Origin of the sequence: Pseudomonas sp. FR229a (assembly GCF_030209115.1) — a bacterium.
Taxonomy (GTDB): domain Bacteria; phylum Pseudomonadota; class Gammaproteobacteria; order Pseudomonadales; family Pseudomonadaceae; genus Aquipseudomonas; species Aquipseudomonas moraviensis_A.
In genome coordinates, this window is sequence record NZ_JARVSP010000002.1 from 56,777 (window position 1) to 112,598 (window position 55,822).

The 55,822-nt window shown below is 60.5% G+C and carries 53 protein-coding genes and 1 riboswitch (2 of these 54 cut by a window edge); of the genes, 40 read left to right on the forward strand and 13 right to left on the reverse strand.

Features of this window, described 5'->3' with window-relative positions; translation table 11 throughout:
* The 10 genes from sdhA to QRN33_RS01665 all read left to right on the forward strand — a co-directional run.
* Positions 1-1,259: the 3' portion of a succinate dehydrogenase flavoprotein subunit gene (sdhA, locus tag QRN33_RS01620; RefSeq protein WP_042607585.1), read on the forward strand. Its footprint begins 514 nt before the window's first position; only the last 1,259 of its 1,773 coding nucleotides appear in the window; its start codon lies beyond the left edge, outside the window; its stop codon occupies positions 1,257-1,259.
* 11 nt (positions 1,260-1,270) lie between these two features.
* Positions 1,271-1,975, forward strand: a complete 705-nt coding sequence (locus QRN33_RS01625) for a succinate dehydrogenase iron-sulfur subunit (protein WP_016773675.1) — start codon at positions 1,271-1,273, stop codon at positions 1,973-1,975.
* Positions 1,976-2,226: 251 nt separating this feature from the next.
* Complete coding sequence (locus QRN33_RS01630) at positions 2,227-5,058, forward strand: 2-oxoglutarate dehydrogenase E1 component (RefSeq protein ID WP_123418772.1); 2,832 nt, start codon at positions 2,227-2,229, stop codon at positions 5,056-5,058.
* Between the two features lie 44 nt (positions 5,059-5,102).
* Positions 5,103-6,329, forward strand: a complete 1,227-nt coding sequence (gene odhB, locus QRN33_RS01635) for a 2-oxoglutarate dehydrogenase complex dihydrolipoyllysine-residue succinyltransferase (protein ID WP_024012151.1) — start codon at positions 5,103-5,105, stop codon at positions 6,327-6,329.
* A 108-nt stretch (positions 6,330-6,437) separates the two neighbouring features.
* Entirely contained in the window at positions 6,438-7,874 is a 1,437-nt protein-coding gene (gene lpdA, locus QRN33_RS01640) for a dihydrolipoyl dehydrogenase (protein ID WP_285406411.1), read from the forward strand.
* 184 nt (positions 7,875-8,058) lie between these two features.
* The gene (gene sucC, locus QRN33_RS01645; protein WP_285406414.1) at positions 8,059-9,225 is read left to right on the forward strand and encodes an ADP-forming succinate--CoA ligase subunit beta; all 1,167 of its coding nucleotides are present in this window, start codon (positions 8,059-8,061) and stop codon (positions 9,223-9,225) included.
* Entirely contained in the window at positions 9,225-10,109 is an 885-nt protein-coding gene (gene sucD, locus QRN33_RS01650; protein ID WP_016773680.1) for a succinate--CoA ligase subunit alpha, read from the forward strand. Before sucC ends, sucD begins: the two co-directional genes overlap by 1 nt.
* Before the next feature lie 361 nt (positions 10,110-10,470).
* Positions 10,471-11,784 carry a branched-chain amino acid transport system II carrier protein gene (gene brnQ / locus QRN33_RS01655; RefSeq protein ID WP_042607588.1) on the forward strand — a complete coding sequence of 438 codons (1,314 nt, stop codon included), beginning with the start codon at positions 10,471-10,473 and terminating at the stop codon, positions 11,782-11,784.
* Positions 11,785-12,043: 259 nt separating this feature from the next.
* The gene (locus tag QRN33_RS01660) at positions 12,044-12,781 is read left to right on the forward strand and encodes a DUF599 domain-containing protein (RefSeq protein WP_285406418.1); all 738 of its coding nucleotides are present in this window, start codon (positions 12,044-12,046) and stop codon (positions 12,779-12,781) included.
* On the forward strand, positions 12,781-13,182 hold the full coding sequence (locus QRN33_RS01665; protein WP_065615116.1) for an MAPEG family protein: 402 nt from the start codon (positions 12,781-12,783) through the stop codon (positions 13,180-13,182). The genes QRN33_RS01660 and QRN33_RS01665 overlap by 1 nt, the downstream gene beginning before the upstream one ends.
* Before the next feature lie 62 nt (positions 13,183-13,244).
* Here QRN33_RS01665 and QRN33_RS01670 read toward each other — a convergent pair whose 3' ends face one another.
* The gene (locus tag QRN33_RS01670) at positions 13,245-13,481 is read right to left on the reverse strand and encodes a hypothetical protein (RefSeq protein WP_007959016.1); all 237 of its coding nucleotides are present in this window, start codon (positions 13,479-13,481) and stop codon (positions 13,245-13,247) included.
* A 158-nt stretch (positions 13,482-13,639) separates the two neighbouring features.
* Here QRN33_RS01670 and QRN33_RS01675 point away from each other — a divergent pair, with 158 nt between their 5' ends.
* From QRN33_RS01675 to QRN33_RS01690, 4 genes are all read left to right on the forward strand, one after another.
* Positions 13,640-14,116, forward strand: coding sequence for a PaaI family thioesterase (locus tag QRN33_RS01675; RefSeq protein ID WP_285406424.1), 477 nt, complete (start codon positions 13,640-13,642; stop codon positions 14,114-14,116).
* Positions 14,113-14,565 (forward strand): PaaI family thioesterase, encoded by a 453-nt coding sequence (locus QRN33_RS01680; RefSeq protein ID WP_083353288.1) that lies wholly within the window; start codon positions 14,113-14,115, stop codon positions 14,563-14,565. The genes QRN33_RS01675 and QRN33_RS01680 overlap by 4 nt, the downstream gene beginning before the upstream one ends.
* 81 nt (positions 14,566-14,646) lie before the next feature.
* A complete protein-coding gene (gene htpG, locus QRN33_RS01685; protein WP_285406428.1) occupies positions 14,647-16,551 on the forward strand; it encodes a molecular chaperone HtpG in 1,905 nt (634 codons plus the stop codon).
* A gap of 69 nt (positions 16,552-16,620) precedes the next feature.
* Positions 16,621-17,349 carry a dienelactone hydrolase family protein gene (locus tag QRN33_RS01690; protein WP_285406432.1) on the forward strand — a complete coding sequence of 243 codons (729 nt, stop codon included), beginning with the start codon at positions 16,621-16,623 and terminating at the stop codon, positions 17,347-17,349.
* A gap of 538 nt (positions 17,350-17,887) precedes the next feature.
* Here the strand turns inward: QRN33_RS01690 and QRN33_RS01695 are convergent.
* Both QRN33_RS01695 and QRN33_RS01700 read right to left on the reverse strand, forming a co-directional pair.
* On the reverse strand, positions 17,888-18,754 hold the full coding sequence (locus QRN33_RS01695) for a pirin family protein (protein WP_285406435.1): 867 nt from the start codon (positions 18,752-18,754) through the stop codon (positions 17,888-17,890).
* Positions 18,755-18,815: 61 nt separating this feature from the next.
* Entirely contained in the window at positions 18,816-19,232 is a 417-nt protein-coding gene (locus QRN33_RS01700; protein ID WP_042607595.1) for an OsmC family protein, read from the reverse strand.
* A 129-nt stretch (positions 19,233-19,361) separates the two neighbouring features.
* Between QRN33_RS01700 and QRN33_RS01705 the strand changes: the two genes are divergently transcribed.
* Both QRN33_RS01705 and QRN33_RS01710 read left to right on the forward strand, forming a co-directional pair.
* Complete coding sequence (locus QRN33_RS01705) at positions 19,362-20,408, forward strand: amidohydrolase family protein (protein ID WP_471890840.1); 1,047 nt, start codon at positions 19,362-19,364, stop codon at positions 20,406-20,408.
* Between the two features lie 139 nt (positions 20,409-20,547).
* Positions 20,548-22,173, forward strand: coding sequence for a methyl-accepting chemotaxis protein (locus QRN33_RS01710; RefSeq protein WP_285406441.1), 1,626 nt, complete (start codon positions 20,548-20,550; stop codon positions 22,171-22,173).
* Positions 22,174-22,413: 240 nt separating this feature from the next.
* Here QRN33_RS01710 and QRN33_RS01715 read toward each other — a convergent pair whose 3' ends face one another.
* Genes QRN33_RS01715 through purM form a run of 3 tightly spaced genes read right to left on the reverse strand, consistent with a single transcriptional unit; the run spans position 22,414 to position 24,844 of the window.
* The gene (locus QRN33_RS01715) at positions 22,414-23,127 is read right to left on the reverse strand and encodes a DUF3108 domain-containing protein (RefSeq protein ID WP_016773693.1); all 714 of its coding nucleotides are present in this window, start codon (positions 23,125-23,127) and stop codon (positions 22,414-22,416) included.
* A gap of 8 nt (positions 23,128-23,135) precedes the next feature.
* Complete coding sequence (purN, locus tag QRN33_RS01720) at positions 23,136-23,786, reverse strand: phosphoribosylglycinamide formyltransferase (protein WP_065615123.1); 651 nt, start codon at positions 23,784-23,786, stop codon at positions 23,136-23,138.
* Positions 23,786-24,844 (reverse strand): phosphoribosylformylglycinamidine cyclo-ligase, encoded by a 1,059-nt coding sequence (gene purM / locus QRN33_RS01725; RefSeq protein ID WP_016773695.1) that lies wholly within the window; start codon positions 24,842-24,844, stop codon positions 23,786-23,788. Before purM ends, purN begins: the two co-directional genes overlap by 1 nt.
* A 373-nt stretch (positions 24,845-25,217) precedes the next feature.
* Between purM and QRN33_RS01730 the strand changes: the two genes are divergently transcribed.
* The 5 genes from QRN33_RS01730 to QRN33_RS01750 all read left to right on the forward strand — a co-directional run bounded on the left by QRN33_RS01730 (position 25,218) and on the right by QRN33_RS01750 (position 29,857).
* The gene (locus tag QRN33_RS01730) at positions 25,218-26,276 is read left to right on the forward strand and encodes a DUF2066 domain-containing protein (protein WP_285406468.1); all 1,059 of its coding nucleotides are present in this window, start codon (positions 25,218-25,220) and stop codon (positions 26,274-26,276) included.
* Between the two features lie 35 nt (positions 26,277-26,311).
* Positions 26,312-27,385 (forward strand): AI-2E family transporter, encoded by a 1,074-nt coding sequence (locus QRN33_RS01735; protein WP_042607601.1) that lies wholly within the window; start codon positions 26,312-26,314, stop codon positions 27,383-27,385.
* A 206-nt stretch (positions 27,386-27,591) separates the two neighbouring features.
* Positions 27,592-28,296 (forward strand): DnaA regulatory inactivator Hda, encoded by a 705-nt coding sequence (gene hda, locus QRN33_RS01740; RefSeq protein WP_007919828.1) that lies wholly within the window; start codon positions 27,592-27,594, stop codon positions 28,294-28,296.
* Between the two features lie 191 nt (positions 28,297-28,487).
* A complete protein-coding gene (locus tag QRN33_RS01745) occupies positions 28,488-29,105 on the forward strand; it encodes a C40 family peptidase (protein ID WP_016773699.1) in 618 nt (205 codons plus the stop codon).
* Between the two features lie 215 nt (positions 29,106-29,320).
* Positions 29,321-29,857 (forward strand): C40 family peptidase, encoded by a 537-nt coding sequence (locus tag QRN33_RS01750; RefSeq protein ID WP_042607602.1) that lies wholly within the window; start codon positions 29,321-29,323, stop codon positions 29,855-29,857.
* Between the two features lie 133 nt (positions 29,858-29,990).
* Here QRN33_RS01750 and QRN33_RS01755 read toward each other — a convergent pair whose 3' ends face one another.
* Positions 29,991-31,304: a PQQ-dependent sugar dehydrogenase gene (locus QRN33_RS01755; protein ID WP_042607603.1), complete on the reverse strand. Its 1,314-nt coding sequence runs from the start codon at positions 31,302-31,304 to the stop codon at positions 29,991-29,993.
* Between the two features lie 66 nt (positions 31,305-31,370).
* Positions 31,371-31,955, reverse strand: a complete 585-nt coding sequence (locus QRN33_RS01760; protein WP_064365427.1) for a hypothetical protein — start codon at positions 31,953-31,955, stop codon at positions 31,371-31,373.
* A 162-nt stretch (positions 31,956-32,117) separates the two neighbouring features.
* Positions 32,118-32,347: riboswitch (cobalamin riboswitch) on the forward strand.
* An 82-nt stretch (positions 32,348-32,429) separates the two neighbouring features.
* Between QRN33_RS01760 and cobO the strand changes: the two genes are divergently transcribed.
* From cobO to QRN33_RS01830, 14 genes are all read left to right on the forward strand, one after another.
* Positions 32,430-33,041 carry a cob(I)yrinic acid a,c-diamide adenosyltransferase gene (gene cobO / locus QRN33_RS01765; RefSeq protein ID WP_285406476.1) on the forward strand — a complete coding sequence of 204 codons (612 nt, stop codon included), beginning with the start codon at positions 32,430-32,432 and terminating at the stop codon, positions 33,039-33,041.
* Positions 33,038-34,420: a cobyrinic acid a,c-diamide synthase CobB gene (locus tag QRN33_RS01770; RefSeq protein ID WP_083353279.1), complete on the forward strand. Its 1,383-nt coding sequence runs from the start codon at positions 33,038-33,040 to the stop codon at positions 34,418-34,420. Before cobO ends, QRN33_RS01770 begins: the two co-directional genes overlap by 4 nt.
* A complete protein-coding gene (gene bluB / locus QRN33_RS01775) occupies positions 34,417-35,067 on the forward strand; it encodes a 5,6-dimethylbenzimidazole synthase (RefSeq protein ID WP_252875808.1) in 651 nt (216 codons plus the stop codon). Before QRN33_RS01770 ends, bluB begins: the two co-directional genes overlap by 4 nt.
* Entirely contained in the window at positions 35,064-35,972 is a 909-nt protein-coding gene (gene cbiB, locus QRN33_RS01780) for an adenosylcobinamide-phosphate synthase CbiB (protein WP_285406481.1), read from the forward strand. The genes bluB and cbiB overlap by 4 nt, the downstream gene beginning before the upstream one ends.
* Complete coding sequence (cobD, locus tag QRN33_RS01785) at positions 35,965-36,957, forward strand: threonine-phosphate decarboxylase CobD (protein WP_042607608.1); 993 nt, start codon at positions 35,965-35,967, stop codon at positions 36,955-36,957. The genes cbiB and cobD overlap by 8 nt, the downstream gene beginning before the upstream one ends.
* Positions 36,954-38,405 carry a cobyric acid synthase gene (locus QRN33_RS01790; RefSeq protein ID WP_285406484.1) on the forward strand — a complete coding sequence of 484 codons (1,452 nt, stop codon included), beginning with the start codon at positions 36,954-36,956 and terminating at the stop codon, positions 38,403-38,405. The genes cobD and QRN33_RS01790 overlap by 4 nt, the downstream gene beginning before the upstream one ends.
* A gap of 123 nt (positions 38,406-38,528) precedes the next feature.
* Positions 38,529-39,050 (forward strand): bifunctional adenosylcobinamide kinase/adenosylcobinamide-phosphate guanylyltransferase, encoded by a 522-nt coding sequence (cobU, locus tag QRN33_RS01795; protein ID WP_123418755.1) that lies wholly within the window; start codon positions 38,529-38,531, stop codon positions 39,048-39,050.
* Positions 39,047-40,102 carry a nicotinate-nucleotide--dimethylbenzimidazole phosphoribosyltransferase gene (gene cobT / locus QRN33_RS01800; protein ID WP_285406487.1) on the forward strand — a complete coding sequence of 352 codons (1,056 nt, stop codon included), beginning with the start codon at positions 39,047-39,049 and terminating at the stop codon, positions 40,100-40,102. Before cobU ends, cobT begins: the two co-directional genes overlap by 4 nt.
* Positions 40,099-40,674 (forward strand): alpha-ribazole phosphatase family protein, encoded by a 576-nt coding sequence (gene cobC / locus QRN33_RS01805; protein WP_285406489.1) that lies wholly within the window; start codon positions 40,099-40,101, stop codon positions 40,672-40,674. Before cobT ends, cobC begins: the two co-directional genes overlap by 4 nt.
* A gap of 1 nt (position 40,675) precedes the next feature.
* On the forward strand, positions 40,676-41,398 hold the full coding sequence (locus QRN33_RS01810; protein WP_285406491.1) for an adenosylcobinamide-GDP ribazoletransferase: 723 nt from the start codon (positions 40,676-40,678) through the stop codon (positions 41,396-41,398).
* Positions 41,399-41,573: 175 nt separating this feature from the next.
* Positions 41,574-41,978 carry a MarR family winged helix-turn-helix transcriptional regulator gene (locus tag QRN33_RS01815; RefSeq protein WP_064365418.1) on the forward strand — a complete coding sequence of 135 codons (405 nt, stop codon included), beginning with the start codon at positions 41,574-41,576 and terminating at the stop codon, positions 41,976-41,978.
* Positions 41,979-42,030: 52 nt separating this feature from the next.
* Positions 42,031-43,239, forward strand: a complete 1,209-nt coding sequence (locus QRN33_RS01820; RefSeq protein ID WP_123418752.1) for an MFS transporter — start codon at positions 42,031-42,033, stop codon at positions 43,237-43,239.
* The gene (locus QRN33_RS01825) at positions 43,236-43,358 is read left to right on the forward strand and encodes a hypothetical protein (RefSeq protein WP_259740503.1); all 123 of its coding nucleotides are present in this window, start codon (positions 43,236-43,238) and stop codon (positions 43,356-43,358) included. Before QRN33_RS01820 ends, QRN33_RS01825 begins: the two co-directional genes overlap by 4 nt.
* A gap of 54 nt (positions 43,359-43,412) precedes the next feature.
* Positions 43,413-43,973, forward strand: a complete 561-nt coding sequence (locus QRN33_RS01830) for a glutathione peroxidase (RefSeq protein ID WP_064365416.1) — start codon at positions 43,413-43,415, stop codon at positions 43,971-43,973.
* 210 nt (positions 43,974-44,183) lie between these two features.
* Here QRN33_RS01830 and QRN33_RS01835 read toward each other — a convergent pair whose 3' ends face one another.
* The 3 genes from QRN33_RS01835 to QRN33_RS01845 all read right to left on the reverse strand — a co-directional run bounded on the left by QRN33_RS01835 (position 44,184) and on the right by QRN33_RS01845 (position 46,581).
* Complete coding sequence (locus QRN33_RS01835) at positions 44,184-45,455, reverse strand: OmpP1/FadL family transporter (protein WP_042607617.1); 1,272 nt, start codon at positions 45,453-45,455, stop codon at positions 44,184-44,186.
* 146 nt (positions 45,456-45,601) lie between these two features.
* Positions 45,602-46,084 (reverse strand): hypothetical protein, encoded by a 483-nt coding sequence (locus tag QRN33_RS01840; protein ID WP_024012180.1) that lies wholly within the window; start codon positions 46,082-46,084, stop codon positions 45,602-45,604.
* Positions 46,085-46,356: 272 nt separating this feature from the next.
* Entirely contained in the window at positions 46,357-46,581 is a 225-nt protein-coding gene (locus QRN33_RS01845; RefSeq protein ID WP_016773719.1) for a hypothetical protein, read from the reverse strand.
* 911 nt (positions 46,582-47,492) lie between these two features.
* On the opposite strand from QRN33_RS01845, the gene QRN33_RS01850 reads away from it, so the two are divergent.
* Complete coding sequence (locus QRN33_RS01850) at positions 47,493-47,816, forward strand: SEL1-like repeat protein (protein ID WP_159245288.1); 324 nt, start codon at positions 47,493-47,495, stop codon at positions 47,814-47,816.
* Positions 47,817-47,991: 175 nt separating this feature from the next.
* Positions 47,992-49,356 (forward strand): DNA recombination protein RmuC, encoded by a 1,365-nt coding sequence (locus QRN33_RS01855; RefSeq protein ID WP_165839196.1) that lies wholly within the window; start codon positions 47,992-47,994, stop codon positions 49,354-49,356.
* Between the two features lie 419 nt (positions 49,357-49,775).
* Here QRN33_RS01855 and QRN33_RS01860 read toward each other — a convergent pair whose 3' ends face one another.
* Both QRN33_RS01860 and QRN33_RS01865 read right to left on the reverse strand, forming a co-directional pair.
* Entirely contained in the window at positions 49,776-53,246 is a 3,471-nt protein-coding gene (locus QRN33_RS01860) for a hybrid sensor histidine kinase/response regulator (protein WP_285406500.1), read from the reverse strand.
* A 222-nt stretch (positions 53,247-53,468) separates the two neighbouring features.
* Positions 53,469-54,011, reverse strand: coding sequence for a TetR/AcrR family transcriptional regulator (locus QRN33_RS01865; protein WP_123418749.1), 543 nt, complete (start codon positions 54,009-54,011; stop codon positions 53,469-53,471).
* 91 nt (positions 54,012-54,102) lie between these two features.
* On the opposite strand from QRN33_RS01865, the gene QRN33_RS01870 reads away from it, so the two are divergent.
* From QRN33_RS01870 to QRN33_RS01880, 3 genes are all read left to right on the forward strand, one after another.
* Entirely contained in the window at positions 54,103-55,302 is a 1,200-nt protein-coding gene (locus QRN33_RS01870; RefSeq protein ID WP_285406502.1) for an MFS transporter, read from the forward strand.
* A gap of 49 nt (positions 55,303-55,351) precedes the next feature.
* On the forward strand, positions 55,352-55,663 hold the full coding sequence (locus QRN33_RS01875) for a cupin domain-containing protein (protein ID WP_227973954.1): 312 nt from the start codon (positions 55,352-55,354) through the stop codon (positions 55,661-55,663).
* Between the two features lie 105 nt (positions 55,664-55,768).
* On the forward strand, positions 55,769-55,822 hold the beginning of the coding sequence (locus tag QRN33_RS01880) for a TDT family transporter (protein ID WP_285406507.1). Its footprint extends 1,098 nt past the window's final position; the window shows 54 of its 1,152 coding nt (coding positions 1-54); it begins with the start codon at positions 55,769-55,771; the stop codon falls past the right edge of the window.

The window sequence follows — 55,822 nt, forward strand, 5'->3', positions numbered from 1 at the left end:
TGGTGAAAAACCAGGAAGGCGAATTCGTTGGTGTGATCGCGATCTGCATCGAAACCGGCGAAACCTCCTACATCCGTGCCAAGGCCACCGTTCTGGCGACTGGCGGTGCAGGCCGTATCTACGCGTCGACCACCAACGCCCTGATCAACACCGGTGACGGCGTCGGCATGGCTCTGCGTGCTGGCGTGCCGGTACAAGACATCGAAATGTGGCAGTTCCACCCGACCGGCATTGCCGGCGCCGGTGTACTGGTTACCGAAGGTTGCCGTGGTGAAGGTGGTTACCTGATCAACAAGCACGGCGAGCGTTTCATGGAGCGTTATGCTCCGAACGCGAAAGACCTTGCAGGTCGTGACGTGGTTGCCCGTTCGATGGTTAAGGAAATCATCGCCGGCAACGGTTGCGGTCCGAATGGCGACCACGTAATGCTCAAGCTCGACCACCTGGGCGAGGAAGTGCTGCACAGCCGTCTGCCAGGCATCTGCGAACTGTCGAAGACTTTCGCCCACGTTGACCCGGTGGTTGCGCCGGTTCCGGTTGTTCCGACCTGCCACTACATGATGGGCGGCGTTGCCACCAACATTCATGGCCAGGCGATCACCCAGAATGCCGAAGGTCAGGACCAGATCATTCCTGGCCTGTTCGCAGTAGGCGAAGTGGCTTGCGTATCGGTACACGGTGCCAACCGTCTGGGCGGCAACTCGCTGCTCGACCTGGTGGTATTCGGTCGCGCTGCCGGCCTGCACCTGGAAAAGGCGTTGACCGATGGCATCGAATACGACGACGCTACCGAGTCCGACATCGAAGCTGCACTGTCGCGTCTGAACGCGCTGAACAACCGTACCGACGGTGAAGACGTTGCCACCCTGCGTCGCGAGCTGCAAAGCTGCATGCAGAACTACTTCGGTGTATTCCGTACCGGCGAATACATGCAGAAGGGCATCGCTCAGCTCGCTGACCTGCGTGCTCGCATCGCCAACGTGAAGATCAACGATAAGTCGCAGGCGTTCAACACTGCACGTATCGAAGCGCTGGAACTGCAAAACCTGCTGGAAGTGGCTGAAGCTACCGCCATCGCGGCCGAAGTACGTAAAGAGTCCCGCGGCGCTCACGCCCGTGAAGACTTCGAAGACCGTGATGACGAAAACTGGCTGTGCCACACCCTGTACTTCCCGGGTGACAAGCGCGTCACCAAGCGTGCCGTGAACTTCTCGCCGAAGACTGTTCCGACTTTCGAACCTAAAGTCCGGACTTATTAAGGGTGACCGCCATGTTGCAAGTCAGTGTTTATCGCTACAACCCTGATCAGGACGCTGCGCCGTTCATGCAGGATTTCCAGGTCGATACCGGTGGTAAGGACCTGATGGTGCTGGACGTGCTGGCCCTGATCAAAGAGCAGGACGAAGGTTTCTCCTATCGTCGCTCCTGCCGTGAAGGCGTCTGCGGCTCCGACGGCATGAACATCAACGGCAAGAACGGCCTGGCGTGCATCACGCCGCTATCCGCTGTTGTAAAAGGTAACAAGCTGATCGTTCGTCCGCTGCCAGGTTTGCCGGTTATCCGTGACCTGGTCGTCGATATGAGCATCTTCTACAAGCAATACGAGAAGGTGAAGCCTTACCTGCAGAACGACACGCCGGCTCCGGCTATCGAGCGTCTGCAGTCGCCAGAAGAGCGCGAAAAGCTCGACGGTCTGTACGAGTGCATCCTGTGCGCCTGCTGCTCGACCTCTTGCCCGTCCTTCTGGTGGAACCCGGACAAGTTCCTCGGTCCAGCTGCGCTGCTGCAAGCCTACCGCTTCCTGGCAGACAGCCGTGACACCAAGACCAGCGAACGTCTGGCTTCACTTGACGACCCGTTCAGCGTTTTCCGCTGCCGGGGCATCATGAACTGCGTCAACGTATGTCCGAAAGGCCTGAACCCGACTAAGGCCATCGGTCACATCCGTAACATGCTGCTTTCGAGCGGCGTGTGATTCAGCTGCTGTAACCGTTGCACCGTAGAGGCTGTGGCGCGGGCTTCAACCCGCGTCATGGCTATAACCAGAGCCGTAGCCATAAGCTGCAGCTCTTCTTTTGAAGAAATGAGACAAGCAGGGGCATCCGGGCTGGTACCCGGACTATCAGTGTGATCCTAGGTGGCTTGTTTTAGTCGCTGCATTCGGACTTCTGCAAGTTTGCTCGGTGTCGACACCGATGGTGTTCCCCTAACCGAGGGTGACCAAGCATGCAAGAAAGCGTGATGCAGCGCATGTGGAACAGCGCCTACCTTTCAGGTGGAAACGCTGCCTATGTGGAAGAGCTTTATGAGCTCTACCTGCACGACCCTAACGCTGTGCCAGAAGAGTGGCGCACCTACTTTCAGAAGTTGCCAGCCGACGGCAACTCTGCCACTGATGTTTCGCACTCGACGATTCGCGATCATTTCGTGCTGCTGGCAAAGAACCAGCGCCGCGCCCAACCGGTTTCCGCCGGCAGCGTGAGCAGTGAGCACGAGAAGAAGCAAGTTGAAGTGCTGCGATTGATCCAGGCCTACCGTATGCGTGGCCACCAGGCAGCCCAGCTTGACCCGCTGGGGCTGTGGCAGCGTCCTGCACCTGCAGACCTGTCGATCAATCATTACGGCTTGACCAATGCCGATCTTGATACGACCTTCCGTGCCGGCGACCTGTTCATCGGCAAAGAGGAAGCGAGCCTACGCGAAATTCACGAAGCGTTGCAGCAGACATATTGCCGCACCATCGGCGCTGAATTCACGCACATCACCGATTCCGAGCAGCGCCAGTGGTTCCAGCAGCGTCTGGAAAGCGTGCGCGGTCGTCCGACGTACTCCGCCGACATCAAGAGCCATCTGCTTGAGCGCGTGACTGCCGGTGAAGGCCTGGAAAAATACCTGGGCACCAAATACCCGGGCACCAAGCGTTTCGGTCTGGAAGGCGGCGAAAGCCTGATTCCGATGCTCGACGAACTGATCCAGCGTTCCGGCTCGTACGGTACCAAGGAAGTCGTCATCGGCATGGCCCACCGTGGCCGTCTGAACGTGCTGGTCAACACCTTCGGCAAGAACCCGCGCGAGCTGTTCGACGAGTTCGAAGGCAAGAAGAAGGTCGAGCTCGGTTCCGGTGACGTGAAATATCACCAGGGCTTCTCGTCCAACGTGATGACCACCGGCGGTGAAGTTCACCTGGCCATGGCGTTCAACCCGTCCCACCTGGAAATCGTTTCCCCGGTGGTCGAAGGTTCGGTGCGCGCCCGTCAGGACCGTCGCAACGACCTGACCGGTGAGAAAGTCCTGCCGATCTCCATCCACGGTGACGCGGCATTCGCCGGTCAGGGCGTGGTCATGGAAACCTTCCAGATGTCGCAGACCCGCGGTTTCAAGACCGGCGGTACCGTGCACATCGTGATCAACAACCAGGTCGGTTTCACCATCAGCAACCCGCTCGACTCGCGTTCCACCGAGTACGCCACCGACGTTGCCAAGATGATCCAGGCGCCGATCCTCCATGTGAATGGTGATGATCCGGAAGCCGTGCTGTTCGTGACCCAGCTGGCCATCGACTACCGCATGCAATTCAAGCGTGACGTGGTGATCGATCTGGTCTGCTACCGTCGTCGCGGCCACAACGAGGCCGACGAGCCAAGCGGCACCCAGCCACTGATGTATCAGCAGATCACCAAGCAGCGCACCACCCGTGAGCTGTACGCCGAACGCCTGACCCAGGCCGGTGTGCTCGACGCTGAACGTGTCCAGGCCAAGGTCGACGAATATCGCAACGCGCTGGACAACGGTCTGCACGTGGTGAAATCGCTGGTCAAGGAGCCGAACAAAGAGCTGTTCGTCGACTGGCGTCCGTACCTGGGCCATGCCTGGACTGCACGTCACGACACGCGTTTCGATCTGAAGACCCTGCAAGAGCTGTCCGCCAAGCTGCTGGAAATCCCGGAAGGCTTCGTGGTTCAGCGCCAGGTCGCGAAGATCTACGAAGACCGTCAGAAGATGCAAGCCGGCGGCCTGCCGATCAACTGGGGTTACGCTGAAACCATGGCGTACGCGACCCTCGCGTTCGAAGGTCACCCGATCCGCATGACCGGTCAGGACATCGGCCGCGGTACGTTCTCGCACCGTCACGCTGTGTTGCACAACCAGAAAGACGCGGGCACCTACATTCCGCTGCAGAACCTGTACGACGGTCAGCCACGTTTCGACCTGTACGACTCGTTCCTCTCGGAAGAAGCGGTACTGGCATTCGAATACGGTTACTCGACCACCACGCCAAACGCGCTGGTGATCTGGGAAGCCCAGTTCGGTGACTTCGCCAACGGTGCACAGGTCGTGATCGACCAGTTCATCACTAGCGGCGAGCACAAGTGGGGCCGTCTCTGCGGTCTGACCATGCTGCTGCCACACGGTTACGAAGGCCAGGGCCCTGAGCACAGCTCGGCACGTCTTGAGCGTTACCTGCAGCTGTGCGCCGAGCACAACATTCAGGTGTGCATGCCGACTACCCCGGCGCAGATCTACCACTTGCTGCGTCGTCAGGTGATTCGTCCGCTGCGCAAGCCGCTGGTCGTGCTGACGCCGAAGTCGCTGCTGCGCCACAAGCTGGCCATCTCGACGCTGGAAGATCTGGCCGAAGGTTCGTTCCAGACCGTGATCCCGGAAATCGACGCACTGGACCCGAAAAAGGTCGAGCGTGTGGTTCTGTGCAGCGGCAAGGTCTACTACGACCTGCTGGAAAAACGCCGTGCCGAAGGCCGCGAAGATATCGCCATCGTGCGTATCGAGCAGCTGTATCCGTTCCCTGAGGACGACTTGAAAGAAGTCCTGGCTCCGTACACCAACGTCAAGCATGCCGTCTGGTGTCAGGAAGAGCCGATGAACCAGGGTGCGTGGTACTGCAGCCAGCATCACTTGCGTCGCAGCATCGCCAACCTCGACAGGACTCTCGTACTCGAGTACGCGGGCCGTGAGGCTTCGGCTGCCCCAGCTTGTGGTTATGCATCGATGCACGCCGAGCAGCAGGAAAAACTGCTGCAAGATGCTTTCACTGTTTAACGCCTTCGCGCTGACTGAAACCGAATTTTAAGGACCCACAGATAATGGCTATCGAAATCAAAGCCCCGTCATTCCCGGAATCGGTTGCCGATGGCACCGTTGCCACCTGGCACAAGAAACCAGGTGAGGCCGTCAAGCGTGACGACCTGATCGTCGACATCGAGACCGACAAGGTCGTGCTCGAAGTGTTGGCTGAAGCGGACGGCGTGCTGGGCGCAATCGTTGCCGAAGAGGGCGCTACCGTTCTGTCGAACCAGGTCCTGGGCTCGATCGAAGAGGGCGGCGCTGCTGCCGCTGCTCCAGCGGCCGCTGCTGCCCCGGCTGCTACTGCCGCTGCCGCACCAGCTGCTGCCGATGGCGAAGATGACCCGATCGCAGCTCCTGCCGCTCGCAAGCTGGCTGAAGAAAACGGCATCAACATCGCTTCCGTTGCCGGCACCGGCAAGGGCGGTCGCGTGACCAAGGAAGACGTGGTAGCAGCAGTTGCTGCCAAGAAAGCCGCACCGGCTGCCGCACCTGCCAAGGCTGCTGCTCCTTCGGCTGCTGCGCCTGTGTTCGCTGCTGGCGACCGCATCGAGAAGCGCGTACCGATGACCCGCGTACGTGCCACCGTGGCCAAGCGTCTGGTTGAAGCCCAGTCGAACATGGCGATGCTGACCACGTTCAACGAAGTCGACATGACTGAAGTCATGGCTCTGCGTTCGAAGTACAAGGACCTGTTCGAGAAGTCCCACAACGGCGTACGCCTGGGCTTCATGTCGTTCTTCGTGAAAGCGGCCACCGAAGCGCTGAAACGCTTCCCGGCTGTCAACGCGTCGATCGACGGCGGCGACATCGTTTACCACGGCTACGCGGACATCGGCGTTGCCGTTTCCAGCGACCGTGGCCTGGTGGTACCGGTTCTGCGTAACGCCGAGCTGATGAGCCTGGCGGAAATCGAAGGCGGCATCGCAACCTTCGGCAAGAAAGCCCGTGACGGCAAACTGTCGATGGACGAGATGACCGGTGGTACCTTCACCATCACCAACGGTGGTACCTTCGGTTCGATGATGTCGACGCCAATCGTCAACCCGCCGCAGGCAGCGATTCTGGGCATGCACAACATCATCCAGCGTCCAATGGCCATCAACGGTCAGGTCGTGATCCGTCCGATGATGTACCTGGCACTGTCCTACGATCACCGTCTGATCGATGGCAAAGAAGCTGTGACCTTCCTGGTGACCATCAAGAACCTGCTGGAAGATCCGGCTCGTCTGTTGCTGGATATCTAAAAAGCAGCTGCAAGCTTTCAGCTACAAGCCTCAAGCTCAAGGCGAGCGGGTGGGCTTGCAGCTTGAAGCTTGCGGCTTGTAGCTTTATTGCTAAAGAGGATTTTTTGAATGTCGCAGAAATTTGACGTAGTAGTGATCGGTGCCGGCCCTGGTGGCTATGTAGCGGCCATCAAGGCTGCGCAGTTGGGCCTGACCACTGCCTGCATCGAGAAGTACACCGACGCAGAGGGCAAGCAAGCCCTGGGCGGTACCTGCCTGAACGTGGGTTGCATTCCTTCCAAGGCGCTGCTCGACAGCTCGTGGAAATACAAGGAAGCCAAAGAGAGCTTCAACGTTCACGGTATCTCGACCGGCGAAGTCAAAATGGACGTCGCTGCGATGGTTGGCCGCAAGGCTGGCATCGTCAAGAACCTGACCGGCGGCGTTGCCACCCTGTTCAAGGCCAACGGCGTTACTTCGATCCAGGGCCACGGCAAGCTGCTGGCCGGCAAGAAAGTCGAAGTCACCAAGCCTGACGGTTCGGTTGAAGTCATCGAAGCGGAAAACGTCATCCTCGCGCCAGGTTCGCGTCCGATCGACATCCCACCGGCTCCGGTTGACCAGAAAGTCATCGTCGATTCGACGGGCGCTCTGGAATTCCAGTCCGTACCCAAGCGTCTGGGCGTGATCGGCGCTGGTGTGATCGGTCTGGAACTGGGTTCGGTATGGTCGCGTCTGGGCTCCGAAGTGGTTGTTCTGGAAGCGCTGGACACTTTCCTGATGGCAGCGGACACCGCTGTTTCCAAGGAAGCGCTGAAAACCCTGACCAAACAGGGCCTGGACATCAAGCTGGGCGCTCGCGTTACCGGTTCGAAAGTCAACGGTGAAGAAGTTGTCGTCAGCTACACCGATGCCAACGGCGAACAGACCATCACTTTCGACAAGCTGATCGTTGCCGTTGGTCGCCGTCCGGTGACCACTGATCTGCTGTCTGCCGACTGCGGCGTGGAAATCGACGAGCGCGGTTTCATCGCGGTCGATGACCACTGCGTCACCGCCGTACCGGGCGTCTTCGCCATTGGCGACGTGGTTCGCGGCATGATGCTGGCCCACAAGGCTTCGGAAGAAGGCATCATGGTTGTCGAGCGCATCAAAGGCCACAAGGCTCAGATGAACTATGATTTGATCCCTTCGGTTATTTATACTCACCCGGAAATCGCATGGGTTGGCAAAACCGAGCAGGCGCTGAAGGCCGAAGGCGTTGAAGTCAACGTCGGCACCTTCCCGTTCGCCGCTTCCGGCCGTGCCATGGCTGCCAACGATACCGGTGGTTTCGTCAAGGTCATCGCCGATGCCAAGACCGACCGCGTATTGGGCGTGCACGTCATTGGCCCGAGCGCTGCGGAACTGGTTCAGCAGGGCGCGATCGGTATGGAATTCGGCACCAGCGCTGAAGACCTGGGCATGATGGTTTTCTCCCATCCGACCCTGTCCGAAGCCTTGCACGAAGCTGCTCTGGCAGTGAATGGCGGCGCCATTCACATTGCCAACCGCAAGAAGCGTTAAGACACACAATAAGAAACCACGGCGGTAGCGGCCCGTCGTGAGCCTTGCGAGCAAGACTCACCGCGGAATGTCCGCCGGACGCAGTCTTGCGTAGCTCAGCTACGCAAGCAGCAGTCACAGGTGGCGCGGCACTCAAACGAGCGCAGCGCCGAATGCGCAGTACCTAACGAAGACGGTAAAAAGCATGAATCTTCACGAGTATCAGGGTAAGCAGCTGTTCGCTGAATACGGCCTGCCAGTTTCCACTGGTTACGCAGTAGACACCCCGGAAGCAGCAGCAGAAGCTTGCGACAAGATCGGCGGCAACGAGTGGGTCGTCAAAGCCCAGGTTCACGCCGGTGGTCGCGGTAAAGCGGGCGGCGTAAAGCTGGTTCGCAGCAAAGAAGACGCCAAGGCCTTCGCACAGCAGTGGCTGGGCAAGCGTCTGGTGACTTACCAGACTGACGCCAATGGCCAGCCAGTCACCAAGATCCTGGTTGAATCGTGCACTGATATCGCTAAAGAGCTGTACCTGGGCGCTGTCGTTGACCGTTCGAGCCGTCGCATCGTGTTCATGGCTTCCACCGAAGGTGGCGTGGACATCGAGAAAATCGCTCACGACACGCCAGAAAAAATTCTCAAGGCCACTATCGATCCACTGGTTGGCGCTCAGCCATCCCAGGGTCGCGAGCTGGCATTCCAGCTGGGTCTGGAAGGCAAGCAGCTCACTCAGTTCGCCAAGATCTTCGTAGGTCTGGCCAAACTGTTCAAAGACCACGACCTGGCTCTGCTGGAAGTGAACCCGCTGGTGATCAAGGCTGACGGCGATCTGCACTGCCTCGACGCCAAGATCAACATCGACGCCAACGCCATGTACCGTCAGCCTAAGCTGAAGGCTTTCCACGATCCGTCGCAGGACGATCCGCGCGAAGCGCACGCTGCCAAGTTCGAACTGAACTACGTAGCCCTGGAAGGCAACATTGGCTGCATGGTCAACGGTGCCGGTCTGGCCATGGGTACCATGGACATCGTCAACCTGCATGGCGGCAAGCCAGCCAACTTCCTCGACGTAGGTGGTGGCGCAACCAAGGAACGCGTTACTGAAGCGTTCAAGATCATCCTGTCCGACCAGAACGTCGCGGCAGTACTGGTCAACATCTTCGGCGGCATCGTTCGCTGCGACATGATTGCCGAAGGCATCATCGGCGCCGTGAAAGAAGTCGGCGTGAAAATCCCGGTTGTTGTTCGCCTTGAAGGCAACAACGCTGAGCTGGGCGCTAAAGTACTGGCAGAAAGCGGTTTGAACATCATCGCTGCTACCAGCCTGACCGACGCTGCTCAACAAGTTGTCAAAGCTGCGGAGGGCAAGTAATGAGCGTCCTGATCAATAAAGACACCAAAGTTATCTGCCAGGGTATTACCGGTTCGCAAGGTAGTTTCCACACCCAGCAAGCCATCGAATACGGCACCAAGATGGTTGGTGGCGTAACTCCTGGCAAAGGCGGCACCGAGCACCTGGGTCTGCCAGTGTTCAACACCGTCAAAGACGCAGTAGCTGCCACCGGCGCTACCGCCAGCGTGATCTACGTTCCTGCTCCGTTCTGCAAGGACTCGATCCTGGAAGCGGCATTCGGCGGCATCAAGCTGATCGTCTGCATCACCGAAGGCATTCCTACCCTGGACATGCTGGACGCGAAAGTTAAGTGCGACGAACTGGGCGTAGTCCTGATCGGCCCTAACTGCCCAGGCGTGATCACCCCAGGCGAATGCAAGATCGGCATCATGCCAGGTCACATTCACTTGCCAGGCAAGGTCGGTATCGTTTCGCGTTCCGGCACCCTGACCTACGAAGCTGTGAAGCAGACCACTGACGCCGGTTTCGGTCAGTCGACTTGCGTCGGCATCGGCGGTGACCCGATCCCGGGTTCGAACTTCATCGACATCCTGAAACTGTTCCAGGAAGACCCGAAGACCGAAGCGATCGTAATGATCGGCGAGATCGGCGGTTCGGCTGAAGAAGAAGCGGCTGCCTACATCAAGGCAAACGTAACCAAGCCGGTTGTTTCCTACATCGCTGGTGTGACTGCTCCTCCGGGCAAGCGCATGGGCCATGCTGGCGCAATCATCTCTGGCGGCAAAGGCACTGCAGACGAGAAATTCGCTGCGCTGCAAGACGCAGGCGTGAAAACCGTGCGTTCGCTGGCAGACATCGGCAAGGCCCTGGCCGAGCTGACTGGCTGGGAAGTGAAGAAGTAAGCCACGGCTGACTTTTTAGCTCCAGCAACAAAGGCCACCCTCGGGTGGCCTTTGTCGTTTCAGAGCAGCAGCAAGCTTCAAGCGGCTAGCTGCAAGATAGAAGCTTGCAGCTGGAAACTTGTAGCCTGCTGCTGCTTTTCTTATGTAAACGCGACACTGAAACGTCGCGTATCGGATAGTTCGCCCTCTAACAGTGCGTTTATCAGCCGAATTCGTTAGGCTGGCAGCCATTTTTGCGTCCGCCGCCCACAAGGCAGCTACGCGCTTTAAAGGTCAGTCCTATACGGATCGACAGCATTTCCCTAATCCAACAGGGCAATCCCCCTCTAAATTCCGATTTCAGTAGTGTGGTATTACCTTAATGAAAGTTTTGAAAGGTCAGGACATCCTGGCACTTGGTTTTATGACGTTCGCCCTGTTTGTCGGGGCCGGTAACATCATCTTCCCGCCGATCGTCGGCTTGCAGGCCGGACCTCACGTCTGGATGGCTGCATTGGGCTTTCTGATCACCGCGGTAGGTTTGCCGGTGATCACCGTGGTGGCGCTGGCCAAGGTCGGCGGCGCCATGGATGCGTTGAGCAGCCCGATCGGCAAGATCGCTGGCGGTATCCTCGCGGCGGCGTGCTATCTGGCGGTGGGTCCACTGTTCGCCACCCCGCGTACCGCGACCGTATCGTTCGAGGTGGGTCTGGCGCCGTTGACCGGCGAGAGCCCGCTGGCGCTGTTTCTCTACAGCTCGGTGTACTTCCTGCTGGTGTTCTTTGTTTCGCTCTACCCTGGGCGTTTGCTGGATACCGTCGGCCGCTTCCTCGCGCCGCTGAAAATCATTGCGCTGGCAGTGCTGGGTATCGCCGCATTCGTCTTGCCGGCGGGTGACATCGGTCACGGCACGCCGGAATATGTGGCGGCGCCGTTCTCCCAGGGCTTCATCAATGGTTACCTGACCATGGATACCCTCGGCGCGCTGGTATTCGGCATCGTCATCGTCAACGCGATCCGCTCCCGTGGCGTCGAATCACCGGCGTTGATCACCCGTTACGCGATCATCGCCGGGCTGATTGCCGGTGTCGGTCTGGCGCTGGTCTACGTCAGCCTGTTCCGCCTCGGTTCCGGCAGTCATGAAGTCGCTGTCGGCGCCACCAACGGCGCGGCGGTGTTGCATGCCTACGTGCAACACACCTTCGGCTCGCTGGGCAGCGGTTTCCTCGCGGTACTGATCTCGCTGGCGTGTCTGGTCACGGCGGTCGGCCTGACCTGCGCCTGCGCTGAGTACTTCAGCCGTGTGCTGCCACTGTCCTACAAGACTCTGGTGATTATCCTTGCGGCGTTTTCGCTGCTGGTCTCCAACCTCGGTCTGACCAAGCTCATTGCCTTCTCGATTCCGGTGCTCACTGCGATCTACCCGCCGTGCATCGTTCTGGTTGCGCTGAGCTTCTGCAAGGATTTCTGGCATGAGCACGCGCGCATTCTTGGCCCGGTGATGCTGGTGTCGTTCCTGTTCGGCACCATCGATGCCTTGAAAGGCGCCGGTCTGGCCGACTGGATGCCAACTCAGCTTACCCATCTGCCGTTGAGCGAGCAGGGGCTGGCGTGGCTGGTGCCGTGCGTGATGACCCTGGTGGTCGCCGTCGTGTGCGATCGCCTGCTGGGCAAGCGCAGCGAAGTCACTGCCTGACGTGATATGACCCGCCACAAGCGGGTCAGGCACGGTTAAACAGAAATGCCCCGTGTCAATCGATACGGGGCATTTTTTATGCGCGTGAGGCAGTGTCTTTTTTGCTGAGCTAACGTCGAAGGGTTGCTTAGCTTTTATGTAGGAGTGAGCCTGCTCGCGATAGCGGTTTGTCAGTCAACACCATGCTGACTGACAAACCGCTATCGCGAGCAGGCTCACTTCTACAGGTGTACAGCGTTTACATCTCACAGGGAATTGCATGTCGTTCATCCAAGCCAATCTGATCCACCTGCTCGCCGCTGTCTGGTTTATCATCTGCTGGGGCGGTTACACCCGTTATGCCTCCTGGAAGGCCCGCGACACGGCGTGTCTGGCCAGCGTGTTGCACCTGTACCGCGAAGACTGGATGCGTCGCATGCTCCTGCGTGACAACCGTATCGCCGACGCCAGCGTGATCGGCAATCTGGAACGCAACGCCTCGTTCTTCGCCTCCAGCACGCTGATCATCCTCGCCGGTATCCTCACCGTGCTCGGTGCGTCCGAACGGGCCGTGTCGTTGTTGGCGGATATTCCGATGGTGCAGCAGGCGTCGCAGGGCATGTCGGAGATCAAATTGCTGTGTCTGGCATTGGTGTTCGTCTACGCGTTCTTCACGTTCAGCTGGTGCATGCGGCAGTACAACTTCGCCGCGATTCTGGTCGGTTCGGCGCCGATGATCGGCGAGCGCCAGGTCACCGAGCAAGAGCGCAAGGCGTTCGCATCGCGGGCGGCGCGGGTGATCTCGATGGCGGCCAACCAGTTCAACTTCGGCCTGCGTTCTTACTACTTCGGCATGAGTATGCTGGCGTGGTTCGTCAGCCCGTGGTTATTCATGATCATGAGCGCGGGCGTCGTGGTGGTTTTGTATCGCCGCGAGTTTCATTCCGACGTTCTCGATGTCATGGTCTATACCCCTACAGAGGCGCCCGTCCCTGAGGCAAACAAAGAGGCTGTTTGATGAGTATTCCGTTCTGGTGTGTGTTTATCAGTGCTTTATTGATTTATGTGGCGCGCATGCCGGTGGCCAAGGCCATGAAAGAGCAGGGTGGGTATGACAATCATCAGCCCCGTCAGCAGCAGGCACAGTTGACCGGCTTCGGTGCGCGAGCGCTGGCGGCCCATCAGAACAGCATCGAAGCCTTCATCCTGTTCGCCGTCGGTGTGCTGATGGCGCACACCACGCAAACCGCAGGCTGGCTGATCGATGCGCTGGCGATCATCTTCGTGATCTCGCGAATCCTCTATCTGTGGTTCTATCTGGCCGACCTGGCGAAGTTACGCAGCCTGATGTGGCTAGTTGGCTTCATCTGCTCGTTGTTGCTGATGATTAGTCCGACTTTTAGAACCGTGTTGCTATAACCGGTAAATCGCAGGCAAAAGACAACCCGCACTTGGCGGGTTTTCTTTTCACACCAGAAAGCTTATTGCTTTTTGGCGGCTTCTTCTTGAGCAGCGGCGTTCGATTCAGCCTGAGCTTTGGCAGCTTCGGCGTTTTCTTTTGCTGCGTCGTTCACTTTATCCTGAGCTTTGTTCATGTCTTGCTGAGCCTGCTCAGCATGTTGGTTGGCATCTTGAGCTTTGTCCTCGGATTTTTTATCGCAGGCAGCGAGACCGAGGGAAGCGGTCAACATCAAGGCAATAGCTAAAGTCTTACGCATGGGGTGTATCTCCTTATGGAAAATAACTACTGGCCTTAAGAACTCGGCGCTACGGTTTAAGTTCCTCATTTGTTTCAGATATATAAGTTTGTTTTATCACGGAACTTTTGCCGCTTTTCTCACTACTGGCACAAGGCCCAAACGCGAGTAATTATCACATGGCCGAAAACCCCGTTTTTGAGCGCGCGACGCGTTTTTTATCGGCATTGCGTCACTGTCAGGTCTTGGGTCTGCAGGTACACAGTGCCTCCAGCGAAGGCCTGACAGTGATCCTGCCCTATAGCGAAAAAATCGTTGGTAATCCCCAAACCGGAGTCATCCATGGCGGCGCCATTACGTCGTTGATGGACACCGCCTGCGGTATGTCGACCTTGTGCGTACTGCCGGAGTTCGAAGTCTGTCCGACCCTTGATCTGCGCATCGACTACATGCACGCCGCTGAACCCAACAAAGCCGTGTACGGCTTTGCCCAGTGCTACCGCGTCACCACTGACGTGATCTTTGCCCGTGGTTTCGCCTACCAGGACAATCCCGAGCAGCCGATCGCCCATGTCGTCGGCACGTTCATGCGCATGGGCATCGGTCTGAAGGGCAGCAGAGGATTCGCGGGCGCTATAAAGGGAGGCGGGAAATGAGCGTCGACCTCAGGGAACAGCTGCAACAGGCCCACGCGCAGGGCGATTACGCGCCGCTGCTGGCGTTGATCCCTTATGCCGGGCTGATAGGTATCGAATGTTCGCGGGTCGGCGATGAGCTGCTGTTCAAGCTACCGGCGAACAAGGACAACATTGGTAACCCTTTATTGCCGGCCATCCACGGCGGGGTGATTGCCGGCTTCATGGAGCTGGCCGCAGCCCTGCATTTGCTGATTTTCACCGGCACGCCGGGTGTGCCGAAGATCATCGATTTTTCCCTCGATTACCTGCGCGCCGGGCAGTTTCGCGACACTTGGGCCAGGTGTCAGGTCTGCCGTCAGGGCCGGCGCGTGGCCAACGTCGCGGTCACTGCGTGGCAGAGTACCGAGGGCGAACCGATCGCCACCGCCCGCGCGCACTTCAAAATCGATGAGCCCTTGAAATCCTGAACAGCGCCCCCAACTCAGATGACAACCCGCCGCAGACCATTCGGGTCGCGGCCAATGCCATCTGATTGGAGTTTGATGACCATGAGTGTGGAAACTCAAAAGGAAACCCTGGGCTTCCAGACCGAGGTAAAGCAGCTGCTGCACCTCATGATCCATTCGCTGTATTCGAATAAGGAAATTTTCCTGCGCGAATTGATCTCGAACGCCTCTGACGCTGTCGACAAGCTACGCTTCGAAGCTCTGGCCAAGCCTGAGTTGCTCGAAGGTGGCGCTGACCTGAAAATCCGTGTGAGCTTCGACAAGGACGCCAAGACCGTCACCCTCGAAGACAACGGTATCGGCATGAACCGTGACGATGTGATCACCCACCTGGGGACCATCGCCAAATCCGGCACCGCCGATTTCATGAAAAACCTGTCCGGCGATCAGAAAAAAGATTCGCACCTGATCGGCCAGTTCGGTGTGGGCTTCTACTCGGCGTTCATCGTTGCCGACAAGGTTGATGTCTACAGCCGTCGCGCCGGCACCGATGCCAGCGAAGGCGTGCACTGGTCGTCGAAAGGCGAGGGCGAGTTTGAAGTCGCCACCATCGACAAGCTAGAGCGCGGCACCCGCATCGTCCTGCACCTGAAGTCCGGTGAAGATGAATTCGCTGATGGCTGGCGTCTGCGCAATATCATCAAGAAGTATTCCGATCACATCGCTTTGCCGATCGAACTGCCGAAGGAAGTTACCCCGGCCGAAGGCGAAGAGGCTCCTGCCGTTGAATGGGAAACCGTCAACCGCGCCAGCGCCTTGTGGACCCGTCCGCGCACTGAGGTGAAGGACGAGGAATACCAGGAGTTCTACAAACACATCGCTCACGACTTCGAGAATCCGCTGTCGTGGAGCCACAACAAGGTCGAAGGCAAGCTCGAGTACAGCTCGCTGCTGTACGTGCCGGCCCGCGCGCCGTTCGACCTGTACCAGCGTGAAGCGCCGAAGGGCCTGAAGCTGTACGTGCAGCGTGTGTTTGTAATGGATCAGGCCGAGTCGTTCCTGCCGCTGTATCTGCGCTTCATCAAAGGCGTGGTCGATTCCAATGACCTGTCGCTGAACGTGTCGCGGGAAATCCTGCAGAAAGACCCGATCATCGATTCGATGAAAACCGCGCTGACCAAGCGTGTGCTCGACATGCTGGAAAAACTGGCGAAGAACGAGCCTGAGCAATACAAGGGCTTCTGGAAGAACTTCGGTCAGGTCATGAAAGAAGGCCCGGCAGAAGACTTCGCCAACAAAGAGAAAATTGCCGGTCTGCTGCGTTTCGCATCGACCCAGGGCGACGACGGCGAGCAGGTTGTCGGTCTGGCTGACTACCTGGCACGCGCCAAGGAAGGTCAGGACAAGATCTACTACCTCACCGGCGAAACCTACGCGCAGGTCAAGAACAGCCCGCACCTGGAAGTCTTCCGCAAGAAAGGCATCGAAGTGCTGCTGTTGACCGACCGCATCGACGAGTGGCTGATGAGCTACCTCAGCGAGTTCGACGGCAAGACCTTTGTCGACGTGGCGCGTGGTGACCTCGATCTGGGCAACCTGGACTCGGAAGAGGACAAGAAAGCTGCAGAAGAAGTCGCCAAGTCCAAAGAAGGTCTGGTCGAGCGTCTGAAAACCGCACTGGGCGATTCCGTGGCTGAGGTGCGTGTATCCCATCGTCTGACCGATTCGCCAGCCATTCTGGCCATCGGCGAACAGGACCTGGGCCTGCAAATGCGCCAGATCCTCGAAGCCAGCGGGCAGAAAGTCCCGGATTCGAAGCCGATCTTCGAATTCAACCCAAGCCACCCGCTGATCGAGAAACTCGATGGCGAGCAGAGCGAAGAGCGTTTTGGCGATCTGTCGCACATCCTCTTCGATCAGGCCGCCCTGGCTGCGGGCGACAGCTTGAAGGATCCGGCCGCTTATGTGCGCCGTCTGAACAAGCTGCTGGTTGAACTGTCGGTTTGATCACGTTGTAGGAAAAACCCGCTTCGGCGGGTTTTTTCGTTCTGGTGTCTACCCAATCAGGAGTCAGAAATGAGCCAAGTCACTGTACGTTCCGTGGTCTATCAGATCGACGGCCAAGCCTATGAAGGTCGCCTTGCCTTCGACGCCGAGCACAAGGCCGCGCGCCCGGGTTTGCTGATGGCGCCGAACTGGATGGGCGTCAGCGCCGGTGCCGAAGACATCGCCAAAGCGGTGGCCGCCGAGGGTTACGTGGTACTGATCGCAGATGTCTACGGCCAGACCGTGCGTCCGCAGAATGCTGATGAGGCGCTGGCAGCGATGATGCCGCTCAAGGACGACCGTGCGCTGCTGCGCAAACGTCTGCAAGTGGCCTTCGAGCAATTGCAAAGCCAGGGCGAAGCAACGGTTGATACGTCGAAACTGGCGGTGTTCGGTTTCTGCTTCGGTGGTTGCTGCGCGCTGGACCTGGCCCGCACTGGCGCGCCTGTGAAAGCGGCGGTGTCATTCCACGGCACGCTGGATTCGCCGAATCCGGCGGATGCGCAGAACATCAAGGGCTCGGTGCTGGTGCTGCATGGCGCATCCGATCCGTTGGTGCCGAAGGAGCAACTGCCGGCGTTCGAAGATGAAATGAACGCGGCGAACGTCGATTGGCAACTGCTCAGCTACGGCGGTGCGGTGCACTCGTTTACCGATCCGCACGCCAACGTGCCGGGCAAAATGATGTACGACGCAAAGACCGCCAAGCGCGCGTTCAAGTCGATGCATGATTTGCTGGATGAAGTGTTCAACGGCTAAAAGCGAAAAGCCCCTCACCCTAGCCCTCTCCCGGAGGGAGAGGGGACTGATTGGGGGATGCTCGGGAGTGACGTCGACCTGAACGTGAATAGGCGAATCCATAATCGCCGGGACTTTTCAGGTCTTTGTATGACGCAAGCCAGCTCGTTCGGCTCCCTCTATTTCTGGGAGAGGGGACTGATTGGGGGGGCTCGGGATTCAGGTCGATGTATGACGCAAGCCAGCTCGTTCGGCTCCCTCTACTTCTGGGAGAGGGGACTGATTGGGGGGGGCTCGGGAGTGACGTCGACCTGAACGTGAATAGGCGAATCCATAATCGCCGGGATTTTTCAGGTCGATGTATAACGCAAGACATCTCGGTCGGCTCCCTCTCCCTCTGGGAGAGGGGGCTGATTGGGGGGTGCTCGGGAGTGACGTCGACCTGAACGTGAATAGGCGAATCCATAATCGCCGGGACTTTTCAGGTCGATGTATAACGCAAGACACCTCGGTCGGCTCCCTCTCCCTCTGGGAGAGGGCTGGGGTGAGGGTAAGCGGCCTAGCGCGGTAGTTCGATCCGCTCGACTTCCCCCGGCACCGTCGGCCAGTCCTTAGCCGCCCACTTCCGCCTGGCTTCATCAATCGCCGCCGGATCACTGGCGACGAAATTCCAGTTGATCCGTCTCGGACCGTCCAGCGGCGCACCGCCGAACACCACCGCGTGCACATCGCTTTCAGCAAACAGACTCATTGCTTCGCCAGCGGGCAACACCACCAGCGCATGCGGCTCAACCGCCTCGCCATTCAACTGCGCATCGCCGCTCAACACATACACCGCGCGCTCTTGATGCTCGGTCGGAATCAGCAGTGTGGTCGCAGTCTGCATTTTCACTTCGGCATACAGCGTAGGAGAAAGCACCGGCACTGGCGATTCCAGGCAAAAACCTGACCCGGCAATCATCCGAATCTGCACGCCAAGGTTATCGCTGACCGGAAGTGTCGCAGCCGGGTGATGGCTGTAATGCCCCGGGCCCTGTTCGTATTCCCTGGGTGAGGCCAGCCAGACTTGCAAGCCATGCAAGGTGAAGGTCTCGGCAAGCAGCGGCGCAGGGGTGCGCTCGACATGGGCGATGGCGCTGCCAGCGGTCATCCAGCTGACATCGCCAGCACCGACCACCTGATCGGAGCCAAGACTGTCTTTGTGCTGCAGTTGCCCTTCGAACAAATAGGTCAGGGTCGACAGACCGATGTGCGGGTGCTGTCGGATGTCCATCCCTTTGCCCGTCGGATAAATCGTTTCGAGCATGTGGTCGAAAAACACGAAAGGCCCGACGTTGCGGCATTTGGCTGACGGCAGCGGGCGCAGGATCGGCTGGCCTTCGACGTCTTCGGCGCGTGGGCGGATGATCAGGAGTGGCATGTCCATGGTGCATTCCAGGCTGAGCGGGTGATGCCAGAAGCATAACCCGCCGCTGGCATCGGGAGGATTATTGGCTGTCGAAGCCTTGTGGCGCGTGGGTTTCGATGCTGACTTCGCTGGTGGTCATCAGCTTGTGAATCGGGCAGCGATCGGCCACACGCAGCAGTTCCTCGCGCTGGGCGTCGGTCAGTACGCCTTTGAGCGTCAGGGTGACGTGCAGGGCGTATTTGCCTTTCTGCTCTTCGCTGTTGTCGCGCTTGACTTCGACACCCACGCCGGTGAGCGGGATGTCTTTTTTCTTCGCGTACATTTTCAGGGTCAGCGCTTTGCAGGCACCGAGAGCGGCATCGAAGTAGTCGTGCGGCTCCGGCGCGGTGCCTTCACCGCCGGCGGTTTTCGGTACGTCGGCAAACAATTCGTGATCGTCGATCTGGACGGTATGACGAAAACCTTCGGCAGAGACGGTATTGACGGTGACAGTCATGGAAACCTCACAGGCGGCAGGAAAAATCGTTCGATCAAAACAGACCTTGCAGTTATAGAGCATTCCCGGCAGTCGGCGTTCCGCTTTTCGGCAGGGATGAACCCTTGTCATTCGGGCGCGGTCTAGGCTATGCCCATCTGCCGGAGATTACTTGTGTCCTTGTCTCGTCTGAGTCTTGCCTGTCTGCTGCTGTTCGCTGGAAGCGCGGGCGCCCGCGAATACACCTACAGCGATGCGCACCTGCATTACGTGGATTTTTTCCAGGAAAGCGCCGGCATGCAGAAATTGCTTACGGCCATGAAGGAAAACTCCATCGAGCACGTGATGATTTCCGGCATTCCCGTGGCGAAGAAATGGCATGAAGACGAACCCAAGCGCCCGCGTTACTACGCCGGTGATGACGCCGATGCCTATTGGTACAGCGCCACTGACGTGATCATCGCCGACGCGGTGCAGAAACTCGCGCCGGAGCAGCGCCAGTACTTTCATCCGTTCCTGTCCGGCTTCAATCCCAACGACAAGAACTCCGCTGCGCACATCCAGCGCATGCTCGACCTGTATCCGGGGTTGTGGCAGGGCATCGGCGAGGTGTTTACCCGGCACGACGATCTGACGGCGCTGACCTCCGGCGACACGCCCCGGGCCAACAACGAGGCAATGACCAAGATCTATCACCTCGCCGCGGAAAACGATCTGCCGGTGATGCTGCATTCCAACATCACCTCCAAGCGTGAGAAAAATCCGCTGTACCTGAAGGAAGTGGAAGAGCCGCTGCGCAATCACCCGCACACACGATTCATCTGGGCGCATGCCGGTACCAGCGCCGAGATTCATCGGCATCAAACCCAGTTGCCGTTCTTGTTGCCAACCCTGACGCGCATGCTAGAGGCCTATCCGAATCTGTTTATCGACCTGTCGTGGAGCATGCTCACGCCGTACCTGTTGGACGAGCAGGGCAAGCCGCGCGCGGAATGGCTGGCGCTGGTGGAGAAATACCCCGAGCGCTTCATGCTGGGCTCTGATGTCGTAGGACGGTTCAACAAGCTCGGTAAGGAGATGCACGCTTACCGCCCGTTCCTGGATGCCTTGCCGGAAGGGGTGGCGCGTAAAGTCGCTCGTGACAACTTCCTGGCCATACTGCCCCGCGATCCAGGCAGAACCGCTGGTCAGCGCTGAAACGTCAAGGCCAGGGGTTCGAACTAGCCGCTCGTCTGCCTATCGCCTTTTCGTCTTACGCAATTTTCTTGCAATGCCGATACCTTCTAAAGCAACCCGCTGCAGGCTGATGCAGCGCTTTTTGGAAGGAGCCAGTGTCATGAATATCCGTAGTCTCAATATTGCCCCGCGCGCCGGTCTGGGTTTCGGCCTGCTGGCCTTGATGGTGTTCGCCCTTGGGGCGTTCGCCTTGCTGCAAATGTCGAACATGCGTGCGCAGTCCGATGAAGTCGACAACAACTGGCTGCCAAGCGTGATGGCGGTCGGGGAAATGAGTCAGGACATGCTGCGTCTGCGCGCATTGACCATGCGCCTGTTGCTCAACCGTGACCCCAAGGCACTGGAGCAGAACGTCGCCAAGCTCAACGAACTGCGCAGTGGCTTGAGCGAAGCGCAGCAGCGCTATGACCGGTTGATCGCCTTGCCTGAAGAGCGCGCGCTGTTCGATCGCTTCAAGGTTGCCGAGCACAAATACCTCGAGCTGCAGGCACAAGTCCTACAGCTGTCAGCGCAGAATCGGGTCGCTGAGGCGTCCACGATTCTCAATGATCAGATGAGTCCACTGGCCGATGAGATTGCCGTGACTCTGCGCGATCTGGTCGAGATGAATAAACACAACGCCAACCTGGCCACCGAGGCTGCACGGTTGGTGTTCAGTCAATCGCGGGTGTGGGTCGGGGTGATGATCGCCATGGCCGCACTGATCACCATTGGCCTGGCATTGCTACTGACACGCAGCATCGTCGTGCCATTGTCGCAATCGCTCAGCGTGGCTGAAGTGGTGGCCAGCGGGGATTTGACCGGTGATATTCACATCGCAGGCAAAGACGAACCGGCGCGCTTGCTGCAAGCGCTGAAAAGCATGCAGCACAATCTGCGCGACACGATCCGGCGCATCTCCGAGTCGTCCACGCAACTGGCCTCGGCGGCCGAGGAGTTGAGCAGTGTCACTGAAGACGCCACGCGCGGTCTGCACCAGCAAAGTCAGGAAATCGAGCAGGCCGCCACTGCGGTCAATCAGATGACGGCTGCGGTGGAAGAGGTGGCGAACAACGCTGTCGCCACGTCCGAAGCTTCCCGCGAATCCGACCGCATCGCCCGGCAAGGGCGCGAGCAGGTGCAGCAGACGGTGACGTCGATCGAGTTTCTCGCCGGTGACGTCACCAACAATGCGGCGCAGGTCGAGGCGTTGGCGCAAAAGGTTCATGGCATCAGCAAAGTGCTGGATGTGATTCGCTCGATTGCCGAACAGACCAATCTGCTCGCCCTCAACGCCGCGATCGAAGCGGCGCGCGCCGGCGATGCCGGGCGTGGCTTTGCGGTGGTTGCCGATGAAGTGCGCGCGCTGGCTCATCGCACTCAGCAGTCGACTCAGGAAATCGAGCAGATGATCGGCGGGATCCAGCAGGGCACCGATTCGGCTGTCAGCTCAATGCAGCAAAGCAACGCACGGGCGCGTTCGACCCTGGAATTAGCCAAGAGCGCAGGTTCTGCTCTGGAGGAAATCGCCTCGGCGTTTACCTTGATCAACGAGCGCAACCTGGTGATCGCCAGTGCCTCGGAAGAACAAGCCGCGGTGGCGCGCGAGGTGGATCGCAATCTGATGAACATCCGGGATCTGGCGATGCAGACCTCGGCGGGAGCCAATCAGACCAGTGCGGCGAGTCAGGATCTGTCGCGTTTGGCAGTGGATCTGAATGGGATGGTGGCGCGGTTTTCTGTCTGAGTTATTGCCTGCAAAAGCCCCTCAGCCTAACCCTCTCCCGGAGGGAGAGGGGACTGATCGTGCGATGCTTTGGAATCCATATTCGACTCGGTTTCTCAGGTCGATGGATAGCGGCAGATACCTCGCTCGGCTCCCTCTCCCTCGGGAGAGGGCTGGGGTGAGGGGTAGGGCTGCCGCGCAGTATCGTTGAGCAGATAAACAAAAGCCCCGCATTCGCGGGGCTCTTTGTTCTGCTATGGATCAGCTGCCTTTGACAGTCTTGCCGTTGACCGTGCCGTCCTGGAGCATGATGTTGTACTCCTTGCCGTCAGTCTCGACCTGCTGCAGACGCACCAACAGGTAATCCCAATCCTTGGCGAACCACAGCACGGTGATGCGCTTGCTTTGTGTCGGGTCGCGCACGCGTTCGACCTTGATCGCGTCGATCTGGCCGGCCTTGGTGTCGACCTTTTCCGAACCCAGTACGCGGAAGTCGTAGGTATCGACTTCGCCATCATCGACGACCTGATAGCTCATGCTTTTCTTGCCGGCGGCGACGTCATGTTGCAGCGCCAGCTGGTAGGTCGACTTGTCGACCATGCCACGGTTCAGCGGGATCTTCACCGCGTCGCCACGGTCGGTACCGGTCACCAGTTTGTTGGCCCAGTCGAAGTCCAGATCAGCCTTTTTCGCTTTGCCCAGACCGCCGCGTTCGAAGTGGTAGGACTGCGGCAGCAAGGTGTCCTTGTCCAGCTTCAGGGTGCTTTCTTCGGTCAGGCTGGCGATCATCATCGACGCCTTGAAGCTGAGTTTCCAGACGCCGTTGGCTTCCTTGGTCAGGCTGCGTTCGGCGGTGCCGCTCATGGGCAGCTGCTTCCAGTCGGCGGTGTAGCTGGCGGAGAACGGTTGAAGGTCCGCTGCCTGCGCGAAGGGCAGGGCGAGCAGAGCGCAGGCGAAGAGCAGGGCGCGACGCATAATATCTCCTAGTTTCGAATCAAGTGGCCGCTGGCGGCGAGTAGCTGGCCGTCGAGTAAAGCACCCTGGTCTCCGAGTGTCAGTCTGCCTTCGGCAAACCAGCGTACCGCCATCGGATAGATCAGGTGTTCCTGAACGTGGACTCGTTGCGCCAGACTCTGCGGCGTGTCGTGCAACTCTACCGGTAATACTGCCTGTACGACCAGTGGTCCGCCATCGAGTTCCTCGGTGACGAAGTGTACGGAGCAGCCATGTTCCGTGTCGCCGGCCTCCAGCGCGCGCTGATGAGTGTGTAACCCTTTGTATTTGGGCAGAAGCGACGGGTGGATGTTGAGCAGGCGACCCTGATAGTGGCGAACGAAATCAGCGCTGAGAATGCGCATGAAGCCGGCCAGTACCACGAGTTTCGGGTTGAATTGGTCGATCAGTTCGATCAGCGCGGCATCGAAGGCCTCGCGGCCCTCGAATGCCTTGTGATCCAGCGAGCGGGTGGCGATACCCGCGTCGCGGGCGCGTTGCAGGCCGTAGGCGTCGGCGCGGTTGGAAATCACCGCAGCGATGCGGACCGGGCTGTCGCCGGTCCGCGTGCTGTCAATCAGAGCCTGCAAGTTACTGCCGGTGCCGGACAACAGCACCACGACATCACAGGGCTTTGGCATCAGTGAGCCTTGAGATTCTTCAGCTCGACCTGCGCAGCGCCTTCGGCGGCCACGGCGATCTGACCGATGACCCAAGGCTGCTCGCCGGCGTCACGCAGGGTGTTCAGGGCAACTTCGACGTGCTCCTGAGCCACGCAGATGACCATGCCGACGCCGCAGTTGAGCACGCGGTGCATCTCGGTTTCGTCAACATTGCCTTTCTCTTGCAGCCAGTCGAACACGGCCGGGCGAGTCCAGCTGGCCACATCAACTACAGCCTGAGCGCCTTTTGGCAGTACGCGCGGGATGTTGTCGAGCAGGCCGCCACCGGTGATGTGGGCCATGGCCTTGACCGCGCCAGTGTCCTTGATCAGCTTGAGCAGTGGCTTGACGTAGATGCGGGTCGGGGCCATCAGCAGGTCGGTCAGCGGTTTGCCGTCGAGCTGGGTGTTCTCGATGTCGGCGCCGGAGACTTCGATGATCTTGCGGATCAGCGAGTAGCCGTTGGAGTGCGGGCCGGACGATGGCAGGGCGATCAGGGCGTCACCGGTGGCGACTTTCGAGCCGTCGATGATTTCCGCTTTTTCCACGACGCCGACGCAGAAGCCGGCCAGGTCGTAGTCTTCGCCTTCGTACATGCCTGGCATTTCAGCGGTTTCGCCGCCGACCAGCGAGCAACCCGACAGTTCGCAGCCAGCGCCGATGCCGGTCACTACTTGTGCAGCAGTGTCGACGTTGAGTTTGCCGGTGGCGTAGTAGTCAAGGAAGAACAGCGGCTCGGCGCCGCACACCACCAGGTCGTTGACGCACATGGCGACCAGGTCGATGCCGATGCTGTCGTGCTTGTTCAGGTTCAGCGCCAGACGCAGCTTGGTGCCGACGCCGTCGGTGCCGGAGACCAGCACCGGCTGCTTGTAGCCGGCCGGGATTTCGCAGAGGGCGCCGAAACCGCCCAGGCCGCCCATGACTTCCGGGCGCGCAGTGCGCTTGGCGACGCTCTTGATGCGTTCGACCAATGCTTCACCGGCGTCGATGTCTACACCGGCGTCCTTGTAGCTCAGGGAGGGTTGCTTGCTCATGATCCAGGCCTTTAGGGGAGGGGATTCAGGGGGTAACGACCGAGTCCAGCGGGAACGTCGAACTCGATGGGCGATCGCCTCACGCGAGTTTCGAGGGGCCCGGCTGTTGCCGGTCTGCGAAGGCGCGCGATTTTATCAGGCTTGAGGGGCAGCGGCCATCCTCGCACCGACGGGCAGGGCCATATCGGCGGAAATTTTTTGCAATCGCAGGGGATGACTGCCTGTATAAGGTGTGGCGATTAACCGTCTATCGTTAGGACTGTGCAAAAACTTACCGCTACCGTGTGAATGTTTTGCCAGAGGAGGGGGTCACAGCCTTGCTCAAACGGTTCACGCGGCGTGTTCCAGCCGCTCCTGTCGACGGGAATTTTCCATGCGTTTTTGTAAATTTTTATTTGTGGGCTGCCTGACACTGGTCAGCCTGGCGAGCCATGCCGAAAACCTCAAAGGCCTTTATCAGGTGCGTCAGCCGGTCAACGGCCAGGCTGCGCAAGAGCGCGATCGCGCCACGCAGGCAGCGCTCGATACCCTGGTGCTGCGCCTGACCGGCGACCCGAAAGCCGCGCAGAGCCCGGGGCTGGCACCGATCCGCAAGGACCCGCAGCAGATCATCAGCCAGTTCGGTTTCGATGCCGGCCCCCCGGAAGTGCTGAAAGTCGATTTCGATCCGGCAACCACCGAGCAGGCGTTGCGCCGCGCCGGGCTGCCGGTGTGGGGCGCCAGTCGGCCGTCGATTTTGAGCTGGTGGCTGAACGATTCGACTGAAGGTGCGAGTCTGGTCGGTGACGGTCAGGCCGCTGCCTCAACGTTGCGCACGGCTGCGCAACATCGCGGTTTGCCACTGCGTCTGCCGCTGGCGGATCTCAGCGAACAACTCGTCGCCACTGCGCCGGCGCTGGAAAGTGCTGATCCCGCGCCCCTGCGCAGTGCTTCGGAACGCTACAACGCTGACGCCTTGCTCGCGGTGCATGCCCGTGAAGAGGGCGGGCAATGGCAGGCGAAATGGCGGCTGTGGCTGGGCGATCAGAAAGAGGCCGGCAGCGTGCAGGGCGCCGACCAGGCTGCGGTTGCCGATGCGGTGATGCTGGCGGTGGCCGAGCGTCTGGCGCCGCGATTTGTCGCCAAGCCCGGCGCATCGGGTCAGCAGACTCTGGAAGTGCAGGGCATGAATCTGGAGCATTATGCGGCGCTGTTGCGGTTACTCGAACCGTTCGGCGTGCGTCTGCAAAGCGTGCAGGGCGATCGCATCGTCTATCGGGTCAATGGCAGCGCCGATCAGTTGCGCGCGCAATTGTCGCTGGCGAAGTTGCAGGAGCTGCCTGCCGAGGCGCCGGTTCCAGCGGCACCTGTGCAGCCAGCCGTCGAGGGTGCGCCTGCGGTTGCAGCGCCAACCCCGGCAGCGGTGGCACCGTCGTTGCGGTTTCGTTGGTAAGTCTTTTCCTTATATAGAAGCATCAGGAGTGGTAAATGGCCGATACGCGGCGTTGGTTCTGGCTCGGTGGGGTAATCCTGCTTTGCGCGTTTGTATGGTTGCTGCACCCGATCCTCACGCCGTTTCTGGTCGCGTTGTTGCTGGCTTATCTGTTCGATCCGCTGGTGGATCGCCTGGAGCGGCTCGGTTTGTCGCGAACCTGGGGCGTGATTGCCGTATTTGCCTTGTTCACCCTGATCGTCACCGCGTTGATGCTGGTGCTGGTGCCGATGCTCGCCAAGCAATTGCTGCGTCTGTACGAACTGGCGCCGCAGATGCTCGACTGGTTGCAGCACACCGCTGTGCCATGGGCGCAGGCGAAACTGGGCCTGTCGGACGGTTTCTGGAAGTTTGACAAGGTCAAAGCCGCAATCAGCGAACACATGGGCCAGACCACCGACATCGTCGGCGTGGTGCTGAGCCAGGCCACGGCCTCGAGCCTGGCGCTGATCGGCTGGCTGGCGAATCTGGTGCTCATCCCGGTAGTCAGCTTCTATCTGTTGCGCGACTGGGACGTGATGATGGGCAAGATCCGCAGCCTGCTGCCGCGTGATCGCGAAGAACGCGTGGTGGCGCTGGCGGGTGAGTGCCACGAGGTACTCGGCGCATTCGTGCGTGGCCAGTTGCTGGTGATGGTTGCGCTGGGGGTGATTTACGCGGCTGGCCTGATGATCGTCGGTCTGGAGCTGGGGCTGTTGATCGGCCTGATTGCCGGTCTCGCGGCGATCGTGCCGTACATGGGCTTTGTCATCGGCATCGGTGCGGCGTTGATCGCCGGGTTGTTCCAGTTCGGTGGCGATCTGTACCCGATGGTCGGGATTGTCGCGGTGTTCATGGTCGGTCAGGCGCTGGAAGGCATGGTGCTGACGCCGCTGCTGGTCGGGGACCGAATCGGCCTGCACCCGGTGGCGGTAATCTTTGCCATCCTCGCGGGTGGCGAGCTGTTCGGGTTCACCGGCGTGCTGCTGGCGCTGCCGGTGGCGGCGGTGATCATGGTGCTGGTGCGGCATGTCCACGTTCTGTACAAGGATTCCGAGATCTACAGCGGCGTCGACGAACCCGAGCTGTGATGTCGCGGGCAGCCGGGCCTTTGGCCGGGCTGCCCGGTGTCGTACGGGCGAGGGCGCCAGAGAATCCGTCACAAAACCGGTGCGTCAACGCAAACCTTTGATTTTGCTTGGAGTCTGTCGCATTGTGCGCTCAGCCTCACGGGTATAAACTTCGCAAACTTTACACAGAGGCCACTAACGGTTCCTTTGAGAACTGTTCAGTCAGCATGAAACCGATTCAGCTGCCCCTAGGTGTGCGTCTGCGTGACGACGCCACCTTCATCAACTACTACCCAGGCGCCAATGCCGCTGCACTCGGCTATGTCGAGCGTCTCTGCGAAGCCGACGCCGGGTGGACGGAGAGCCTGATCTACCTGTGGGGCAAGCACGGTGTCGGGCGTACGCATCTGTTGCAGGCAGCGTGCCTGCGCTTCGAGCAGATGGGCGAACCGGCGGTGTATCTGCCGCTGGCCGAGTTGATGGACCGCGGCGTAGAAATCCTCGACAACCTTGAACAGTACGAACTGGTCTGCCTGGATGATTTGCAGGTGATCGCTGGTAAGGCGGACTGGGAAGAGGCGATGTTTCATCTGTTCAACCGTCTGCGGGACAGCGGCCGGCGCCTGCTGATCGCTGCATCCACTTCACCACGCGAATTGCCAGTGAAGCTGGCTGACCTGAAATCACGCCTGACCCTGGCGCTGATTTTTCAGATGCGCCCGCTTTCCGATGAAGACAAATTGCGTGCGCTGCAATTGCGCGCCTCGCGTCGCGGTCTGCACCTGACCGATGAAGTCGGGCATTTCATTCTGACTCGCGGCACGCGCAGCATGAGCGCGTTGTTCGATCTGCTCGAGCAGCTCGATCAGGCCTCTTTGCAGGCGCAACGCAAGCTGACCATTCCCTTCCTCAAGGAAACTCTGGGCTGGTGATGGTGGGCTTTTGCCAGCTTTCAGGCGCCAGAAAATCCCCCTGCGAGCGGCGATTGGCCGGCCAGGCAAGTTAAGCGCTTAGATGTAAACGCGAAACCGGGAAGTCACATAAAGTTCGATTGAATTTGCAAATGAGGACGATAGCGGGCATAGTCTCGGCTTCTTTACAACTATCAGCCACGGTCGTGCCCATGCTAAAGCGCTTCGCACCCCTCGTGCCTCTCGCACTCGTTACCCTGTTATTCGGTTGTGCTGCTCATTCTCCGGTTCAAGAGCCGCCGCAACAGGTCAAGAATTCTGCTACTGCCCAGTCTTCCGTTATTTACCAGGAAGAGCTGGACACCGAAAAAGAACTCAACCAGTTCAACGGCAGCAAGCCTTATCAGCTGCCTGTGCTGGCTGACAGCATCCTCGAACGCGGCATGTCCCTGATCGGTACACGTTACCGTTTTGGCGGTACCTCTGAAGCCGGTTTCGATTGCAGCGGTTTCATCGGTTACCTGTTCCGTGAAGAAGCGGGCATGAACCTGCCGCGCTCCACTCGCGAAATGATCAACGTTGATGCGCCACTGGTTTCGCGCAGCAACCTTGAACCGGGGGATCTGCTGTTCTTCGCCACCAATGGTCGTCGCGGTCGTGTCAGTCACGCCGGGATCTACCTGGGTGACAATCAGTTCATCCACTCCAGCAGTCGTCGCAGCGGCGGTGTTCGCATCGACAGCCTGGGTGACAGCTACTGGAGCAAGACCTTCATCGAAGCCAAGCGTGCACTCGCCATGGCGCCGACTGTGGTCACCGCTCGCAAGTAACCTGCATGTCGCTGCGTTTGCGGCGACAAAACGGCATGGCAACGGAGTAGACGTAAACTTTACAAGGTGAAGTTAAAGTCTTACTTGAAGTTTGCCGCGTAGCCGCTAGAATCCTGAATCTATATTGATGGCAAACCGCCTGCGTGATGACGCAGGCGGTTTTGTTTCTGTCCATTCGGCAGAGAAAGCCGCAGCCAGATCAGGATGTTCTGCTTATGACGATGTCGGCCCGCCTCACCTTGATTATTTGCGCCGCGCTGCTCAGCGCCTGCGCCAGCCGCACACCGCCGCCAGCCCCCGTGGTTCGTGCGCCGATCGTGTTCGCTCCCTCACAAGCCTTTTCTCCCGCCGCGGAAGACGTGCTGTTCCGTGCCCTCGGCCTGGTCGGTACGCCGTATCGTTGGGGCGGCAATACGCCGGATTCGGGTTTTGATTGCAGTGGCCTGATCGGTTTCGTCTACCGCGACGCGGCGGGGATTTCCCTGCCACGCTCGACCCGCGAAATGATCGTCATGCAGGCGCCGAATGTCGGCAAGGAAGGCTTGCAGACCGGCGACCTGATCTTCTTCGCCACCAATGGCGGTTCGCAGGTCAGTCATGCGGGGATTTACGTGGGCGAGGGGCGCTTCGTGCATGCACCGGCCACGGGCGGCACGGTCAAGCTCGACAGCCTGTCGAAGGCCTACTGGCAGAAAGCGTATCTAAGCGCCAAGCGGGTGTTGCAGCCGGGGCAGTTGGCGCATAACCCATAATCAAATCTGACAAAGATCCAATGTAGGAGTGAGCCTGCTCGCGATAGCAGTGTATCTGTGACGTAAATGTCGACTGATACACCGCTATCGCGAGCAGGCTCACTCCTACAGTTGTTTCGTGTCAGGCGTCAGCTTATTTACTGGCCGAAACGCGCCACACCTTGTTGCCCACATCATCCGCCACCAGCAAACCACCTTGCTGATCGATCACTACACCCACCGGGCGGCCGAGCGCGTTCTCGTCCTTGTCGAGGAAACCGGTCAGCACATCCACCGGTTGACCGGTCGGCTTGCCGCCAGTGAACGGTACGAAAATCACTTTGTAGCCGCTGTGCGGTTTGCGGTTCCACGAGCCATGCTGGCCAATGAACGCGCCTTCCTTGAATTGCGCCGGCAGGCTGTTGCCCTCGGCGAAGGTCAGGCCCAGCGAAGCGGTGTGCGGGCCGACGGCGTAATCCGGGGCGATGGCCTTGGCCACCAGATCGAGGTTCTGCGGTTTGACCCGCACATCGACGTGCTGGCCGTAATAGCTGAACGGCCAGCCATAGAAACCGCCGTCCTTGACCGAGGTGATGTAGTCCGGCACCAGGTCGCTGCCGATTTCGTCACGCTCGTTGACCGCCGTCCACAGCGCGCCGCTGGTGGGTTCCCAAGCGAGGCCGTTGGGGTTGCGGATGCCCGAGGCGAAGATCCGGTGATTGCCGGTTGCGCGATCGACTTCCCAGATTGCCGCGCGGCCTTCTTCCTGATCCAGACCGTTTTCGCCGACGTTGCTGTTCGAGCCGACCGTGACGTACAACTTGTTGCCGTCCTTGCTCGCAATAACGTTTTTGGTCCAGTGGTGATTCAGCGTGCCACCCGGCAGATCGACGACTTTGATCGGTTGGGTTTTGATCTCGGTGGCGCCCGGCTCGTAGTTGAAGCGCAGCAGGCGATCGGTGTCGGCCACATACAGGTCGTTGCCGACCAGCGTCATGCCAAACGGTGAGTTGAGGTTTTGCAGAAACACCGTGCGGGTTTCTGCGACGCCATCGTGGTCGGCATCACGCAGCAGGGTGATGCGGTTCGGGCTCGGCACGCCAGCGCCGGCCTTGCCCATGACTTTCTTCATGACCCAGCCGCGAATGCCTTTGCTGTCATCGGGTTTGGGTGGCGCGTTGGTTTCTGCCACCAGCACATCGCCGTTGGGCAGCACATACAGCCAGCGCGGGTGATCGAGGCCTTCGGCAAACGCGGCGACCTGAGTGCCGGCCACTGCGGTCGGTTTCGCACCTTCCGGCCAGCCCACCGCCGGGGCGATGTTCACTGTCGGGATCAGCGTCTTGTTCGGTTCGGGCAGTTTCGGTGACGGGCCGGTGCCATCGGAGACTTGCAGGCTGGAGGTTTCACCGCAGGCGGCGAGCCCGCCGGCGACGGCGATGATAAGAGCGAGTTGGGCCTTGCGCATTGCTGATCTTCCCTATGAATGCATTCCTAATCATAGAGGAGGGCGCAGGCCCGATGGTTCAACTGCTCAGCCGCGGGCTTCCTTGAACAGCACGGCGATGCCTGGATGATAGTTGCCCGCTTCGCTGTGCAATTTGCGATAGGCGTAAGGGAAATACCAGGCAACGGCGCAGGTGTGCTCTTTTTGCAAGTCGTCGACCATGTCCTGCAGCTCTTCGGGGCTGGCGCTGTGCTGGGCTTTTTGCGGGGCGACGAAGAGGCACCCGAGCTTCAGGTCGCTGGCGTAGCTGATGCGCCTGGCATCCACGGTGATGTCGAGCAGCGCCTGGGTCAGGTTGAGGTTGTTGACCCGTGGCCAGCGTTGCGTGGCCTGAATGTACGCGCGGTCTTCGCTGCCGGCAATCAGCAGATCGGCGCGGGCATTGCGCTCGCCTTCTTCGTTCTGTTTGCGCGTGGCCGTGTCGTTTAGCGTGACCATTTCAGCCATCCACGCCGCCGCTGAAAGCAAGCCGAGGTTGGCTTTTTCGTCGTGCCAGTACGGCGCGTCATTGTCGCCGCGCACGCTGTTGTAGCGATCGATACAGTCAAACCAGCGTTCCAGCACCGGGCGCAGAAATTCCAGGCGCGGGTTGCTGATGATCATGCCTTGCATCGTCGTCATCCTTATTGTTGTGGTGAGATTGTCGAGAAAAGCATGGCTCTTTGATATCACTTGTCACAGTCTGGCACAAGATTGCCGCTGCACAATGGATCAGCGGCAGTTATTCGCGCGCAAAGCGCCTCTTCAATTGACGCTCCACCCCCAACCCTCTAACCTTCGCCGCTTGTTTCAGGTGCTCTGTGGCCCAGTGTCGACAGAGTGAAACAGGGAAGCCGGTGAGGGTGGACTTCAAGCGAAGCCACGACGATCCCGGCGCTGCCCCCGCAACGGTAAATGAGTGAAAACTGCGCCTTGAGCCACTGCCTCGACAGAAGCGGGAAGGCGCGCAGTCCGGCGAAACGCCGCTCATGAGCCCGGAGACCGGCCTGATCCATCTCAGCGGCATCACGGTGGGCGATGCCAGGCTTTTTGCCGTCTATTCTTGTGCCTGCCCGCCGTTATCCAGCCTCAACGGAGAGCTCCCCCATGACTGATTCCCCCGAGCGCGACGAGCGCCATCTGGCGCGCATGCAGCGCAAGAAAGCCGTGATCGACGAACTCATCGCCAATTCGCCCGACGAGTGCGGCCTGGTGCTGGTGCTGACCGGCAATGGCAAAGGCAAGAGCAGTTCGGCGTTCGGCATGCTCGCCCGTGCCATGGGCCACGGCATGCAGTGCGGCGTGGTGCAGTTCATCAAGGGCCGCAACAGCACCGGTGAGGAATTGTTCTTCCGCCGCTTCCCCGAGCAGGTGCGTTTTCACGTCATGGGTGAAGGCTTCACTTGGGAAACCCAGGATCGCCAGCGCGATATCGCCGCTGCGACTGCGGCCTGGGACGTCTCCCGCGAATTGTTGCGTGATCCGTCGATCGGTCTGGTGGTGCTCGACGAGTTGAACATCGCCCTCAAGCACGGCTACCTCGACCTCGATCAGGTGCTCAGCGATTTGCAGGCGCGCCCGCCGATGCAACACGTGGTCGTCACCGGTCGCGGCGCCAAGCCGGAAATGATCGAGATGGGCGACACGGTCACCGAAATGGGCATGCTCAAGCACGCTTTCCAGGCGGGGATCAAAGCGCAGAAAGGCGTCGAACTTTGAAGCAACCACGTCACTGCCCGGCGGTACTCATTGCCGCGCCGGCCTCCGGTCAGGGCAAGACCACCGTCACCGCCGCGCTCGCCCGTTTGCATCGCAACCAGGGGCGCAAGGTGCGGGTGTTCAAATGCGGCCCGGACTTTCTCGACCCGATGATTCTCGAGCGCGCCAGCGGTGCCCCGGTGTATCAATTGGACATGTGGATGGTCGGCGAGCAGGAAAGTCGCCGGCTGTTGTGGGAAGCCGCCGCCGAGGCTGATCTGATTCTGATCGAGGGCGTGATGGGCCTGTTCGATGGCACGCCGTCCAGTGCTGATCTGGCGCGGCACTTCGGCGTGCCGGTGCTTGGCGTGATCGACGGCACTGCCATGGCGCAGACCTTCGGCGCTTTGGCGCTGGGCCTGGCGAAGTATCAGCCGGACTTGCCCTTTGCCGGTGTGCTGGCCAACCGCGTCGGCACCTTGCGCCACGCGCAATTGCTCGAAGGCAGCCTCACCGAAGGTCTGCGCTGGTACGGCGCGTTGTCCCGCGAGACCGGTATCGAATTGCCAAGTCGTCACCTCGGCCTGGTCCAGGCCAGCGAATTGAATGATCTGGATCTGCGCCTCGATGCGGCCGCCGATGCACTGGCCAGCAGCTGCGAAGTCGCGCTGCCACCGGCCGTGGAATTCGCCGCGCCTGACGTTATCGCTGCCGAGCCTCTATTAAAGGGTGTGCGCATCGCCGTCGCCCGCGACGAAGCTTTTGCCTTCACCTACGGTGCCAGCCTCGATCTGCTGCGGGCGATGGGTGCCGAGCTGCAGTTCTTCTCGCCGATCCGCGACACGCAATTGCCCGCCGCCGACAGCCTGTATCTGCCGGGCGGTTATCCGGAGTTGCACCACGTCGCGCTGGCGCAAAACACCTCAATGCTTGCAGCCATCCGCGCGCACCATGCGGCGGGAAAACCGTTGCTCGCCGAATGCGGCGGGATGCTTTATCTGCTTGATTCGCTGACAGACGTGGAAGGCACCCGCGCTGAACTGGTCGGTTTGCTCAAGGGCGATGCGGTGATGCAGAAGCGTCTCGCGGCGCTGGCGTTGCAGGCGGTTGAATTGCCGGAAGGTTCTTTGCGTGGGCATACCTATCATCATTCGCTGACCACCACCGAGCTGACGCCGATTGCCCGTGGACTTAGCCCGAATGGCGGGCGCGGGGCCGAGGCGGTTTATCGTGAGGGGCGGATGACGGCTTCTTATGTGCACTTTTATTTTCCGTCGAATCCGGTGGCTGTCGCTGCGCTGTTTGCGCCGAACTTTGAAACCGCTATCGCGAGCAGGCTCACTCCTACAATGGATCACCTGAACCCTGTGGGAGCGAGCTTGCTCGCGAAAGGGCCATGACCGACAACACATTCTCCGAAGCCGAACGCGCTGCGGTCTACAAGGCCATCGCCGAACGCCGCGACATGCGCCACTTCACCGGTGGCAGCGTCGAGCCGCAACTGCTGCGACGTTTGTTGGAAGCCGCCCATCAAGCCCCAAGCGTCGGCCTGATGCAGCCCTGGCGCTTTATCCGTATCAGCGATCGCGCTCTGCGCGGGCAGATCCGCGATCTGGTGGAAGCAGAACGCATCCGCACCGCCGAAGCCCTCGGCGAGCGCAGCGATGAGTTCATGCAGCTCAAGGTCGAAGGCATCAACGATTGCGCCGAAGTGCTGGTCGCGGCGCTGATGGACGATCGCGAAAAACACATCTTCGGTCGGCGCACGTTGCCGGAAATGGACATGGCCTCGTTGTCCTGCGCGATCCAGAATCTGTGGCTGGCGTCCCGTGCCGAAGGCCTGGGCATGGGCTGGGTCTCGCTGTTCGAGCCGCAGGCCCTGGCGGATTTACTCAAGTTGCCGGCCGGTGCCAAGCCGCTGGCGGTGTTGTGTCTGGGGCCGGTAAAGGAATTCTATCCAGCGCCGATGCTGGTGCTCGAAGGCTGGGCGCAGGCGCGGCCGCTGAACGAGTTGCTGTACGAAAACTATTGGGGAGTGAGTCAATGAGTGTGGCGTTGCTGAGTGTCGCTGCGGTAGCGCTGGATGCGCTGCTCGGTGAACCGAAACGCTGGCATCCGCTGGTGGCGTTCGGCAATTTCGCCGGGCGCATCGAGCAACGCTTCAACGCCGGCGGTCGTGGCTGGCGCAGCCACGGCGTGACCGCGTGGGTCCTCGCGGTACTGCCGCTGACCTTGCTTGCCACGGCATTTTCCTGGGCGCCCTATGTGGGCTGGATCGTCGAGATTCTCGCGCTGTATTGCGCGCTGGGCATGCGCAGCCTCGGCGAGCATGTCGCGCCGGTCGCGGCGGCGTTGCGCGCTGATGATCTGGACGAGGCGCGCAAGCGCGTCGGCTATCTGGTCAGCCGCCAGACCGATGAACTCGACAGCACTGCCGTAGCCCGCGCCGCCACGGAGTCAGTGCTGGAAAACGGCAGCGATGCGGTGTTCGCTGCGCTGTTCTGGTTTGTCGTCGCCGGCGCACCGGGCGTGGTCCTGTATCGCTTGAGCAATACCCTCGATGCGATGTGGGGTTATCGCAACGAACGCTTTGAACGTTTCGGCTGGGCGGCGGCGAAGATCGACGACGTGTTGAACTACATTCCTGCGCGTCTGGTGGCGGTGACCTACGCGCTGCTCGGCAAAACCCGACTCGCGCTCAAGTGCTGGCGCACCCAGGCGCCGCAGTGGGATAGCCCCAACGCCGGCCCGGTGATGGCGGCAGGTGCCGGTGCGCTGGGCGTCGAACTGGGTGGCCCGGCGATCTATCACGGCGAACTGCACGAGCGCCCGCAACTGGGCGAAGGTACGCCGGCCGATGCCGACTCCATCGACCGTGGCTGGCAATTGGTCCAGCGCGGCCTATGGTTGTGGCTGCTGATGCTTTGCCTGGGGGCGGAATTTTATGCTTGAGCACGGTGGCCGGCTGCGCAAGGCTGCACTCGATTACGGGATTGCCGAGGCTGACTGGCTCGACTTGTCCAGCGGCCTCGCGCCGTGGCCATTTGCGATCCCGGAGATCCCGCTGCGCGCCTGGGCCCGCCTGCCGGAAACCGACGACGGCCTGGAACAGGCAGCCTGCGATTACTACGGCGCCGCGCAGGTGTTGCCGGTCGCTGGTTCGCAAATGGCCATCCAGTTGCTGCCGCGTTTGCGCCGGGCCGGCAAGGTCGGCGTGTTGTCGCCGTGCTATGCCGAGCATGCCGAAGCGTGGCGGCGCAGCGGTTACATCGTCCGTGAAGTGCTTGAGCAGGAGGTCGAGTTCTTTCTCGACAGCCTCGACGTGCTGGTGGTGGTCAACCCGAACAATCCGACCGGCCTGAGCCTGACCCCGGCGCGCCTGCTCGACTGGCATGCGCGGCTGGCGCAACGCGGCGGCTGGCTGGTGGTCGATGAAGCATTCATGGACAACACCCCGCAACTGAGCCTGGCGCCCTATGCGCATCAGGTCGGGCTGGTGGTGTTGCGTTCGTTCGGCAAGTTTTTCGGTCTGGCCGGGGTGCGCCTCGGTTTCGTTCTGGCCGAGCGCAAGTTGCTCAAACTGCTCGCCGAACAGGTCGGGCCGTGGGCGGTGAGCGGGCCGACGCGAGTGCTCGGCACGGCGTGCCTGCAAGACACCGAGGGCCACACCCGTCAGCGGATTCGCAGTGACCAAGCGAGCGAGCGTTTGGCGGCGTTGCTGACCCGTTGTGGCTTCGCGCCGCAGGGTGGCTGCGCGCTGTTTCAGTGGCTGATCACCGAGCAGGCGGAAGCGCTGCACGAATTCCTCGCCCGGCGCGGCATCCTCCTGCGGCTCTTCACGCACAACAGCAGTGTGCGCTTCGGCCTGCCTGCCGATGCCGCGCAAGAACTGCGCCTCGAACAGGCTTTGCAAGCTTTCGCCAAGGAAAAACCATGACTACGCTGATGGTGCAAGGCACCACGTCCGATGCCGGCAAAAGTACCTTGGTGACGGCGTTGTGCCGCTGGGCCACCCGCCAGGGCATTGCGGTGGTGCCGTTCAAGCCGCAGAACATGGCGCTCAACAGCGCGGTGACCGCTGACGGCGGCGAGATCGGCCGGGCGCAGGCGGTGCAAGCGCAAGCAGCGCATCTTCAGCCGCACACTGACATGAATCCGGTACTGCTCAAGCCCAACAGCGACACCGGCGCACAAGTGATCATTCATGGCCGCGCCGTGACGACGATGAACGCCGTTGCCTATCACGATTACAAAGCCATCGCGATGCAAGCGGTGCTCGCTTCCCACGCGCGGCTCAGCGCGACGTATCCGCTGGTGATGGTCGAAGGCGCGGGTTCGCCAGCAGAGATCAACCTGCGCGCCGGCGACATTGCCAACATGGGCTTTGCCGAAGCGGTGGATTGCCCGGTGCTGCTGATCGCCGACATCAATCGCGGTGGCGTGTTTGCGCATCTGGTCGGCACGCTGGAGTTGCTGTCGCCAAGCGAACAGGCGCGGGTCAAAGGCTTCATCATCAACCGCTTTCGGGGCGATATCGCCTTGTTGCAACCGGGCCTCGACTGGCTCGAACAGCGCACCGGTAAACCGGTGGTCGGCGTCCTGCCCTACGTGATGGACCTGCACCTTGAAGCCGAGGACGGCATCGACCAACGCCAGACCGACAAGGCCGAGCAGGTCTTGAAAGTCGTTGTGCCGGTGCTGCCGCGCATCAGTAATCACACCGACTTCGACCCGCTGCGTCTGCATCCGCAGGTCGATCTGCAATTCGTCGGCCCGGGGCAGGCGATTCCGGCCGCCGACCTGATTATCCTGCCGGGCTCGAAAAGCGTGCGCAGTGATCTGGCTTATCTGCGCGCCAACGGCTGGGACGCAGCGATCAATCGGCATCTGCGCTACGGCGGCAAGGTGCTGGGGATTTGCGGCGGTCTGCAGATGCTCGGTGAGCAGGTGCACGACCCGCTCGGCCTTGAAGGTATTGCCGGCTCCAGCGCGGGTCTGGGTCTGCTGGCGTTTGAAACGCAGCTTGAAGCCGAGAAACAACTGCGCAATGTGCATGGCCGGCTGGCGCTGGAAAACGCTGAAGTCAGCGGTTATGAAATTCATGCTGGCGTGACCACCGGGCCGGCGCTGGAGAACCCGGCGGTACATTTGGACGACGGTCGTTGCGATGGTGCGCAAAGTGCCGATGGCCAGGTGTTCGGCACCTATCTGCATGGCTTGTTCGAATCCCCCGAGGCGAGCGCGGCGTTGTTGCGCTGGGCCGGGTTGAGTGATGTGCAAGAGGTCGATTACCACGGCTTGCGCGAGCGCGATATCGAGCGGCTGGCGGATCTGGTGGAAAAACATCTGGATACCGATTTGTTGCGTCAGCTCTGTGGGATTTGAGTTGTCCGGGCTGGCCTCTTCGCGAGCAGGCTCACTCCTGCATTTGAAATGCGGTCCCTTGTAGGAGTGAGCCTGCTCGCGATAGCGCCGGTCGCCTCAATACATAATTTTCAGGATGTTCTCATGCTCCAACTGATCCTCGGCGGCGCCCGCTCCGGCAAAAGTCGTCTGGCGGAAAAACTCGCCAGCGACAGCCATCTCGCCGTGACCTACATCGCCACCAGCCAGCCGCTCGACGGCGAGATGAACCAGCGCGTCGCCCATCACCGCGCGCGCCGACCCGCCGAATGGGCGTTGATCGAGGAACCGCTGGAACTGGCCCGCGTGCTGCGCGAATCTGCCGACGCCGAGCGCTGCCTGCTGGTTGATTGCCTGACCCTGTGGCTGACCAATCTGCTGATGCTCGACGACGTCGAACGTCTCGCCGCCGAGCGTGAAGCCCTGCTTGACTGCCTGGCCGCGCTGCCGGGTGAAATCATTTTTGTCAGCAACGAGACCGGAATGGGTGTCGTGCCGCTGGGCGAATTGACTCGCCGCTACGTCGATGAAGCCGGTTGGCTGCATCAAGCTCTGGCCGAGCGCTGTCAGCGAGTAGTGCTGACCGTCGCCGGCCTGCCCCTGACTTTGAAAGGACCTGCATTATGAGCCCGACCTGGTGGCTGAACCCGTGCCAAGCCGTGAATGCCGACATCGTTGCGCAAGCGACCGAGCGCCAGCAGCAATTGACCAAACCGGCCGGTTCGCTCGGGCGTCTTGAATCGTTGGCGGTGCAACTGGCCGGTCTGCAAGGTCAGCTCAAGCCGACGCTCGATCAGATCTGGATCGCGATTTTCGCTGGCGATCATGGTGTGGTGGCGGAGGGCGTTTCGGCTTATCCGCAGGAAGTCACCGGGCAGATGCTGCTGAATTTCGTCAGCGGCGGCGCGGCGATCAGCGTGCTGGCGCGTCAGCTCGGCGCGCAACTGGAAGTGATCGATCTGGGGACAGTGAATCCGACGCTGAATCTGCCCGGTGTGCGCCATGTGAACATTGGCCCGGGCACGGCGAATTTCGTGGCGGGCGCGGCAATGGCTCAGGCTCAGGGCGAACTGGCCTTGCAGGCCGGTCGCGACAGCGTGTTGCGCGCGAAAGCCGCCGGGGCGCGGTTATTCATCGGCGGCGAAATGGGCATCGGCAACACCACGGCGGCGAGTGCGCTGGCCTGCGCCTTGCTCGACTGCCCGGTGGCGCACCTGACCGGTCCCGGCACCGGGCTGAATGCCGCTGGCGTCAGCCACAAAGCGCAAGTTATCGAACGTGCGCTGGCGCTGCATGCCGCGCAGCGCGGCGATGCCTTGCAGACGCTGTTCAATCTCGGCGGTTTCGAGATTGCCGCGTTGGTCGGCGCTTATCTGGCCTGCGCGCAGGAAGGCATCGCGGTGCTGGTCGACGGTTTTATCTGCACGGTCGCGGCGCTGGTCGCGGTGCGCTTGAATCCGGCGTGTCGCGAGTGGCTATTGTTCGGCCATCGCGGCGCCGAGCCGGGCCATCGCCATGTGCTGGAAACCCTGAGCGCCGAGCCGTTGCTGGAACTCGGCCTGCGCCTGGGCGAGGGCAGCGGCGCGGCGTTGGCGGTGCCATTGTTGCGCCTGGCCTGTGACCTGCACGGGCAAATGGCGACGTTCGCCGAAGCGGCCGTGGCGGATCGCCCGGCATGAGCCTGCGCCTCGACCTGCTGCGCCACGGCGAAACGGAACTGGGCGGTGGCTTGCGCGGCAGCCTCGACGACGCACTGACCGAAAACGGCTGGGTGCAGATGCGTGCGGCGGTGGTCGAAGGCGGGCCTTGGAATCGCATTGTCAGCTCGCCATTGCAGCGCTGCGCGCGGTTTGCCGCCGAACTCGGCGAGCAACTGAAGCTGTCGGTGCATCTCGACCAGGATCTGCAGGAACTGCATTTCGGCGCATGGGAAGGGCAGAGCGCAGCGGCGTTGATGGAAACAGACGCCGAAGCGCTGGGGCTGTTCTGGGCTGATCCCTATGGTTTCACGCCGCCGCAAGGTGAGCCGGTCAGCGAGTTTTCCGCACGGGTGCTGGCAGCGGTTGCACGGCTGCACGCGGCCTACGCTGGTGAACGGATTCTGCTGGTCAGCCACGGCGGCGTGATGCGCTTGTTGCTGGCCCAGGCGCGAGGTTTGCCCCGTGAACAATTGCTCAACGTCGAAGTCGGTCACGGCGCGCTGTTTGCGCTGACGGTCGGGGCTGACGGCGCGCTCAAGGAAGGTCACTGAGATGCTGGCGCTGTGGATCGCTTTGCAGTTTCTCAGCAGCCTGCCGATTCGTTTGCAGGGCATGCCCGAGCCGCAACAGCTCGGCCGTTCGCTGCTGTTTTATCCGCTGGTGGGATTGCTGTTCGGGTTGATCCTCTACGCTTCGAATCTACTGCTTGGCGGCACACCAGTGTTGCTGCATGCGGCGCTGTTGTTGACCGTGTGGGTGCTGCTCAGCGGCGCGCTGCATCTCGATGGCCTGGCCGACAGCGCTGATGCCTGGCTCGGCGGCTTCGGCGATCGCGAGCGCACGCTGACGATCATGAAAGATCCACGCAGCGGGCCGATTGCGGTGGTCGCGCTGGTGTTGGTGCTGCTGCTGAAATTCGCCGCGCTGTTGGCGTTGATCGAACAAGGGCAGGGTATGGCGCTGATCATCGTTCCGGTGCTCGGGCGGGCAGCGTTGCTGGGGTTGTTTCTGACCACGCCGTATGTGCGTAAGGGTGGGTTGGGCCAGGCGCTGGCCGATCATCTGCCACGTAAAGCGGGTGGGTGGGTGCTGGGGCTGAGTGCGCTGGGCTGCGTGTTGATCGCCGGGTTTGGTGCGGTGCTGATTTCGCTGGGGGCGTTTGTCTGGCTGCGGCGGGTGATGATGCGGCGGTTGGGCGGAACCACCGGCGATACGGCGGGGGCGATGCTGGAATTGCTGGAGATGGCGGTGTTGGTTGGCCTCGCGTTGGTCTGAAGGATCTGCGTTGATGATGCCGGCCCCTTCGCGAGCAGGCTCGCTCCCACCTTCGGAATGCTATCCCCTGTAGGAGCGAGCCTGCTCGCGAAGGCGGCCTCACCGGCAACAATGATGTTCAGAATCAACTCATCTGTAACTTGATTTAACACACTCGCGGGTATATACACGCATCATGCTTCCTTCTCAGTGTTTGTGCACCAACCTGCGTCGCGCCGCGCGTGGCGTCAGCAGGCATTACGACGGCGCTCTCGACGGCTTCGGGATCAACGTTGCCCAGTATTCTCTGCTGTGCAATCTGCAGCGGCTGGAGCAACCGAGCATCTCCGAACTGGCCGAAGCCATGGGCCTGGATCGCAGCACCCTCGGGCGCAATTTGCGTGTGCTTGAGGGCGAGGGGCTGGTGACGCTGGCGGAGGGCGAGGACATGCGCAACCGCATCGTGCGCCTCACCGAAACCGGTGTGCAACGCCTGGCAGCGGCCTTGCCAGCGTGGGAAGCGGCGCAACAGCGGCTGATCGACCGTCTCGGTGCCGAGAAGCGCGAAACCTTGCTCAAATTGCTCGACGAGCTGGCCTGACGACCGTTTCTTCGAGCTCAAGCGGGTATATACCCGCGACTGGAGAATAACAATGACAACGATGTGGCGTACGTGCGGTTGGGTGTTGCTGGGGAGTGCGCTGATCCTGGCGTTGTCGTTGGGCGTGCGCCACGGTTTTGGTCTGTTTTTGTCGCCGATGAGCGCGCAATTCGGCTGGGGGCGCGAGGTGTTTGCCTTCGCCATCGCCCTGCAGAACCTGATCTGGGGCCTGGCGCAACCGTTCACCGGCGCGCTGGCCGACCGTTTCGGCGCGGCGAAGGTGGTGCTGGTCGGCGGTGTGCTCTACGCGTTGGGTCTGGTGTGCATGGGCTTGTCCGATTCGCCGGTGACCCTGTCGCTGAGCGCTGGCCTGTTGATCGGTATCGGTTTGTCCGGCACCTCGTTCTCGGTGATCCTCGGCGTGGTCGGTCGCGCCGTGCCGGCCGACAAACGCAGCATGGGCATGGGCATTGCCAGCGCCGCCGGTTCGTTCGGCCAGTTTGCCATGTTGCCGGGCACCCTCGGGTTGATTGGCTGGCTCGGCTGGTCGGCTGCGCTGCTGGTGCTGGGCTTGCTGGTGGCGATGATCGTGCCGCTGGTGAGCATGCTCAAGGACAAGCCATTGCCGGTACTCGGCCACGAGCAATCCCTTGGCGAAGCACTGCGCGAAGCCTGCTCACATTCAGGGTTCTGGCTGCTGGCGTTCGGCTTTTTCGTCTGCGGCTTCCAGGTGGTGTTCATCGGCGTGCACTTGCCGGCGTATCTGGTTGATCAGCATCTGCCCGCGAGCGTCGGCACTACGGTGCTGGCGTTGATCGGACTGTTCAATATTTTCGGCACCTACACCGCCGGCTGGCTCGGTGGCCGCATGTCCAAACCGCGTCTTTTGACTGCGCTGTATCTGCTGCGCGCGGTGGTGATCGTGCTGTTCCTGTGGCTGCCGGTGACGACCACATCGGCCTATCTGTTCGGCATGGCCATGGGCTTTCTGTGGCTGTCGACGGTGCCGTTGACCAACGGTACGGTGGCGACCTTGTTCGGCGTGCGCAATTTGTCCATGCTCGGTGGCATCGTCTTTCTGTTCCATCAGCTCGGCTCGTTTCTTGGCGGCTGGCTGGGCGGGGTGGTGTACGACCGAACCGGGAGTTATGACTTGATCTGGCAAGTGGCGATTCTCTTGAGCCTGTTGGCGGCGGCGCTTAACTGGCCGGTGCGCGAGCGGCCGGTGGCACGCCTGCAAGCCAGTGCGAGCGCGGCATGAGCCGAATCTGCACGCGCCTGGTCATCAGCGCACTGGCTGCGGCGCTGTTGGCGCTGGTGTGGTGGGGCTGGCAGCGCGGCGGTCTGGCGCTGATGCAGTTGGGCATGAGCATTTGCTAGATGGCAGCGTGGCGAGTAACGTCGAAACCTGATGACTGCCCAAGGAAGTTCGACATGTTGATGCGCTGGTGTGCTGTTCCCGCGTTGCTGATGGCGTTGACTGGCCTGGCCCAGGCCGCCGATTGTCCTGACCTGTTGCAAGGCTCGCTGCCGAAGTTGCGCGCCAAGGAATCCATCGATCTGTGCAAGCAGTACGCCGACAAGCCGCTGGTGGTGGTCAATACTGCCAGCTTCTGCGGTTTCGCTCCGCAGTTCGAAGGACTTGAAGCGCTCAACAAGCGCTACAAGGCGCAAGGGCTGGAGATGCTTGGCGTGCCGTCGAACGACTTCAAGCAAGAATCCAGGGACAGCGCGGAAACCGCCAAGGTCTGCTACGCCAACTATGGCGTGACGTTCAACATGACCGAACCGCAGAAGGTTCGCGGTGATGACGCCACGCATCTGTTCCAGGTGCTGGCGGCGCAGAGCAATGCGCCGAAGTGGAATTTCTACAAGTACGTAGTCGATCGGCAGGGCAAGGTTGTGGCGAGTTTTTCCAGTTTGACCAAACCGGATGATCCCGAGTTTATCGCCGCGATCGAAAAGGCGATTGCCTCCAAACCGCTAAAGCCCTGATTAACGTTGTTCCCTGTGGGAGCGAGCCTGCTCGCGAAGCGGTGTGACAGGTCAGCACATCAACATCTGACATACCGCCTTCGCGAGCAGGCTCGCTCCCACAATGGAAATTTGTCGTTTCAGTGAAAAGTTGCAGGCATGAAAAAGCCCCGCCTCTGCAAAGAGAGCGGGGCTTTTTCGTGGGCGAGGATTGCGCCTCGCCACGGTGCATCAGAAGCGGTAAGTCGCGCCGACACCGAAGCCGTTTGCCGAGTTTTCATACTTGGCATCGTAGCTCTGGCCACGCGCGTTTTCGTTGCGGATCTTGACCGACTCTTCTTTCAGGTACGAGTACGCGACGTCGATGGTCAGGTCGTCGGTCGGGCTCCAGCCGGCACCGATACTGAAGATGGTGCGGTCGCCAGTCGGGATGCGTGGCGAGCGGTCTTCGTTGTTAGTCGGCGACTGGTCGAAGGTCAGACCGGTACGCAGTACCCATTCCTTGTTCAACTGGTACGAGGTACCCACCGCGTAGGCCCAGGAGTCATGCCAGTTCTGGTCTTCGTTGATCGAACCGAACTGACCGGCCAGCAGAGGCTGCACGCCGGAGTTCTTCACGGTGATCTTGTCCAGCTGGCTCCAGCGAGTCCAGGTGGTACCGGCGTAGACGTTCCAGCGATCGTTGATCGCCTGGGTGACCGAGAAGTCCACGGATTCCGGCGTGGTGATCTTCAGCGAAGCGTCGTACTTCTGATTCGCGCCTACGCCCACGAGCGCCAGTGCGCCGTAGTTGACCTTGGTGTTGCCTTCGAGTTTGTAGTCGACCTTGGAGTGATAGGTCAGGCCCAGGCGGGTGGTGTCGGTGGCCTGGACCAGCAAGCCGACGTTGTAGCCCAGCGCGGTATCGTCACCCTTGATCTTGACCTTGCCGTCCGGCAGTGCCTGGGTGATCGAGAGGTTGGATTCCAGCGAGCCGTCGATGCGGTTGATCGTAGGGCCGAAACCGATCGATACCTTGTCGTTGAAGGCGTAGCTGACGGTTGGCTGGAAGGTGATCACCTGTACTTCGGACTTGCTGCCGAAGTAACGGCCGGCGAAGCCTTTTTCGTAATCCGTGATCAGGCCGAACGGCACATAGACACCCAGACCAAAAGCCCAATGGTCATCGATCGGTTTTACATAGAAGCCCATAGGTACGGCGGTGAAGGGCACCATGTCGCCTTTGTTGCTGCCGCCGTTCGGGCTGGAGCTGGCGTTGCTGATATCGGTGTGTGCATCGACAACGGCGACGCCGCCGGTGACTTGTTCGCGCTTGATGCGCGCCATGCCGGCCGGGTTGCCATAAACAGTGCTTGCGTCGTCGGCAGAAGAAGATCGCCCGGCAAAACCAGTCCCCATCCCACTGATGCTTTGTTCGTTGAGGGCAAAACCTGCCGCGAAGATCTGCGTGGAGGCAAGGGTAACGGCGAGGCTAAGGGTGGTTTTGAGCATGACTTTTTTCATTATTAGAACTCCTGGTGATCACCGGGGCGAAAATTACCAACATTTTCGTCCCAGCGCTATAGCCCGTATGCCTTGAGTTAGAGCGGTTTTGTAGGACAATCCGACCAGAATGGCAGCCTGTTGCGAGAACTTGTGGAACCGCACGGTCAGCAAGCGACCTGATTCAGCGGTGAAACACAGGTTTGCCAGGCATAGGTGAAGTCACGCAGACGACCTTGCGGTTGAAAGGTCTGGCGCCAGATGCGCGCCATGCCGAGCAGGTCGGTCGGAGCGGGGAGGGTGGGGTTCTGTTCTTCTACCAGCAGCCAGGCAATGGCAGTGGCGTAACGCAGGTTGACGGTCAGTTCCAGGTGCGGGCCGCTGAGAAATGCGTGCTGGCTGGCGAGGCCGCGCACCAGGCTGGCGCGCTCCGGATCGAGCGCCAGATAATCGTCCCATAGCGCCTGATGTCGATGCTCGGCGATCCGGTAGAGGCCGTGGCCACGGCGGTCATGCAGGGCAGACCCGAGGGCGGACTGGCTGGCGGCGATGCCCAGCAGCAGGGATTCGGCGGTTGCGCAGTGGCGTCCCAGATAGATCAATGTGGGACGGATCACATAGCGGCACAGTTCGCTGGCAGCGATACCCATAACACCCTCGTTTCCTGTTGTGGAGGGCGAGTCCTGAAGGGGGCTTTGGCAGCAGTGGATCGACTCAGGCTCGCCGCAAGCGGGTCACGCCGCTTGAGTTGAAGTGTAGTGTCATATTCAGCGTGTAAAGGCCTGTTTTTAAAATATTTCCGCCATCGCATCCCGAGCGTTAGATCGGAACATGCTTAGCAGAGCAGCGCTAACAGTGAAATATCAGGCAATAAAAAGCCCCGCTTTTCAGCAGGGCTTTGCTTTTGCAGCCTGGTCGGCTTTCAGGCAACCAGTGCCTGACGCGTACGCTCGATCACGGCCTGCAGCGGTTCGGCGCTGGAGTATTGATCGGGGTACAAACGCTCGCTGTGACGAGCGATGCCGTGTTCATTGACCACGGTGAAGCTGAAGCAGCCTTTGCGAGCGGCCATGATCAGGCAGTTCATTGGAGCAAAAGCGTTGGTTAGGGTGCGAATGGCATCCTGAGTCTGGATTTGAGTAGACATAGTTATTAGGTGTTCCTACAAATGACACGGATAAGAACCGTGCAACGTTAAAACGTTCCAGTAACGTTGATCACCATTGATCGAACGAAGAACCCGACTGGAACAAAGCAGCCAGTTTGAAGCGCTGATAAATGAGCGCGCTTGGGCTGGCAGGTAGGTACTTAGGAGGACAGGCATCACAGCGAGGGCAAAGGTTCTGGGCCCGGGGTGAAGATCCTGATCAATTTGCAGGTTGGTTCGGTCAGAGTAAGTGTTCTTCGCAACGCCCTTTGCTTTCATTCAAAGGCAGCGTCGTCGCAAGATTTACCTGGAAACCATCGAGGGGTCGGTCCCGCTTTTTTCGGATATTTCTTCCTGTTGGAAGATTGACCGTGGGAGATGTTCGACCGGAATTGACTTTCAGCTTGGTACTAACGCCGCGGATAGTAACGGATCCATCGAGACGAAGCAAACCCCGCAATGAAAAAAAGCCTGAAGGGACGTGGCTGCACGTGACCATCCGTCGGAGCGCGGGCTTTCTCGCAAATACGCTTGGCCTCTTCCGCTGCATAAAACGACCCGAAAAAGCGCACGCATATAACCGTCTCACAGGTACTTGTGCACATTAGTTGCACAGACCGTAACGTCACTGTCACATCAATCCTGACTCCAGCCGCTGCCTGTATCAAAAGTTTAAGTCAATGAAAAATATCGCCTTTTTTTGTTGGTGAAAAAATCGTCAGTTTGACTGCGAGCCCCATTCCACAAGGCTTTGCGAGGATCACAGAGGGGTTGTCCACTGACTTATCCACAGCTTCTGTGGATTGTCCCTAGCGCTTGCTCTAGGACGGGCGTGCCGGGTTTTTTTCGACTTTACCTGTAAGAAAAAGAGAGTAAAGTGGCGCGCCTTCCGATCTGTCCCGCAGTGCTTTATGAAGTTTCGCTCAGTATCAGACTCTGTTACCCCAAAGCCGAATCCTGTTACCCCGCCCAAGCGCTTCTCCGTCCGCGTGGCTGAATGGTTGCTCGATGCCCCGCGCCTGAGCGATAGCCCCAGCGCCAAGCATCTCGCCGGCCGTCTGCTCAAGCAACCGGCCCGTGAAGGCGTGGTCGCCGCGCAAAGCCGTCTTGGCCAACTGATCTGCCGTGAATGCGGCAACGCGCGTGACCGGCGTATCGGTCAGGAGCTGCTGCGTCAGGCCGCCCGTGCCGGTGACCGGCGCGCGCAGCAGGAACTCGGTCTGATCGAAGACTGAGCTGTCCAAGCCCTGACACCTTGGTTAACCTTCAGGCTTTATCCGATTGGCAGGAGTCGCTATGGCTATGGACTTGACCAGCTTATTGCTTGGTCTGGCGGCAGCAGGGTTGCCGCTGCTGGCGTTGGCCTGGCAACTGCAGCGCCGGGCCAGCGGCGCCCAGGCCGATCTGGCCTTGCTCGAAGAGCGCCTGGCCATGGCGCAAATGGCTCAGGACGGCCTCAACGCGCAGCTTGAAGCCAGCCGCGATGAGATCGCCGACCTTGGCCAGGCCAACGCCGCCAAACAGGCAGACCTCGCCGCGCTGCGCCGCGAAGTCGAGTTGTTGCAGATCGAGCGCGACGACGCCCGCGATGCGTCCCACGCCTGGAACCTCGAACGCGCCAACAAGGACGCCGAATTGCGCCGTCTCGACGCCCAGGCCGCCTCGTTGAGTGCCGAGTTGCGCGAGCAACAGGAAAGCCATCAACAACGCCTCGACGACCTGCAAGGCTCGCGGGATGAATTGCGTGCGCAATTCGCCGAGCTGGCCGGCAAGATCTTCGATGAGCGTGAACAGCGCTTTGCCGAGACCAGCCAGCAACGCCTCGGCCAGTTGCTCGACCCGTTGAAAGAGCGCATCCAGTCCTTCGAAAAACGCGTGGAAGAGAGCTATCAGGCCGAAGCCCGCGAGCGTTTCTCGCTGGCCAAGGAACTCGAGCGTTTGCAGGCGTTGAATCTGCGTCTGAGCGACGAAGCGACTAACCTGACCCGCGCCCTCAAGGGCCAGAAAACCCAGGGCAATTGGGGCGAGCTGATTCTCGAGCGTGTTCTGGAACACGCAGGTCTGGAAAAGGGCCGCGAGTACCAGACCCAGGTCAATCTCAAAGGCCCGGACGGCGAGCGCTTCCAGCCCGATGTGATCATTTACCTGCCCGGTGACAAGCAAGTCGTGGTCGACTCGAAAGTCAGTCTCACGGCCTATCAACAATATGTGGCGGCCGACGATGACACGTTGGGGCAGATCGCGATCAAGCAGCACGTGCTGTCGCTGCGCAATCACGTCAAAGGCCTGGCCGGCAAGGACTACAAGCGCCTGGAAGGCTTGCACAGCCTCGATTTCGTTTTGCTGTTCGTGCCGATCGAAGCGGCGTTTTCCGCTGCGTTACAGGCTGAGCCTTCGCTGTTTCAGGAAGCCTTTGACCGCAATATCGTGATTGTCAGCCCGACCACGCTGTTGGCTACGCTGCGGGTGATCGACAGTCTGTGGAAGCAGGAACGCCAGAGCCAGAACGCCCGGGAAATTGCCGAGCGCGCGGGGTGGCTGTACGACAAGTTCGTGCTGTTTATTCAGGATCTGGATGAAGTCGGCAATCGTCTGCAGCAACTGGACAAGGCCTACAGCTCGGCTCGTAACAAGCTGACAGAAGGGCGCGGCAATCTGGTCAGTCGCAGTGAGCAGTTGAAGTTGCTCGGTGCGCGGGCGAGCAAGAGTTTGCCGGCGGATTTGCTGGAGCGGGCGATGACTGATGTTGATGGGTTGGTTGAGTTGCCTGAGTAGGCGTCGTTTTTTTGGCTGATTGTGAGTACGTATCCGTTGCTGCGGTGATGGCGGCTGGCGGTTTCGCCCTTACGGCGAGGCACTTTTTCCAGACGCCGAAAAAGTACCCAAAAAGGCTTGCTCCTGCGTTCGGCCCTCGCAGGCTCGGGCTCCTTCGCTCCGGGACTGATCCGGGCGCAGCGGCTCCGGTTTGCTTCGCTGCACCTACACTCGCTGTGTTTGGCTGCGCCAAACGGTCGCTGCGCTCCCACCCCCGGATCAATCCCTCCGCTCAGCCTTCCGATGTCGCCCGTGGATCAAGATCAAAAGCACTCGAGCTAACGCTCATTGTGTAGGAGCTGCCGAAGGCTGCGATCTTTTGATTTTTTGCCTTTCTGTGGGAGCGAGCCTGCTCGCGAAGGCGTCGGCGAAATCACCGCCTACAGCGGCAGATACCGACTCAACAGGGCCCGCAACGCCGCGGGCTTCACCGGTTTGGCCAGATAATCCAGTCCTGCTGCATGCACCAGTGCCACCGTCTCCGGGCGCCCATCCGCACTGATTACCACGCCGGGCACCGGTTCGCCCAGACGCGTACGCAACCAGGCCATCAGCTCCGTACCGGTGTCGCCGTGATCGAGGTGATAGTCGACCAGGGCGAGTTGCGGCCGTACGCCCTCATTCAATATCGCGGCGCATTCGTCGCGATTGCGTGCCGTCCACACCTGGCAGCCCCAGCGGCTGAGCAGGCTGTTCATGCCAATCAAAATGCTGTCTTCGTTATCGATGCACAGCACCTGCGCGCCGCTGAGCAATTTGCCGTTCAGTTCCACGGCTGCGTTCGCGGGAGGCGTTTGTGTGCGCGCCAGCTGCACCGTCACGCTGAATACGCTGCCACGGCCCGGCCACGAACGAACGCGCAAGGTATGCCCGAGCACCCGGCACAAGCCGTCGGCGATTGCCAGACCCAGGCCCAGGCCTTTCTCCGCGCGGGTCTGGTGGCTGTCGAGGCGCTTGAATTCTTCGAAGATCACCTGCTGCTTGTCTTCCGGAATGCCCGGCCCGCGATCCCAGACCTCCAGACACAACTCGCCGTCACGCCGGCGCACGCCCAGCAGCACCGGGCCCTTGGCGTAGCGGAAAGCGTTGGTGAGGAAGTTTTGCAGAATCCGCCGCAGCAGCTTGATGTCGCTGTCGATGCGCAATTGACTGCCGCGCACCCGGAACGTCAGCTTCTGCTCCTGGGCAAGCGCTTTGAATTCCGCACCGAGGGTGTCGAACAGTTCATTGACCGCGAAGGGCTTGCGATCCGGGTTGATCTTGCCGTTTTCCAGGCGCGAGATGTCCAGCAGATCGCTGATCAGGTCTTCGGCTGAACGCAGCGAGCTGTCGAGGTGTTGCACCAGTTGTTGCGCCTCGGCGCTCAAGCCTTCGTTTTGATGGGAGAGGGCGGCGGAGAACAGCCGTGCGGCGTTCAGCGGCTGCATCAAGTCATGGCTGACGGCGGCAAGAAAGCGGGTTTTCGACTGGTTCGCCGCTTCGGCGGTGCCCTTGGCTTCGGTGAGTGCGACGTTGAGTTGCGAGAGTTCCTGGGTGCGCTCGCTGACCCGTTGTTCGAGACCTTCGTTGGCCTCGGTGAGCGCCTGTTCGGCCTCGCGGAACGCGGTAATGTCGGTGAAACTCATGACGAAACCGCCGCCGGGCATCGGGTTGCCGATCAGCTCAATCACCCGGCCATTGGGGAACAGCCGTTCGGAGGTGTGCGCGCGGCCCTGGCGCATCCAGTGCAAGCGGCGCGCAACGTGCACTTCGGCCTCGCCGGGGCCGCATAGGCCACGTTCGGCGTTGTAGCGAATGATGTCGGCAATCGGTCGGCCGACGCTGATCAAACCGTCGGGGTAGTTGAACAGTTCCAGATAACGCCGGTTCCACGCCACCAGTTTCAGCGATTGATCGACCACGCTGATGCCTTGCGTGATGTTCTCGATCGCGCCTTGCAGCAGCGCACGGTTGAATTGCAGCACCTCCGAGGCTTCGTCGGCGATGCGGACTACGTCCTCCAGCTGCATTTCCCGACCTTCGATGGCGGCTTTTACGACAGCGCGCGTCGAAGAGGCACCGAGGACACCGGCGAGCAAGCGTTCGGTGTGAGCAATCCATTCGCTGTCGGCGTTCTGGTTGGGGTTGAAGCCCTTGCCCTGGCGGTAGGCGAAACGAATGAAGCTCTGTCGCGCCCGTTCTTCGCCGACAAAACGCGCCGCCAATTGCAGCAGATCGTCGATCTGCACCGCCAGCATCGAGCGACCATTGGGCCGCGCGCTGATTTCCTGGCCGATGAAACGCCCTGCCTGCCAGTGTTCCGAAACCCGCGTGCGCGACAGCACCGAGACCCAGGCAAACAGGGTGAAGTTACCCGCCAGCGACAGCACCACGCCTTGGGTCAGCGGCGTGATCGGCAGGTTCAGCGGATTGCTGTGCAGCCACGCCAAGCCGGGGAAGCTCGCCAGCGACCAGCCGAGACTGTGCGCGGCAATCGGCAGCACCAGCGTGTAGAACCACAGGAAAGTGCCGGTGGCGAGACCGGCAAACACGCCACGGCGGTTGGCCTGTTTCCAGTACAACGCGCCGAGCATCGCTGGCGCCAGTTGCGTTACCGCCGCGAAGGCGATCTGGCCGATGGTCGCCAGGCTCGCGGTCGAGCCGAGCAAGCGATAGCTGACGTAGGCCAGCAGCAGAATGACCACGATGCTGACCCGGCGCACCGAGAGCATCCACTGGCGGAACACTTCGAACGGGCGCTCGGCGTTGTTGCGGCGCAACAGCCACGGCAACAGCATGTCGTTGGAGACCATGGTCGACAGCGCGACGCTGGCGACAATCACCATGCCGGTCGCTGCCGATGCACCACCGATGAACGCCAGCATGGCCAGCGCCGGATGCGCCTGGGCCAGCGGCAGGCTGATCACGAAGGAGTCGGGCAGCACGTGGCTGGGCAGCAGCATCTGACCGGCGAGAGCGATCGGGACTACAAACAGTGCGGCCAACGCCAGATAGGCCGGGAACACCCATTTCGCCAGTCGCAGATCCTGCGGGTCGATGTTCTCCACCACGGTGACGTGAAATTGCCGGGGCAGGCAGATGATCGCCATCATCGCTACGCCGGTCTGCACCACCATCGACGGCCAGTTGATGGTTTCCTTCCAATAGGCTTCAAGGCGCGGGGCGAGCATCGCCTGATTGAACAGGTCGTCGAAACCGTCATACAGGCCGTAAGTAACGAAAGCGCCGACGGCGAGAAAAGCGAACAGCTTGACCAGCGATTCGAAAGCGATCGCCAGCACCATGCCACGGTGGTGTTCGGTGGCATCAAGGTTGCGCGTGCCGAAGACGATAGTGAACAACGCCAGCACCAGCGACACGATCAGCGCCGTGTCCTGAGCGCGGGTGCCCATGGCATCGGCGCCGGCGCCGATCAGCAGGTTCACGCCGAGGACGATGCCTTTGAGTTGCAGGGCGATATAGGGCAAGACGCCGACCAGGCAGATCAGCGCCACGACCACCGCCAGCGATTGCGATTTGCCGTAGCGCGCGGCGATGAAGTCGGCGATGGAGGTGATGTTCTCCTGTTTGCTGATCATCACCATTTTCTGCAGGACCCACGGGGCGCCGACCAGCAGCAGGATCGGCCCGAGGTAGATAGGCAGGAACGACCATAGTTGTTCAGCCGCCTGTCCCACCGCGCCGAAGAACGTCCAACTGGTGCAGTAAACCGCCAGCGACAGGCTGTACACCCAGGCACGCACCCGCGGCGGCAACGGCGTGCTGCGACGGTCGCCGTAGAAGGCGATGGCGAACATGATGGCCATGTAGGCCAGGGCAACGACGGCGATCAGCCCGGTGGACAACGGCATGCAGCACTCCCGACAAAAGACTCCCCGGCACTCCTGCCCGGGCGAACAGTCTCGCACGGGCGCGGCGGTTAGTCAGTGTCGACCAAGGTCGTGGCGCGGCGGGGTGTCGCAGGCGGGGTACCGGGTGGTTTTTATGGTAACCGGGCGGGCCTCTTCGCGAGCAGGCTCGCTCCCACGGTTGGAATGCATTCCCTTGTGGGAGCAAGCCTGCTCGCGAAGGCGTCAGTCCAGACGCAGCGCGATATCGATCAGGCGATGGAGCTCTTCAATCTCCAGCGCCGTCGCCGAAAACAGAATCCGGAATACCACCGGCGCCACCACCAGATTGATCAAGCGATCGACACTCGGCGTTTTCTCATGCGCATAGCGATCGACAATGGTCTGCAACTGCGCACCAATGATTGCCACGCAATAGCCCGGCGTAGCGCTCGCCTGCACGTCACGCATCATGTTGCGCCCGACCTCCGAACTCATCTCGTCGAGATACTGCTCGGCCCACGCGCGGATATCGCCGCGCAGACTTCCAGTGTCCGCCGGTTCGCTGTCCGGGCGCATGCGGGCGAGGGCGACGTCCGCCAGCAACGCCGCCAGATCACCCCAGCGCCGATAGATCGTCGACGGCGTAACCCCCGCGCGGGCAGCGATTTGCGGGACGGTCACGGTGGAACGTTCCTGCTCTTGCAACAGCGCATTGACAGCCGAATGGATCGACTCTTGCACCCGGGCACTGCGGCCACCGGGGCGTAAACCTTCTTTAATAGCCATGGTTCAGACCTTAACACAAAGAATTTGCTTTAAGCGCGAGGCGGTAGCACACTGCGTAAAAGCAAAAAGTTAGCTTTTGCGGAGTGTCCCTATGACCAGCCTTTTGAACAAAGTTGCTTCCCATCGATCCAGCCTGTGGTTTCTGGCGATCACCTTACTCAGTTTTCTCGCCGCTTCCACCGCGCCGACGCCGTTGTATCACCTGTATCAGGACCAATTGCATTTCTCGTCAGCGATGCTGACGCTGATCTTCGCCGTTTACGCCTTGAGTCTGTTGGCGGCGTTGCTGACGGTCGGTTCGCTTTCCGACCATTTGGGCCGCAAACCGGTGATTTTCAGCGCGGTTCTGCTCAATGCCCTGGCGATGCTGCTGTTCATTTATGCCGACAGCGTCGCCTGGTTGATCGGCGCGCGGGTGCTGCAGGGGTTCGCCACCGGCATGGCCACCGCCGTTTTGAGCGCAACATTGCTCGACACCGATCGCCAGCAGGGGCCGTTGATCAACAGCGTCGCGCCGTTACTCGGAATGGCTTTGGGCGGTTTGGGCTGTGGCTTGCTCGCTGAATTCGCACCCGCGCCGTTGCAGCTGACCTACTGGTTGCTGCTGGCGTTGTTCGTGTTGCAGGGCGTGTATGTCTGGCGCTTGCCGGAAAGTGTTTCGCGACAGAGCGGGGCGTGGGCGTCGTTGCGGCCGACCTTGCATGTGCCGGTGCAGGCGCGTTCAACATTGTGGCGAGTGTTGCCATTGAATACTGCAACCTGGGCGCTCGGAGGTTTTTATGCCTCGCTGGCACCGTCATTGGTACGCACAGCCACCGGCTCGACCTCCAACCTGATCGGCGGCGCGACGGTGGCGGCATTGACCGTGACCGGCGCGTTGATGATCTTCACCATGCGCAACCGCCCGGCTGCTCAGGCGCTGCTGCTGGGCGCGAGCTTGCTGCCGGTCGGGCTGATACTGATTTTGCTTGGGGTACACGGCGCCAGTCTGTCGCTGTTTTTCTTTGGCACGGTGGTCGCCGGTTGTGGTTTTGGCTCGGGTTTTCTGGGTGCGGTGCGCAGTCTGGTACCGCTGGCCTTGCCCCACGAGCGAGCCGGGTTGATGTCTGCGTATTACGTGCTCAGTTATCTGGCATTTTGTCTGCCGGCGCTGCTGGCCGGGCATCTGGCGCGCAGCTTCGGATTGCTGGCGACCACCGACGGTTACGGCGTTGTGCTGATCGTGCTGGCCGTGGCTGCGCTGCTGCTCAGTCTGCGGCCCCAGGCGGGTAAAATTTGCAGTGCTCCTTGAGCGCCGCGGTTTCGGTTAGCCTTGGCGAACTTCTCTCACGGATCGACTCATGAAGATTATCCGCAGCAAATCGTTTACCGCCGAACGCGCCTGGGGTGCCTTGGACATCGCCAACATGAACGGCATCACCACGCGCCTGCACTGGACCGATCAGCCCTACAAATGGCACGTCAATGACGGAGAAGAAGTGTTCGTAGTGCTCGATGGTCGGGTGCAGATGCATTACCGCGAGGGCGGCGAGGAGCGGCAGGTTGTGTTGGACACAGGCGATATTTTCTATGCCTCGGTCGGCACCGAGCACGTCGCCCATCCGCAAGGCGAGGCGCGGATTCTGGTAATCGAATCGGAGGGTAGCGTTTAGCTGTTTATCTGGAAAACAGATAACAGTTAGAGATATTACCCGTTATATCGATATTCGATTCGGATCTACCATGGGCTCAACCTCACCAGAGGACAGGAGCTCATGATGATTTGCCCCAACAGTGTCACCCCTAGCTTCATCCCTTTCAGCCAGCTTCAC

What these genes read in the sequence shown, in the direction of transcription:
- QRN33_RS01625 (WP_016773675.1), top strand. Translation starts at nt 1,271, where the DNA reads ATGTTGCAAGTCAGTGTTTATCGCTACAACCCTGATCAGGACGCTGCG.
- QRN33_RS01630 (WP_123418772.1), top strand. Translation starts at nt 2,227, where the DNA reads ATGCAAGAAAGCGTGATGCAGCGCATGTGGAACAGCGCCTACCTTTCA.
- odhB (WP_024012151.1), top strand. Translation starts at nt 5,103, where the DNA reads ATGGCTATCGAAATCAAAGCCCCGTCATTCCCGGAATCGGTTGCCGAT.
- lpdA (WP_285406411.1), top strand. Translation starts at nt 6,438, where the DNA reads ATGTCGCAGAAATTTGACGTAGTAGTGATCGGTGCCGGCCCTGGTGGC.
- sucC (WP_285406414.1), top strand. Translation starts at nt 8,059, where the DNA reads ATGAATCTTCACGAGTATCAGGGTAAGCAGCTGTTCGCTGAATACGGC.
- sucD (WP_016773680.1), top strand. Translation starts at nt 9,225, where the DNA reads ATGAGCGTCCTGATCAATAAAGACACCAAAGTTATCTGCCAGGGTATT.
- brnQ (WP_042607588.1), top strand. Translation starts at nt 10,471, where the DNA reads ATGAAAGTTTTGAAAGGTCAGGACATCCTGGCACTTGGTTTTATGACG.
- QRN33_RS01660 (WP_285406418.1), top strand. Translation starts at nt 12,044, where the DNA reads ATGTCGTTCATCCAAGCCAATCTGATCCACCTGCTCGCCGCTGTCTGG.
- QRN33_RS01665 (WP_065615116.1), top strand. Translation starts at nt 12,781, where the DNA reads ATGAGTATTCCGTTCTGGTGTGTGTTTATCAGTGCTTTATTGATTTAT.
- QRN33_RS01670 (WP_007959016.1), bottom strand. Translation starts at nt 13,481, where the DNA reads ATGCGTAAGACTTTAGCTATTGCCTTGATGTTGACCGCTTCCCTCGGT.
- QRN33_RS01675 (WP_285406424.1), top strand. Translation starts at nt 13,640, where the DNA reads ATGGCCGAAAACCCCGTTTTTGAGCGCGCGACGCGTTTTTTATCGGCA.
- QRN33_RS01680 (WP_083353288.1), top strand. Translation starts at nt 14,113, where the DNA reads ATGAGCGTCGACCTCAGGGAACAGCTGCAACAGGCCCACGCGCAGGGC.
- htpG (WP_285406428.1), top strand. Translation starts at nt 14,647, where the DNA reads ATGAGTGTGGAAACTCAAAAGGAAACCCTGGGCTTCCAGACCGAGGTA.
- QRN33_RS01690 (WP_285406432.1), top strand. Translation starts at nt 16,621, where the DNA reads ATGAGCCAAGTCACTGTACGTTCCGTGGTCTATCAGATCGACGGCCAA.
- QRN33_RS01695 (WP_285406435.1), bottom strand. Translation starts at nt 18,754, where the DNA reads ATGGACATGCCACTCCTGATCATCCGCCCACGCGCCGAAGACGTCGAA.
- QRN33_RS01700 (WP_042607595.1), bottom strand. Translation starts at nt 19,232, where the DNA reads ATGACTGTCACCGTCAATACCGTCTCTGCCGAAGGTTTTCGTCATACC.
- QRN33_RS01705 (WP_471890840.1), top strand. Translation starts at nt 19,362, where the DNA reads ATGCCCATCTGCCGGAGATTACTTGTGTCCTTGTCTCGTCTGAGTCTT.
- QRN33_RS01710 (WP_285406441.1), top strand. Translation starts at nt 20,548, where the DNA reads ATGAATATCCGTAGTCTCAATATTGCCCCGCGCGCCGGTCTGGGTTTC.
- QRN33_RS01715 (WP_016773693.1), bottom strand. Translation starts at nt 23,127, where the DNA reads ATGCGTCGCGCCCTGCTCTTCGCCTGCGCTCTGCTCGCCCTGCCCTTC.
- purN (WP_065615123.1), bottom strand. Translation starts at nt 23,786, where the DNA reads ATGCCAAAGCCCTGTGATGTCGTGGTGCTGTTGTCCGGCACCGGCAGT.
- purM (WP_016773695.1), bottom strand. Translation starts at nt 24,844, where the DNA reads ATGAGCAAGCAACCCTCCCTGAGCTACAAGGACGCCGGTGTAGACATC.
- QRN33_RS01730 (WP_285406468.1), top strand. Translation starts at nt 25,218, where the DNA reads ATGCGTTTTTGTAAATTTTTATTTGTGGGCTGCCTGACACTGGTCAGC.
- QRN33_RS01735 (WP_042607601.1), top strand. Translation starts at nt 26,312, where the DNA reads ATGGCCGATACGCGGCGTTGGTTCTGGCTCGGTGGGGTAATCCTGCTT.
- hda (WP_007919828.1), top strand. Translation starts at nt 27,592, where the DNA reads ATGAAACCGATTCAGCTGCCCCTAGGTGTGCGTCTGCGTGACGACGCC.
- QRN33_RS01745 (WP_016773699.1), top strand. Translation starts at nt 28,488, where the DNA reads ATGCTAAAGCGCTTCGCACCCCTCGTGCCTCTCGCACTCGTTACCCTG.
- QRN33_RS01750 (WP_042607602.1), top strand. Translation starts at nt 29,321, where the DNA reads ATGACGATGTCGGCCCGCCTCACCTTGATTATTTGCGCCGCGCTGCTC.
- QRN33_RS01755 (WP_042607603.1), bottom strand. Translation starts at nt 31,304, where the DNA reads ATGCGCAAGGCCCAACTCGCTCTTATCATCGCCGTCGCCGGCGGGCTC.
- QRN33_RS01760 (WP_064365427.1), bottom strand. Translation starts at nt 31,955, where the DNA reads ATGCAAGGCATGATCATCAGCAACCCGCGCCTGGAATTTCTGCGCCCG.
- cobO (WP_285406476.1), top strand. Translation starts at nt 32,430, where the DNA reads ATGACTGATTCCCCCGAGCGCGACGAGCGCCATCTGGCGCGCATGCAG.
- bluB (WP_252875808.1), top strand. Translation starts at nt 34,417, where the DNA reads ATGACCGACAACACATTCTCCGAAGCCGAACGCGCTGCGGTCTACAAG.
- cbiB (WP_285406481.1), top strand. Translation starts at nt 35,064, where the DNA reads ATGAGTGTGGCGTTGCTGAGTGTCGCTGCGGTAGCGCTGGATGCGCTG.
- cobD (WP_042607608.1), top strand. Translation starts at nt 35,965, where the DNA reads ATGCTTGAGCACGGTGGCCGGCTGCGCAAGGCTGCACTCGATTACGGG.
- QRN33_RS01790 (WP_285406484.1), top strand. Translation starts at nt 36,954, where the DNA reads ATGACTACGCTGATGGTGCAAGGCACCACGTCCGATGCCGGCAAAAGT.
- cobU (WP_123418755.1), top strand. Translation starts at nt 38,529, where the DNA reads ATGCTCCAACTGATCCTCGGCGGCGCCCGCTCCGGCAAAAGTCGTCTG.
- cobT (WP_285406487.1), top strand. Translation starts at nt 39,047, where the DNA reads ATGAGCCCGACCTGGTGGCTGAACCCGTGCCAAGCCGTGAATGCCGAC.
- cobC (WP_285406489.1), top strand. Translation starts at nt 40,099, where the DNA reads ATGAGCCTGCGCCTCGACCTGCTGCGCCACGGCGAAACGGAACTGGGC.
- QRN33_RS01810 (WP_285406491.1), top strand. Translation starts at nt 40,676, where the DNA reads ATGCTGGCGCTGTGGATCGCTTTGCAGTTTCTCAGCAGCCTGCCGATT.
- QRN33_RS01815 (WP_064365418.1), top strand. Translation starts at nt 41,574, where the DNA reads ATGCTTCCTTCTCAGTGTTTGTGCACCAACCTGCGTCGCGCCGCGCGT.
- QRN33_RS01820 (WP_123418752.1), top strand. Translation starts at nt 42,031, where the DNA reads ATGACAACGATGTGGCGTACGTGCGGTTGGGTGTTGCTGGGGAGTGCG.
- QRN33_RS01825 (WP_259740503.1), top strand. Translation starts at nt 43,236, where the DNA reads ATGAGCCGAATCTGCACGCGCCTGGTCATCAGCGCACTGGCTGCGGCG.
- QRN33_RS01830 (WP_064365416.1), top strand. Translation starts at nt 43,413, where the DNA reads ATGTTGATGCGCTGGTGTGCTGTTCCCGCGTTGCTGATGGCGTTGACT.
- QRN33_RS01835 (WP_042607617.1), bottom strand. Translation starts at nt 45,455, where the DNA reads ATGAAAAAAGTCATGCTCAAAACCACCCTTAGCCTCGCCGTTACCCTT.
- QRN33_RS01840 (WP_024012180.1), bottom strand. Translation starts at nt 46,084, where the DNA reads ATGGGTATCGCTGCCAGCGAACTGTGCCGCTATGTGATCCGTCCCACA.
- QRN33_RS01845 (WP_016773719.1), bottom strand. Translation starts at nt 46,581, where the DNA reads ATGTCTACTCAAATCCAGACTCAGGATGCCATTCGCACCCTAACCAAC.
- QRN33_RS01850 (WP_159245288.1), top strand. Translation starts at nt 47,493, where the DNA reads ATGAAGTTTCGCTCAGTATCAGACTCTGTTACCCCAAAGCCGAATCCT.
- QRN33_RS01860 (WP_285406500.1), bottom strand. Translation starts at nt 53,246, where the DNA reads ATGCCGTTGTCCACCGGGCTGATCGCCGTCGTTGCCCTGGCCTACATG.
- QRN33_RS01865 (WP_123418749.1), bottom strand. Translation starts at nt 54,011, where the DNA reads ATGGCTATTAAAGAAGGTTTACGCCCCGGTGGCCGCAGTGCCCGGGTG.
- QRN33_RS01870 (WP_285406502.1), top strand. Translation starts at nt 54,103, where the DNA reads ATGACCAGCCTTTTGAACAAAGTTGCTTCCCATCGATCCAGCCTGTGG.
- QRN33_RS01875 (WP_227973954.1), top strand. Translation starts at nt 55,352, where the DNA reads ATGAAGATTATCCGCAGCAAATCGTTTACCGCCGAACGCGCCTGGGGT.